Raw genomic sequence first — 40675 nt, 5'->3', positions numbered from 1 at the left:
CTTGTCAAGCCGCTCCATACACTGCGACTGATCTTGAGGACCTGGCTCTGGCGATCCGCGGCGCTGTCCTGCCCCTGGCCCTGGCCGCGAACCGGCTCACCGAGAGCCTGCCCGCTGCGCTGGGGGCCCCGCTTCTGCAACGTCCGCGCTTCCAGGCCCTGCTGCTCGATCAGCTCGAGGCCCTGCCATGAGCGCTGCGATGGCGGATCTTGCTGAGGCCGCTGGCGAGCACCTGGGCACCGTGTATCTGGTGGGCGCAGGGCCGGGCGATCCCGAACTGATCACCCTCAAGGCCCAGCGCCTGCTGCAATGCTGCGATGCGCTCGTCTACGACTCCCTCGTACCCACGGCCCTGCTGGAGCTGCCCCCGGCGGGATGCGAGCGCCATTTCGTGGGCAAGAGCCGGGCACCCCATTCCGTGCCCCAGCCAAGCACCAATGCCGTGCTGGTGGACCTGGCCCGCCGCCACCGCACGATCGTGCGCCTGAAGGGCGGCGATCCCTTCCTGTTCGGCCGTGGCGGCGAGGAAGCGGCCCACCTGGCCAGCCATGGGGTGCCGGTGCAGGTGGTGCCTGGCGTCACCGCCGGCATCGCCGCACCCGCCTACGCGGGCATCCCGATCACCCACCGCAAGGCGGGCTCGAGCGTCACCTTCGTGACGGGCCATGAGGAGATCGACAAGGGGAGACCCGGGGTCGACTGGAGAGGCCTGGCCCGCAGCAGCGATGGGCTCGTGATCTACATGGGGCTGCACAATCTGCGCCGCATCTGCGATGAGCTGATCGCCGGCGAGCTGGCCTCAGACACTCCCGCAGCGGTGATCCAACAGGGGACCGTCAGCGGCCAGCGGCAGCTGGTGAGCACCCTGGGGGAGCTGGCTGATGCAGCAGAAGCCGAAGGCTACGGCTCCCCCTCGATTGTGGTGATCGGCCAGGTGGTGCTGGAGCGGGTGCCGGCCTGCGCGCCCCAACCGGCCGACGTGGAGATGCCGATCCCGTTCTGAGCAGGATTGGGGGGGGGTTGTTCGGCAAGCCGCCCCACGGGAGGTCACCCTGCTTTGTAACGTAATGTAAAAACAGGCCATGAACGACCCCCTTTCCCTCTCTCGCGAGTTCTCCACGGCAGTGCACTCCCGGGCGATCGACAACTGCAACGACATTGAGGAGCTGCGCCAGGTCGCCCAGACCCTGTTGCGTGCCTGGCAGATGCAGGCCGCCTTCACGGCCGATTACGGCGCCAAGCTGCTAAACATCAAGCCCCGCTGACGAACCCGCCCAAGACCTGAGGCCGGGATCACTCCAGCTGCAGCACTCCACGGGTGCGCTCACGCCGCTGCTGCTCCTGGGCCTCGAAACTGGCCATGCAGTTGCCCTTGGGCACCAGCAGGCAGCTCACATAGCTGGAGGCATCGATCAGAGCGGCGCGGATCGCCTTGGCAGCAGGAGTGCGCTGGGCCTCGGAGCTGTTGGAGCCGAAGCGCAGGGTGCCGGCAGCGCCGGTGAGCCCCTGGCCGGTCCGGCCCATGTTGGGGGCCAGGAAGAGCGCCAGACCGGCGGCAGGCAGCAGATTCACCCCGTTCTCCTGAGCAGCGGCGGTGTTGGTGGCCCTGCCCTCCACCGTGCGCTGACCCACCACCTCACCGGTGGTGCTGTCCACCACCCGCACATCGATCGCCACGTAGTCCTTGGTTTCCGCCTGCTGCTTGTTGGTGCCGAAGCCCAGCAGGCCGAAGTTACTGCCGGAGGTCTTGCTCTCGACGTTGGACTCGTAGGAACTGACCGTGCCGAGCACGATGTAGCGGGCCCCGGTCATCTGGCCCCGCTGGGCGGCATTGGCGTTCTTGCGAACGATGCCCAGCTCCGCGAGTTCCTGCTCTGAGAGCACCGCCTTGAGGTTGTTGCGCTCCACCACCTGGATGTCACCGGTGGCCTGGAGTTCATTGGAGAGCATGGCCGCCAGATCCGTGGCCACAGGTCCCTGCCACCACCAGGTCTGCTGGGTGACGGTGTTCTTGAAATCAGGCACCGAGACGGTGGGCCGGCCCGCGGGCCGTGGTTGCGCCTGGGCCGGAGCCGCAACCATGCCCAGGCCCAGTCCAGCGGCCAGGAGCAGGGGCATGGAGCGGACCGGCAGCCAGGCCAGGGGCGCCGCGGGGAGGGAGATCGGGCGATCGGACAAGGCGAAGCATTCCAGGGAGCATCCATTCAAACAACCATGGCCAGACCCGCCATGACCGGATCGGCTTCTGTCCGCAGGGGGCTGGTTCCGTAGCGTCCTGCACGTTGATGGGGACCGTGGTTCTGTTCAATGGAAAGACTTCACACCGCCAGGCCGTCAGGGCCGGCGGTTGCCGCCATGGCCGCATCCTTGCTCCGTAACAGTGAACAGAAAGGGCCCAGGCCCGCCCCGATGTTCGAGTTGATTCCCTATGAGAAGTTCCGCGACACCCCGGCGGTGCGCTTCTTCGACATCACGGTGCCCACCTCCAACGCCCGGGACCTGGTGGTGCACAGCGGCCCAGCCGTGAGCCCTCCCGACGACCCTGAAACCGGCGCCTGGCAGTTCTATCTCCATCCCCACCAGGAGGACAACCTGCTGGCGATGCATGGCGGCCGCACCTTCTTCCTGGTGAATCTGGGCTGGAACTACCCCTTCCACATCGTGCGCCTCGACACCGGCGGCGACATCCTGCGCATCCCCCCCGGCACCTTCCACCGCTCGGTTTCGGATCCTGACGGCTCTCTGGTGCTCAACCAGGCCGTGCGCGAGGAGGGTGTCTCACTGGTGCGTGAGTTTCACGTCTACAACAGCCATCGCATTCCTCGGCTGTTCGCCGTCACCAGCCAGACGGCACCGCTGCCGAAGCTTCATGGGGTGAGCTGGTAGGTCGAGATTCTGCGGTGCTAATCGTCGTCGCGTTTGCCGCGGCCACCTTTGTTGTAGTAAGGCTGCTGCTGCCGGTATCGCTGGCCGTAGGTGTCGTTGTACCAGCTGTCCTGCACGAAATAAACGGGCCTGTTGCAGGCTCCATACCGCTGGCAATGTTTTCCCCAGTTCTTGGCTTGTCCGGGCGGCACCCGTAGATAGATCGGTTGAACAGTCCTACCCCTACCCCAGGTCCCATAGCCGGGCTGAATGATCACCGGCTGCGGGTAGAGCAACTGGTTCAGGCCGATGCCGTTGGGATTAACAGGTCCGTAATACCCCGGCTGACCAAGCTGGATTGTGACTCCCACCTGAGCCTGGGCGGGGACCGCACTCAGGCCCGTTGCCAGGCCAGCGAGCAAAATAATTGGTGCAAGGCTCTGTCGTAGGCCTTTTCATGGTTCCCCAGCTGCATCGGCATCAGCTCCATCGTGGCCAGAACCCATGTCTGAACCATGTACGGGCGGGTTACGGGTTCCACGGGGATGTGACCAGATCGGACCCTGGCTGTCTGCGGCAGCCTGGATTGGACAGGCGGGGTATGGGGGTCGCGAGGATCGAACTCGCCTCAGGCGGATTATGAGCCCGCTGCATTCACCAGATTGCTAGACCCCCAGGCTGATCCGCCTGCCTCACCACAGGCCACGCACCGGTTGGCGTGCGGGAGCACTCTCAACGGGGAGTGCCACCGGAAAGTAGTTGGCCCCCGGCTGGGCCGCTTCCACTGGCACCGTGGTGGGGGCCACTTGCAGGCTGGAGGAGAAGATCGAGGGCAGGTCGGCGTCGCGAAACGGCATCGGTGCGCTCTGCTCTTCCAGCAGGGCGGCCGTGGTGTTGCCGATGGCCGAGGAATCCCAGACGATGGCCTGCTCGGGGAAGCCGAACCCCATCACGCGGTTGCCCTGGGGACCGCCCATGGCGATGCCGAGGATGTCGGTGATCTGGTTGGTGAGGCTCACCCCGCGGGCATAGGTGGAGCGCCAGGTGTAGGCACGCTGCACAAAGAGTTCCGCCGTGGTCTGAACCTCACCGCAGCGGGTGACTTCCACCGGGGCACTGGGCGGCTGGGTGCTGTTGCCGGTGCCGGCCAGGGGAGCCTCGAGGGTGGTGGTGCAGATCACCGGGCCCGCCTGGGCGGGGATGGGGGGAAGGAGAGCCAGTGCGCCGCCGGCCAGGGCACCAACAACGATGGCCACCCCAGGGGCCCGTTGAAGCCGGCCGGCGAAGGGGACGGCGGCTGAGGACATGGCTTTGCGGCAGTTCATGGCGCAGGAGGCCGGCTGGGCAGAGGGATGGGCATCACAGCCAGATCATCGCGCAAAGTAGGTGGAAAGGCCGTGTTCTGCCAGGGGCCTTGGCCGGAGCGCCGCCGCCTCCCCCCGCTCTGTCTCCGCTGCGATGCCACTGACTCCCATTCCCGACACAGCCCAGGGGCGCCGCCAGGTGCTGCTGGAGCTGCTGGCCACCAGGGCCTACCGGCACGGCCAGTTCACCCTGGCGTCGGGCCGCAGCAGCGACCACTACGTGAACTGCAAGCCGGTGAGCCTCAGCGGCTACGGCCTGGCCTTGCTGGCCATGGCCATGCTGGAGCAGGTGGAAGAGGAAGCCGCGGCCGTGGCCGGCCTCACCCTCGGAGCTGATCCCCTGGTGAGTGGCGTGGCCATGGCGGCGGCCCAGGCGGGGCTGCCCCTCGACGCCCTGATCGTGCGAAAGCAGGCCAAGGGGCACGGCACCGGCGCCTGGCTGGAGGGCCCCTTGCCCGCCGCAGAATCCCGCATCACGGTGCTGGAAGACGTGGTGACCACGGGCGGTTCCTCGCTCAAGGCCGTGGAGCAGCTGCGCCAGGCCGGCTACGTGGTGGAGCGGGTGGTCACGATCGTTGATCGCCAGGAGGGGGGGCTTGACGCCATGACGGCGGCGGGCCTGGAGCTGCGCAGCCTCTTCCTGCTCGATGAGATCGCCACCGCGGCGCGGACTTTGCAAGGGTGAGCCCATCGCTGAGCCCGCCATGGACCTGAACCGCTCCACCCCCTCAGGCCCCTGGGACTGGCGGCCCGCCAGTCCCAGCCGCTGGGAGCAGCCCGTGAGTCTGATCCGCCTCGACGGCCCCGACAGCCTGCGCTTCCTCCATGGCCAGAGCAGCCAGGATCTGGAGCGTGCCCAGCCCGGCCAGTGCCTGGCCACCTGCTGCCTCACACCCACCGCCCGCCTGCGCGGCCTGGCCGAGGTGCTGGTCGACGCCAAAGGTGCCTGGCTGGTGATCACCGCCGGCGACGGGGCCGTCATCCATCAGGCCCTCGACCGGGTGCTCTTCCCCGCCGATCAGGTGACCCTGGGACCACTGCTGGCCGGAACACTGATCATCCTGGAGGGAGCCGGCGCCATGGCGGAGCCCGCCATGGGCTGGCAGTTGCCCGGCCATCGGCTGGTGCTCAGGGATGGGGAGTGCCTCCCTGCCGAGCTCGAGGCCATCCCGGCCCTGGGGCCGATCGAGGCCGAGCACTGGCGCCTCAGCCAGGGGCGGCCTCTGGCCCCCAACGAAATCAGTGACGAGGTGAACCCCTTCGAACTCGGGCTCGCTGATCGGGTCAGCCTCAGCAAGGGCTGCTACGTGGGCCAGGAAACCCTGGCCAAGCTGGCCACTTATGACGGCGTCAAGCAGCAGCTGCGCCGCTGGTGCTGGGCGGAACCGGCCCCCACAGCTGCTCGCGCGGACACCGCCAGCGACGTTCAGCGACCGGTGGTGGGTGCGGTGCTGCGCACTCCCGGCGGTGAGCGGGCCGGACGGATCACCTCCAGCCTGCGGCTGAACGCTGGCGCCGATGGCTCCAGCGTCTGGCTGGGGCTGGCCCTGGTGCGGCGTCAGGCGCTGGAGGAGCCACTGCTGGTAACCGGCGAGGGGATCACCCTGGAGATCTCCATCCCCACGGAAGTGGTGGCGCCACCGGTGGGAGCAGGGGGCGCGACGTCCTGAGCCAGCAGCCAGCTGGCCACCGCCCAGGTGGCCAGGCCGTCGTCGTGGTTGTAGCGAAAGATCCGGCGCAGGCCATGGAGGCTGCCCCTGCCCGCCGGGGTGCCATCCCCCCGCCACTGGCGCCACCAGAGCAGGCAGCGGGCACCATCGACCCCTTTCTGGCTCCAGGCAAAGCCCAGCCAGCCGGCCACCGCCTTGAGGCCATAGCTGTTCACCGGCAGCAGCCAGTGGCGCCGCAGCCGCTGATGCAGGTCTACCAGGCGCTGACGCAGGGCTGCCAGCTCCCGCTCGCTGGCCCCCTGGCGCTGGGCCAGGCGCACCAGGGCAATCGATTCGGTTTCGCCGTAATGGAGCAGGGGCCAGTCGGGCGGCGTGGCCGCCAGCAGCCGGCGCAGGCGTTGCCAGAGCCTGGCCTCACCGTGCTCATGCAGCGCCAGCAGGGGCCGGTAGCGGCCGACATCGGCCGCCCGGCCGTCGGGCCAGCGGCCATCGGCCGCCCGCTCGATGCGCAGGAAACCGTGCAGAAAGTCGTCGCGGGCGTCGGGGTCGGATTCGATGTCGTACACGAGCACCCCACCGGCGGTGGCCAGCTCGGGCAGGGCTGTGTCCGCCTTTTGCGGCTCCACCGGCAGGCGCAGGGGTTCCCCCCGCTGCTGGACGCGGGCCTGGGCCACCAGCCGCGCCGCCACCTCGCGGTGCTGCTCCCCGTGCACCTCCAGCGCATCGGCCAGGGCCTCGGGATCAGCCGCGGCCAGGGCACTGAGCTGGGGCAGACCCAGCTCGATCAGCAACTCACGCCGCTTGGCGCCGATGCCGCTCACCTCACTGAGGTGGCCGTGCGCGGCCGCCTCGCGATCGCAGAGGCCGCGCCAGGAGCAGAGCACGCATTTCTTGCGGTCGCTCACCAGGGGGGGTGGCTGAAGGCGCTCCAGGTCCGCCGCCACTTTGGGCAGGGCCTCATCGAGCTGGCGCTGCAGCCCCTCCCCGAGCGCCAGCCGTTCCCGCTCGAGCCGCCCGGGGCCTGTCGCCAACACCAGCCCATGACTGACCGGCCCCTGCTGCCACCCCGAAAGCAGCTGCCCCCACAACCCCATCACCAGCCGGTGCTCACGGGTGAGGCGGCGGCCCTGGCGGGCCATCACGGGCTGGTAGGCATAGGCGCCCCAGCGGCTCTCGCCGCTGATGCGGCGCAGCAGCGGCGGATGGGCCTCCAGCTCAAGGCCTGCGGGACCCCGGCCCCGCAGGCGCACGCCCACCACCGCCGGGGCTCCACCGGCGCAGGCGGCCTCTCCGCCAAGCGGCCGCTGCTCCAGCAAGCTCACGAAACAGCGCTGCTGGTCGTCGAGCTGAAGGGCCCGGTGGGCGCTCCACAGCCGCTGCCCCGGATCCCCATGGCGATCGAGCCAGGCCCGGCGCCGACAGCGCAGCCAGCTGCGCAGCAACCGGTCGGTCACCAGCCGGTTGGACGGTTCAGCGGGCATGGGGGCAGGCTACGGCGGGCAGTGGTCTGCCGCCAGGCCGGCACCTGCTCCAACCCAGGCCAGCCGGACTGCTGCTACGAGCTACTCAACCCCGCTGCTCCCATGGCTTCTGCCCCCCTGCCCCTGGAGCCCAGTCCCATCCGTTTCGGCACCGACGGCTGGCGCGGCATCCTCGGCGTCGATGTGACCCTGGAGCGCCTGCTGGTGGTGGCTGCGGCCGCGGCTCGCGAACTGGAGCGCGCCGCCCCGGCTGAACTCACAAGCCGCGAGGTGGTGATCGGCTACGACCGCCGTTTCCTGGCACCGGAGCTGGCCGAAGCCATCGCCAGCGCCGTGCGCGGGGCCGATCTCGAGCCGCTGCTCACGGATTCAGCCGTGCCCACACCCGCCTGCAGCTGGGCGGTGGTGGAGCGGCGCGCCCTCGGGGCCCTGGTGATCACCGCCAGCCACAATCCCCCCGAATGGATCGGCCTGAAGATCAAGGGTCATTTCGGCGGCTCGGTGGAGGAGGCCTTCACCGCCGCTGTGGAGAAGCGCCTGGAGGCTGGGGGCATCACCGTGCCGATTCCCGGCGACACGCCACGCTTCGATGGCTGGGATGGCTACCTGAAGGGCCTGCGCCAGCTGGTGGATACCAGCGCCCTGCGCCGGGGGCTCGAGACCATGGGGCTGCGGGTGATCGTCGATCCCATGCACGGTTCTGCGGCCGGGGGGCTGCCGGCCCTGCTGGGGGGAAGCTCAGGGACCAGTGAAGGAGCCGCGGACGGGTCCGGCGAGGGCTGCATCGAGGAGATCCGCTCCTGGCGTGATCCGCTCTTCGGCGGCCACCCGCCCGAGCCCCTGGCGCCCTACCTGCAGGAGCTGATCGCCGCGGTGCGGGCCAGCGGCGAGGCCGGCCGGCCGGCGGTGGGCATCGTCTTCGATGGCGACGGCGACCGCATCGCCGCCATCGATGAGCAGGGCCGCTACTGCAGCACCCAGCTGCTGATGCCCCTGCTGATCGATCACCTGGCCAGGGCCCGGACCCTGCCGGGCGCCGTGGTCAAGACCGTGAGCGGCTCCGACCTGATGCAACTGGTGGCGGAGGGCCTGGGCCGACCGGTGATCGAGAAGCCCGTGGGCTTCAAGTACATCGCCAGCGAGATGATCGCCGGTGGGGTGCTGGTGGGCGGCGAGGAATCGGGCGGGGTGGGTTTCGGCCTGCACCTGCCCGAGCGGGATGCCCTGTTCGCCGCCCTGCTGGTGCTGGAGGCCCTGGTGGAGGGCGGCCTGCCCCTGGGGGAGCGCCTCGATCGGCTGCAGGCCGCCCATGGCGGGGCCAGCGCCTACGACCGGCTCGACCTGCGCCTGAAGGACATGGCCAGCCGGGAGCGGCTGGAGTGCCAGCTGGCCCAGGAGCCCCCCACCAGCGTGGCCGGCTGGCCGGTGCAGGAGGTGGTGAGCACCGACGGGGTGAAGCTGCGCCTTGGCGACAGCCACTGGCTGATGCTGCGCTTCTCGGGCACCGAACCGCTGCTGCGCCTCTACAGCGAGGCCCCGAGCGGGGAGCGGGTGAGCGAGATCCTGGCTTGGGCACGCCAGTTCGCGGAAGCGGCATGAACGCCCCCGGCCCGTGGCCCGCCCGGAAGGTGCTGGTGATCGCCAGCGGCAACGCTGGCAAGCTCAGGGAATTCACGGCCCTGCTGGCCACGGCGGGCCCGGAGCTGGACCTGGAGGTGCGCAGCCAGCCCCAGGGCCTGGAGGTGGAGGAAACCGGCGACAGCTTTGCCGCCAACGCCCGTCTCAAAGCCGAAGCCGTGGCGCGGATCACGGGCCACTGGGCGCTGGCCGATGATTCGGGGCTGAGTGTGGACGCCCTCGGCGGAGCACCCGGCATCCACTCCGCCCGCTATGCCTCCACCGACCCCGAGCGCATCACCCGCTTGCTGCAGGCCCTGGAGGGGGAACCCAACCGTGGGGCCCGGTTCACGGCAGCCCTGGCCCTGGCAGACCCCAGCGGCCAGACGGTGCTGGAGGTGGAGGGCGTCTGCACGGGTGAGATCCTCAAGGCCCCCTGCGGGGAGGGCGGCTTCGGTTACGACCCGGTGTTCCTGGTACCCGAAACGGGCCTGAGCTTTGCCCAGATGACGCCCGAGCTGAAGCGGCGCGTAGGCCATCGCGGCCGTGCCCTGGAAGCCCTGCTGCCGCCCCTGCAGAGGCTGTTCGCCGACTCGTGAAGGAACACGGGGGGCTGACGCGGGTCCTGGCGACGGCTGCCGGAAGCCTGCTCACCCTGAAGATGATGTCCCCTTTGGCGCCCGCCATGGCCAGCCAGCCCCTCCCCTCCTGGCGGGACGGTGCCACCAGGTCACGGATCCTGGCCTTCGTCGCCAGCGTCAGCCAGCCGGGGGGAGAGAGCTATCGGCCGCCCGAGGAGCGCATCGCCGTCTTCGACAACGACGGCACGCTCTGGTCGGAGCAGCCGATGTACGTGCAGCTGGCCTTTGCGATCGAGCGGGCCCGCGCCATGGTGGCCCAGCAGCCCGAGCTCGCCACCAATCCGATCATCGCCGCGGCGGCGGCGGCGGGTAACGGTGAAGCCGTACTCACCATGGGCATCAAGGGTCTGCTGGATCTGGTGGGGATCACCCATGCCGGCATGAGCACCGACGTGTTCCGCGACCTTGTGCGCGAGTGGCTGGACAGCGCCTGCCACCCGACCCTGCAGCGGCCTTACACCGCCCTGACCTACCAACCGATGCGGGAGCTGCTCGAGCACCTGCGTGCCCATGGTTTCCGCACCTACCTCGTTTCGGCCGGCGGCGTGGAGTTCATGCGGGTGTTCGCCGAGGAGGCCTACGGAATCCCGCCGGAACAGGTGATCGGCTCCAGCGTCGGCACCACCTACGCCATCCGCAGTGGCTTGCCGGTGATCCTGCGCCAGAGCGAGGTGCAGGCAGTCGCCGATCGGGCCATGAAGCCGGTCCTGATCGAGCAGCTGATCGGCCGCAGGCCGATCGCCGCCTTCGGCAACTCCGACGGTGATCTGGAGATGCTGGAGTGGACCACCAGCCTGCCGGGGCCCCGCCTGGGCGTGATCGTTCACCACGACGACCCCGAGCGGGAGGTGGCCTACGACCGCCAATCCGCCTTCGGCTATCTCGATCGGGCCTTGAGCGAAGCCCCGCGGCAGGGCTGGACGGTGGTGAGCATGCGCGACGACTGGGCCAGGGTGTTCGCGGCTCCTTCAGGGTCAGCAGGATCCGAGGGGGAGGCGGTCAACCGCTGTGCCGTGCCCCCGGGCCAGGACGGCGGGGCTGAACCGACCGGAGAGCGTGGCACTGGGGAGCTCCCCGAACAACCGGCGGTAATCCCGGGCGAAGTGCCCCGGATTGAGGAAGCCCCAGGAGGCCGCCAACCCTGAGATCGTGACCGCCCCAGGCGCTGCTTCCAGCAGCCCACGGCGAACACCATGGAGCCGCTGAAGCTTGAAATAAGCCATCGGCCCCAGGCCGAGGTGCTCCTTGAACCCCAGGATCAGGCTGCGTCGTCCGACATACGCCTGACGGCAGAGGCCATCCAGGCTGATCGGCTCAAGGGGGTGCTCCTCCACCCACTGTTGCAACTGCTTGACCATTTGGATCCGTGCCGGCGGGCTGTCGGTCACGCCCCGCAGCCTGAGGCCTTGCTCCAGCGCATCAACGAGCAGAGGCAACAGACCACCACCAGCTGCCTCCGGTGCCGATGGCGACACGACCGGCACTGAGGGTGTCTCTGCCTGGAGGGGCAACAGCTTGAGCAACCAGCGCTGGAGCTGCGTGCGACTGTCGACATCGATGGGCAGGCAATTGCAGCGGAAGGGCGCCGCTTCCAGATCACGGTCACCCTGGCCGCTGCTCCAGCGCGTCAGGGTGCTGGGGGTCAGCATCACCACCGCCAGATCCATCTGCTCAGGAGTGGAGAGGTGGACCTCCGCCCGGGGGTCGAGACCGAACAGCACATCGGGGCCGATGGTGGTGCCGTGGGCCCGCAGAGGGGCGCCGCCGCCGGAAGGCGGAAGGTTCAGACAGACCAGGCGTTGATCCAGGGGCTTGGATCCAGCCACGTGCAGACAACGGTTGGCCTGGAGCCGCAGCAAGCGCAGTGGCCCGAGCCGGCGGATGACGAGGCTGCCGCTGAGACGGCCGTTGGAGAGCTGGAGCAGACGCACATCCAGCCCCGCCTCCTGCAGCTGAGTTTCCAGTTGCTCAACAGCCTCGAACCTGTGGAGCGGAGCCATCGCCGCTTGCACTTTCTGAGTGGCCCCACCCTGCCATGGGCGGCATGTTGTGAGTGAGTTCCTCACTGGGCCGGAGCTGGACACACCTCCAGCACCAGACCCGCAGCCAACACAGGCCCCACCTCCCATGCCCAACGGAAAGCCCAACGTCCTGATCCTCTGGGGCGACGACATCGGCCAGAGCAACCTCAGCTGCTACAGCGATGGGCTGATGGGGTACCAGACCCCCAACATCGACCGGGTGGCAAAGGAGGGGGCCCGCTTCATCCACTACTACGCCGAGCAGAGCTGCACCGCCGGCCGGGCTGCCTTCATCTCCGGCCAGAGCGTGTTCCGCACCGGCCTCAGCAAGGTGGGCCTGCCCGGCGCCAAGGTGGGCTACCAGGACGAGGATCCCACGATTGCCGAGCTGCTCAAGCCCCAGGGCTACCGCACGGGTCAGTTCGGCAAGAACCACTTCGGGGATCGGGATGAATACCTGCCCACGATGCACGGCTTCGACGAATTCTTCGGCAACCTGTATCACCTCAATGCCGAGGAAGAGCCGGAACTGCGCGACTATCCCCCCGAAGCTGACTATCCCAACTTCAAGAAGAACTTCGGACCCCGCGGCGTGTTGCACTGCTGGGCCAATGGCGACGGCACCCAGCGCATCGAGAACACGGGCCCGCTCACCAGGAAGCGGATGGAGACGGCCGACGAGGAGTTCATGAAGGAGGCCAAGCGCTTCATCACCGATGCGGTGGCCTCCGGCGAGCCGTTCTTCGTGTGGTTCAACACCACCCACATGCACTTCCGCACACACGCACGGCCCCAGGACATTGGCCAGTCAGGGCGGTGGCAGTCGGAGTATCACGACGTGATGATTTATCACGACAACTGCATCGGTGAGATGCTCGATCTGCTCGATGAGCTGGGCATCAGCGATGACACGATCGTGATGTACAGCACCGACAACGGCCCCCATATGAACAGCTGGCCCGATGCCGGCATGACCCCCTTCCGCAACGAGAAGAACTCCAACTGGGAAGGGGCCTACCGGGTGCCGTGCATGGTGCGCTGGCCCGGCCACATTGAACCCGGCACCCTGCTCACCGGCATCGTCAGCCATCTCGACTGGCTACCGACGATCCTGGCGGCAGCCGGCGAATCGGAGATCAAGCAGAAGTGTCTGGAGGGGTATCAGGTGGGCAACAAGACTTTCAAGGTGCACCTGGATGGCTACAACATGCTCGACTACTGGACCGGCAAGACCGATAAAAGTCCGCGCATCGATTTCTTCTACTTCTCCGACGACGGCGATCTCACCGCCCTGCGCTATGACAACTGGAAATTCGTGTTCATGGAGCAGCGCTGCGCCGGCACGCTGCAGATCTGGGCTGAACCCTTCACGGAGTTGCGTGTTCCCAAAATCTTCAACCTGCTCACCGACCCCTACGAGCGGGCCGACATCACCTCCAACACCTACTGGGATTGGATGCTCGACCATGTCTTCCTGCTGGTTCCCGCTCAAGCGAGGGTGGCCCAGGCCCTGGAGACCCTGAAGGACTTCCCGCCCCGCCAGAAGGCGGCCAGCTTCACGGTGAGCGATGCAATCAAGAAGATGACGGCCACCCTCGGCAGCTCCTGAGGATCAGATGTCGTCTGCTCCAGCGTCCATGGCCCAGACTGACCGCCCTCCAGGGCGCCCGCCGGCGCGGGACATGGTCTGGATCCCGGCCGGCAGCTTTCTGATGGGCTCCGATGATCACTACCCTGAAGAATCCCCAGCCCACCGGGTGGTGGTGGAGGGCTTCTGGATCGACCGCTCACCGGTCACCAACGCCCAGTTCCGCAAGTTCGTGAAGGCCACGGGTCACGTGACCCTGGCCGAGCGGCCGGCGGATCCGGCGGCCTACCCCGACGCCCTGCCGGAGCTGTTGGCTCCGTCATCGATCGTGTTCGTACCTCCGCCCGGGCCCATCAGCACGGGCGATCCCTACCGCTGGTGGCAGTACCTGCAGGGGGCCAACTGGCGCCACCCGGAAGGCCCGGGCAGCTCGATCAAGAGCCGCGACCACCATCCCGTGGTGCATGTGGCCCATGAGGATGCCCTGGCGTACGCCGCCTGGGCCGGCAAGGCCTTGCCCAGCGAAGCCGAGTGGGAGCGGGCCGCCCGGGGCGGAGTGGAGGGGGCTGAGTTCGCCTGGGGGGAGGAGCTCCATCCGGGCGGCCGGCCGATGGCCAACACCTTTCAGGGGGACTTCCCCCACCACAACAGCCTGCTCGACGGCTGGGAGCGCACCTCGCCGGTGGGCAGCTTCCCGCCCAACGGCTACGGCCTGCTCGACATGATCGGCAATGTCTGGGAGTGGACCGACGACTGGTACGCCGGCCACGGCGCCACGGTGGCGGCCCATAAGCAGGCCGGGGGCTGCTGCACGATCGAGTCCCCCCGCGGTGCCTCGCGGCTGGAGAGCATCGACACCGCCTCCCAGCACGGCACCATCCCGCGCAAGGTGGTCAAGGGCGGCTCGTTTCTCTGCGCTCCCAGTTACTGCCGCCGCTACCGCCCTGCCGCCCGCATGGCCCAGGGCATCGACACCTCCACCTGCCACATGGGCTTCCGTTGCATCGTGAGGAGCTGAACCGTGCCTGCTGTCCTCTTCAAGGAGGTGCTCGAGCTGGTCGCCGGGGGGTTGCGACTGTTGCTGGAAGGCGTCTCCGTTATCTGTGTGGCCATCGGCTTCCTTGTCACAATGCGTCAGAGCCTTCGCCCGCGTCGCAACGGCCAATCTCATGGACGGCCTTTCAACAGCACCCGGCTCACTTTCGGCAGCTGGCTGTCGATGGCGCTGGAATTTCAACTGGCGGCCGACATCGTCGCCACCACCACCGCACCCTCGAATGAGAATCTGATCAAACTGGCAGTGGTGGCTGTGATTCGAACCTTTCTCAACGTCTTTCTCGGCCGCGAGGTGGAAGCCGAACAGAAGCTGGAGGATGCCCAACGCCAGCAGATGGCCAACCTTGCCACCACGTCACACTGATGGGCAATCTCAACAACGAACTGGCCAAGGAGCGCAACCGGGCCGCCGCCGAGCGCACGATGATGGCCTGGATTCGCACCTGCCTGTCGCTGATCAGTTTTGGTTTCGGCCTTGACAAAATCATCGGTGCGATCAACCGCAGCCGCTTTGATGGCAGTGCCCATGCCAGCCTGAGTGTGCGTCTTGTGGCGATCGGTTTCGTGCTGATCGGCATCCTGGCGATGGCGGCGGCCACCCGGCAACACCTGCGCACGCTCAAGCTGATCCGCCGCGACGACTTCGTCTATGTCGATCAGCGCTCGATCACCGTCTTCACAGCCATTGCCCTCACGATCATCGGCATTGTGGCCTTTGCCCTGCTGGTAACGGGTATCCCCGTCGGTTAACTCCCATGCCCCAATCTGCAGCGCTATTGGTCACGGCCACCATCGTGACACTCATGTTCAGCCTTGGACTCGGGCTGAAGAACTACCCGTTCGTGCTGCTCAGAGACCGCCCCGCCTTTCTCTGGCGCGTGGTGCTCGGCACCTGCCTGTTGGTGCCCCTGGCCGGGCTGGTGCTGGTGTTGCTGCCCTTGCAAGGGGTGCTGACACGCCCTGCCTGGGCAGCCATGGCCCTGATGCTGGCGTGTCCCAGCGCCCCGCTCATCCTCTTCCGGGTGCGCAGCAGTGGCGGCACGGCTGAGCTCGCGGCGCGGCTGCAGATCGCGGCGGCGCTGCTGGCCATCGTCACCATTCCCCTGATGGCCATCGTGTTCAAGGCCAGCGTCGCCCTCAACGGGTGGGAGATCGACGGGTGGGAGATCCACCCGGCCCAGGTGGCGATGCAGGTGCTGCAGGTGCAGGTGCTGCCCGTGAGCGCCGGCGTGCTGCTGGGGCAGTGGCAGCCGCAGCTGGCCCAGCGTTGCAGCCGTGCTCTCGGTGCCCTGGCCACCCTGCTGCTGATGCTGATGCTGGTGGCTCTGCTGGTGCTGAGCGGCAGGCAGCTGGTGCCCTTCCTCCAGCAGAACCTGCTGGCCCTGGCCGCGATGGCCGGCCTCAGCGTGTTCAGCCTGGCGATCGGCTATGGCCTGGCCGGACGGGATCCGCTGGAGAGTCGAACGGTGGCGCTGGTGACGGGGATGCGCAACACGGGCCTGGCGGCTCAACTGGCCCTGACCTATCAACCAGGGATGCCTGAGCTGATTCCCGGAATCCTCTCCTATGTGTTGATCACGGTCATCATCTCCACCCTGTTTCTGAAATGGCAGCAGCGTGAGATCGCCGAATCCGCCTGAGTCTTCGGATCATCAGAGCTGTTCATTCGCACCATGGCCCAGTTTCCTGCCTCTCTTCTGCCCAGCGGTTATCGGCGTGGACTGGGGCAGGCGGATCTGGCGGCCGGACTGACCGCCGCCGCGGTGGTGCTGCCCAAGGCGATGGCCTACGCCACGATCGCCGGCCTGCCAGTGCAGGTGGGTCTATATACGGCCCTGGTGCCGATGGCGGTGTACGCCCTGCTGGGCAGCTCCAGACCCCTGAGCGTGAGCACCACCACCACCCTGGCGATCCTGGTGGGCAGCGAGCTGAACCGGCTCTCGCCCTTGGGTGATCCGAGCGCCCTGGTGGCGGCCAGCACCACCCTGGCCCTGCTGGTGGGCACCATGCTCTGCGGCGCCGCCCTGCTGCGGCTCGGTTTCATCGCCAACTTCATCTCCGAATCGGTGCTGGTGGGCTTCAAGTCCGGCATCGGTCTGGTGATCGTCGTGGATCAGCTGCCCAAGCTGCTGGGGCTGCATGGGGAGAAGGAAGGCTTCTTCCGCGACCTCGCTGCGCTGCTGGTTGGGATCCCGCAGGCGTCGCTGGCCACGGTGCTGCTCTCGGCCGCTCTGTTCGGCCTGCTCTTCGGCCTGAAGCGTCGTCTGCCGTCGGTATCGGCGCCGCTGGTGGTGGTGGCCGTTGCGATCGCCGGTTGTGCCCTGCTGGGGCTCGATCGCTTCGGCGTGGAGCTGGTGGGCGCCGTGCCCAGGGGGCTGCCTTCCCTGAGTTTGCCCCGACTGGATCTGCTCGGCGGTCTCTGGCCAGGGGCGGCTGGCATCGCCATGATGAGTTTCACGGAAAGCATCGCCGCAGCGCGGGCCTTCCGCGCCAGCGATGAACCTTCTCCGCAACCCGACCGGGAGCTGCTGGCCCTCGGCCTGGCCAACATCGGCGGGGGCTTGTTCGGAGCGATGGCGGCAGGCGGCGGCACCACCCAGACGGCGGTGAACCGCCAGGCCGGGGCCCGCAGTCAGATGGCGGAGCTGGTCACGGCAGGAGCCGCGCTGGCCACCCTGCTGCTGCTCGCTCCCTTGATCGCGCTGATGCCCCTGGCGGCCCTGGCGGTGGTGGTGATCGTCTATTCGTTCGAATTAATCGCCCCGGGCGAATTCCTGGCGATCCGCCGTGTCCGACACATCGAATTCCGCTGGGCGCTGGTGGCCTTCCTGGGGGTGGTGTTCCTGGGCACCCTCAAAGGCATCCTCGTGGCCGTGATCCTCTCCCTGCTGGCCCTGGTTCAGCAGGAGGTGAACCCACCGGTGTATGCCATCGGCCGCAAGCGCGGCACCGATGTGTTCCGGCCGCTCTCAGCCAGGCATCCCCGCGATGAGACCTGGCCGGGGCTGCTGCTGCTCCGGGCCGAGGGGCGCCTGTTCTTCGCCAATGCCCATGGGGTGCTCCAGCGGATGCGCGCGGAGATCACCCAGCACCAGCCAAGGGTGGTGGTGCTGGATGGCAGCGCCGTGATCGACATCGAATACTCCGCCCTCAAAGTGATCACGGAAGCGGAGCGGCGCCTGGATCGGCAGGGAATCTCCCTCTGGCTGGCGGGATTGAACCCCACGGTGCTGGAGGTGATCCGTCGATCGGAGCTGGGGGAACGGCTGGGGAAAGAGCGGATGCACCGCAACATCGAGCGTGCAGTGGAGCATTACCTCGCCGCGGGGCTGGATCAGCAGGCCTGAGCGACGAGGACCAACCGCTCAGGTCTTCGGCACGGTACTGGCGTTGCCGTTGCGGATGGCGTGATAGCCGGGGGAGAGGATCTCCACATCGGCGGCGGCGAACTGATCCTGCAGCGCCGCCAGCATCTCGGAGAGGGTTTCGCGGTACTGGGAGGGGTCGCTCACGTAGGCCGTCAGTTCATAACTGATGTGGTAATCATTCAGGGATGTCTGCAGAACAAAGGGGTCCATCTCCTTGGTGATGCCCTTCACACTGCGAGCGGCGGCCAGCATCAACTCATGCACCCGGCGCCAGGGCACGTCGTAGCCGATGGTGATCGTGGTGGAGAGGGCCACTGGTTGCTGGATCTCCCGGCGGGAGAAGCTGAAGTTCATCACGGAGGCACCGATCACCATGGCATTGGGGATGCTCACCAGTTCATTGCGTGGCGTGCGGATCCGGGTCACCAACAGAGCCCGCTCCTGCACCACACCCAGGGTGCCGTTGATCTCCACCCGGTCGCCGATGCGGAAGGCGCGGGTGTAGATCAACATCAGACCGCTGATGATGTTGGTGGCGATGGCGCTGGAGCCGAGGGCCGCCAGGGCACCTAACAGCAGGCCTGCGCCCTGGAAGGCCTTACTGTCCGACCCCGGAATGTAGGGGAAGGCCAGCACGAGCCCAACGAGGGTGATGAAGATCGCGGCAAGCCGAGCCGTGGGCAGCGCCCATTCCTGATAGAAACCCGGGATGCGGATCCTGCCGCGATCTAGCGCGGAGAAAAAGGAGTTGCTGCCGCGGATGCAGTACACGGTGATCACCAGGATCAACAGGATCGAGAGCACATTCGGAATCACCGAGCCCACCAGGCTCAGGCCCTTCGTGATCACCTGAAGAATCTGCTGACGCAGGCCCTCGGCGAAGCTCTGGGTGGGGGGGAACAGGCTCAGCAGAAGCGGGATCAGCAGATAACTGATCAGCAGCAGCAAGCCCCAGTGGAGAACACGACGGACAAGCTGCAGGATCTGACGCACCTGCCTGGATTCCACCAACTCGGAGGAGCCCAGGCGCACGCCCCGCAGCAGCCGGCTCTGATCGACGGCGATCCACTGGCTCAGGCGGGCGTTCAGCCGGCCCTGGGTCCTCACCCAGAGCAGGTAGATGGCCAGCACGATCAGGGCCAGGACCGTCCCCTTCAGCCAGTTAACCCAGCTGTGGCCGATCCGGTACTGCCTCAGGGCCGTCTGCAGGCTGCTCCGATAGCGCTCGGCCAGTTGCTGGCGGGTCAGATCGAAGCAGGCGGCTGCGCGGTCATCGACGGCCAGCAGCTGCTCGAAGCCCCCATCCGCCTGGCGAATGCCGATGAAGGTGTAAGGAGCCTCATCCTTGAGGCTGAGCTTTTCAACCGGGAAATCAGGATCCTCGGCCAGGCGCGCCAGTTGCGCGCTCGCCCGTCGGGCGAACTCCTGGGGCTTCTGGGCTCCCACCGCATCGCGGATCTCGATCACCTTGCGGCCGTCGAGGGTGACGAACGGTGGATCCGCGGCACAGCCCTGCTTCGGCGGCGGCGCGGCCGAGGGAGCGCTGCCCCCCTGCTGGGCCGCCAGCGGCAGCGCCATGGCCAGGGACATCCCCAGGGCCAGCACCACCAGCAGGGCGGAGCGAAGCCGGCCCCCATGACCACCTGATCGCACCACGGGAGGCGTCACGGCTGACTCAATCAGACTGGATGGCGATCATGGTGCAGCCCCTGGCTGTCCTCGACCAGTGAATAGGTTGCCGAAAGCCTGGGGAGGACGTCAGCCCATGAACCCAAACGCTTCCGGTGAACCAGGCCGCACCAGGCCACCACGGCAGGGATGGTTCTGGCCGGCGGTGCTGCTGGTGGCGCTGCTGGTGGCCATGCCGTCAGCGTCACCCAGCCGGGCAGCTGTTGAGATCCCTGCCGCCCAGGTGGAAGTGGACGGAACCTATTTGTTCCAGCTGCGGAGCTCGAAGGACTACAGCGCCGAGCAACGGGCGGATGCGGCCACTGGGTTGCTCCAGAGCGCCGCCAAGAACCCAACACCGGCTGTGATCCAGGTGGTGGAACGCAATGGGCTGCCGGTGATCAGCCTCGATGGCAAACCCCTGCTGACAGTGACCCGCCTGGATGTGGCTGAGGGCCTGAGCCTGCAGGACCAGGCGGAAACATGGCGCCGCCGCCTCGTGGAGGCCCTCGAGCAAGGACGCCTGCAGCGGCAGCCCGCCTACATCCGGCGGATGGGGCTGCGCTCGCTCGCCCTGCTGCTGGGGGCCTTCCTGCTGCAACGCCTGCTGGGTGCCATCTTCCGGCGGGCCTTCGCGCAGGCGTGGCCCCATCCAGGCGCCGCTGGTGAGCTGATCCCAGGGAAGGCTGGCAGCGGCTTCCTGACCAGGGCCCTGCTGCGTTGCCTGCAGGTGGCGATCTGGATCAGCGTGGCCGGAACAGTGGCCGAGCTGTTTCCAATCAGCAGGATGGCCTTGCAACGGCTGCGAGACGCGCTCTCCGACAGCCTCGCTTCCCCCTTCCTGCCCCTGGGGGAACGCAGCTACTCAGTGCTGGATGTGATCGTGCTGATCACCCTGTTCCTGGCCCTGGCCAAGGGGCTGGGGGTGCTGCAACGGCTGCTGCGCACCCGTGTGCTGCAGTACACGGGGATCGGTAAAGGAGCCCAGGCAGGGATCGCCTTCGTGGTGCAATACGCCCTGCTGTTCGTCGGCTCGCTGGTGCTGCTTCAGCTCTGGGGGCACGACCTGAGCTCCCTGGCCCTGTTCGCCAGCGTGTTCGGTGTGGCCCTGGGCCTCGGGCTTCAGGTCATCACCAAGAACTTCATCAGTGGCCTGATCATCATCTTCGAGCGGCCGATCCAGGTGGGTGATTTCGTCGAGATCGGCGAGCTTCACGGCACTGTTCAGAAGATCAGCCTTCGTTGCACCGAGGTGGTGACGCTGGATCGAATCGCGATCATCGTGCCGAATGCCGAGTTCCTCGAATCCCAGGTGGTGAACTGGAGCCATGGCAGCCCCACCTCCCGGCTGATCCTTCCCATCGGGGTGGCTTACGGCTCCGATTGCACCGCCGTGAGCCATGCCCTGGTGGAAGCCTGCAAAGACTATCAAGGCATCCTCCAGGAACCGAGTCCAAAGGTGTTCTTCACCGGTTTCGGCGACAGCTCCTTGAACTTCAGTCTGCTGGTGTGGATCAACCAACCCATGCGCCAGTATGAGATCATCAGCGATCTCAATTACCGGATCGAGGCAGTTCTGCGCCACCACGGGATTTCAGTCCCATTTCCCCAGCGGGATCTGCACTTGCGCAACGAGAATCTGCAGCTTGCCCTGCCCCCTGAACTGAGCGAGATGCTCAAGGCAGTGCTGGCAGGCCGTGGCAATTCCTCCGCCGCGCCGCCCGATCAGGACGGGGCATAGGGAGGTGGCAGCGTACTGGCCCGGCCACTGCGAATCGCGTGATAGCCGGGCGAGAGAATCTCCACCTGGGCTGCCGCAAACTGATCCTGGAGGGCCGCCAACAGATCAGAGAGGGTCTGGCGGTAGGTGCTCACATCCCGCACGAATGCATTGAGCTCGTAGCTGATGTGGAAGTCGTTGAGGGAGGTCTGGATCACGTAGGGGCTGAGCTCATCGGTGATGCCCTCGACGCTGTGGGCAGCGGCGAGCATCAACTCATGCACCCGGCGCCAGGGCACGTCGTAGCCGATCGTGATCGTGGTGGCCAGGGCCACGGGCCTGGCGATCTCACGGCGGGAGAAGCTGTAATTGAGGATCGAAGCGGCAATCACCGTGGCATTGGGAATGCTCACGAGTTCATTTCGTGGGGTCTGAATCCGCGTCACCAACAGGGCACGGTCCTGCACCACGCCGATGGTGCCGTTGATCTCGACACGGTCGCCTTCGCGGAAAGCACGGGTGTAGATCAGCATCAGGCCGCTGATGATGTTGGTGGCGATGGCGCTGGAGCCCAGAGCCGCCAGCACACCCAGCAACAGGCCGGCCCCCTGGAAGGCTTTGCTGCTGGAACCGGGGATGTAGGGATAAGCCAGCACCACACTGGCCAGAATGATCAGGATCGTGGCAAGCCGTGCCGTGGGCAGGGCCCACTCCTGATAAAAGCCGGGAATGCGGATGCGTCCGCGATCGAGGGCCTGAAACCAGGCATGGCTGCAGCGATTGACCAGCACCGCGAGCACCAGGATCACCAGGATCGAGGCCAGATTCGGGATCGTGGCCACGATCGCGGCCAGCAGACGGCCAACCAGCGCCAGGATCTGAGCGCGCAAGTCTTCGGCGATCCCCTGCGTGGGCGGAAAGAACCCCAGCAGCAGCGGAATGAGCAGATAGCTGATCAGCAGCAGCAGGGCCCAGTGCAGCACCTGAAGCAGCAGCTGCAGCGACGCGCGCAGCTGAACGGGATCCAGCAACTGGCCGCTGCGCTGCTGCACCCGCACAAACAGCCCGGCTTCCTGGGCCCCGATCCAAGTGCGCAAGCTCCCGTGGAGGCGCCGCTGCAGGCGCACCCACAGCACATAGAACCCGAGCACCAGCAGGGCCAGCCCCGTGCCTCGTGACCAGGCGCCAGCGGTGTGGCTGCGGCGGTAATTGGCCAGCGCCAGACGCAGGCTGTCGCGATAACGCTCAGCCAGCTGCTGGCGCTTGAGCCCGAAGCAGGCCCCTCCGCGATCATCCACAGCCAGACTGGCCGTGAAGGATCCGTCCCGCTGGATGCCGATCAGGCTGTAGGGGGGATCGTCGCGCAGTACGATCTACTCAGGGCTGTAGCTGAGGTTGGAAGCCCACAGTTGCAGTCCTCGGCTGCCACGGTTGGCATAAACTGTCAGTTGCTGGGCGCCTGGAGCCGAGCGAATCTCCAGCACCTTCTTGCCATCAAGCTGAACCCACGCTGGGGTGGTGGAGCAGTGGTCCGGCAGGCTTTCGGCTGGGAGAGCCTTCAGTGGGCTGGCCACCGGCGAGCTGGCCAGCCCTGGTAGCCCCGGCACCAGCAGCACGAGCAGCAGAAGCAGCGCCAGCACCCGTTGCGGCCAGAAGGATCCACACCAGAACCCCACACCTCTCGACCTGGCCATGCCGGCATGACGACGCGCTCTCCCCATGGCCATCGCTACAACCGTTTCTTGATTGAACATGACAGCCTCAACTCCTGCCCGGGCCCTTGCCATCGTTGAGGCGCACATCGAGCGGAGGGATCTCCACCAGATGCACCGTGGTTGAGGCAATGCTGATCCGACCCTGACTGGCCTCGAACGCATCCAGGATGTTGGTGTAGAGCAGGTCTTTGGTGATACGTCGACGCTTGCAATCGACGATGTAGCGCACGGTGAAGGACAGCCAGTTGTCGGTCACCACCAAGCTCACGGCCGGCTCCAGACTGGCGGACTCGAGCAGATAACGCCGGATCAACTGCTGCCAGGCCTGGCGGGATGACTGCATCAACTCGTCGGTGTAGAGATCATTCACCGCCTTCTCGAGAATCGTCCGGGCCAGACGATGATCACATCCGTGCTTGACCGGCACCTTGATCTCATCCCATAGAAAAGGGAAGTCGCCAGAGTAGTTGAAGACAGGCTCCTTGAAGACAAAACTGTTGGCAATTCGCACCACCCTGCCGCTGTAGAGATCGGAGTCGACCCATTCGCCAAGCTCCATCATGGTGGTCCTGAGAATGCCGATATCGATCACATCCCCCTTGATGCCACCGAGCTGGACCCGATCTCCGGGTTTGTAGAAGCCCCCGAAGGAAATCGCAATCCAACCCGCGACACTGCCGATCACCTCCTGAAGGGCGAAGGCGATGCCGGCACTGGCCACACCAATCGCCACGGTCAGTCCCACCAGCCGATCGCGGTAGACGATCGACACCAGCAGGATCACCGCCACATAGCCCCCGAAGGTGATCAGCTTGCGGCCGTAGTAGCGGCTGTCCGAATCCTTGAGATTGCGGGTGATGTAGTGCTGGGCCAGGCGAACAGCCAGGACGATCAGCACCAGGCCCACCAGGGCCGCCATCAGTTTCACCACCCCTGGGGCCTGCCACCAGGGAACAGCCAGGATCAGCTGAGGGAGCATCGCTTGCATCGAACGCCTACGACGGAGGTGCTCCAGCCTCGCCGCTGGACCAACAATTCTGCCTGGAGAATCAGCCTAAGGTTGCCAATTCTGATCGGCTCAAGGCCATCACCTCGCTTCTCCCCAAGGGTCTGAGCACCCGACGAGCGCGACAGCGCCCTGTGCCACGTCAGCGCATGCGGCGGCTACTCACCGAGTTTCAGCAGGACGCCCGGCTGGATCAGGTGTTCGTGGTGCTCACGCTCGGCTCCACCCTGATCGCCACCCTCGGTTTGCTGGCCAACAGTGCCGCAGTGGTGATCGGGGCCATGATCATCGCCCCCTGGATCACGCCGCTGCGGGCCACCGCCTTCGGCATCCTGCGGGGTCGCCTGCCCCAGGTGATCCAGGGGCTGGTGACCCTGTTGGTGGGGGCCATGATCACCGTCAGCCTCTCGCTGCTGCTGGGCAAACTCGCCGGCTTGCCTGATTTCGGCAACGAGGTGCTCTCGCGTACCGCCCCGAACCTGCTCGATCTGGGCATCGCCCTGGTGGCGGGCGGCATCGCCGCCTACGCCAAGGTGCGCAGTGAGGCGGTGTCGTCCCTCGCCGGCACCGCCATTGCCGTGGCGCTGGTGCCGCCGGTGTGCGTGATGGGCTTGCTGCTCTCCGCCGACCAATGGAATTTGGCCCTGGGAGCCGGGCTGCTCTACCTCACCAACCTGATGGGCATCCTCAGCGGCTGCCTGGTGGTGCTGGCCAAATCGGGGCCCGGGCTTCGCCACCACATGCGCCGCAGCCGGCTCAGCCTGATCAGCCTTGCCCTGACGGCGGTCCTGGTGATTCCGCTCACCAGCAGTTTCCTCGATCTGGTGCGCCAGAGCCGGCAGCAGACGCTGCAACGCGAGTTGCAGAGCACGATCCAGAACCTGCTGGTACGCGAGACCGTGACCCTCGGCCAGGAGGCCCAGCTCGATGGGATGACCATCGATTGGAGCCAGAATCCGCCCCTGATCCGGGTGGTGGTGCGGGCCAGCCGGCCGGATGTACCCAGCCCGAAGCAGGTGGCGGCCGTGCAGAAGCTGGTCAACGAGCGTCAGGGACTGCGCTTCCGCCTGGTGGTGGAGCGCTCGGCGGTGGAAGTGGTGGGTCCGGAGACGGAACCCAACCCCCAGCCCGAGAACGGAGAGTCGCCGCTGCCGCCTGCCGGAACCACCGCCCCCGAGCCGCCCAGGCAACCACCGGCAGCGGCGGGCGCAGGACCTGCGCCCGTGGCACCGCCGCCGCCGCCGGAGTAGCAAGGAGAGGTACGCACCACCAAAGGCGCCACCGATGTCCAAAGCTCAGCTGAGTGCCTTCCTGATCGAAGTGGAAGCCGATGCCGCCCTGCGCCAGCGGGTGGAGACCGCCGCCAATGCCAGCGCCGTGGCCGCCATTGCTCTGGAGCGGGGCCACGTGTTCTCCGCCGCCACCCTCAGCCGTCACCAGCGGGGCTGAGGATCAGGCGCAGCCCCTCGAGCCGGCGGGCATTCACGCCCAGGTCGGAATCTCCCAGGCGGGATTCCGAACGCGCCTGAAGGCCGGTGCCGGAGGCATCCAGCGCCAGTTCCAGATCATCGACAAAGCCGAACAGCCGGCTCTCGGCTGTGGCATGCAGATAGCTCAGTTAGGGGGATTCCACTCTGGCTTCGATCTGCACTCCAGGGGTGGTCTCCAGCTCCAGGGCCAGCTGCTGGAGAGCCGCTGCGGGGTTGGCCAACGGCCAGTCCTGGCGAGCGCAGTGGGCCAGGCTTGGGCAGGGCCTGAGCCGACCATCATGCAGACCCAGATCCGCGGGCGGCGCACCGGAGAAATGCAGCAGGGAGGCCTGGGCGGCGCCGTGGTGGCCCAGCAGCAACAGCAAGACCAGCAGCTGGGCTCCCAGCAGTGAAAGAAGCCTCAGGGGGCGGAAGGTGGTGGTTCTCATGCTGCAGCCGCCCAGCTGCCGTGCAAGCCGTGGGGCAGGGCCAGGGGCATGGGCAGAACCGCCTGCTCCGAGAGGTCGGCGGCGTTGAGGATCACCAGGTCGCTGGCGCAGCGTGCTCCGTTCCAGACCACGCAGAGGATCCAGCCGTCGTCTTCGGCGGGTTGATCGCCCTCGGCGTCCTGCCAGGGGCGCGGCACCATCACGGGTTCGCTCACGAAGCCCCGGGGAGCGGCGCTCCAGACGAGGCGCTCGCCGTTGCTCAGATCCAGCTTCTCGATGGCCTGCAGGGGGGCATTGCCCCGCTCCTGCTCGGTGACCGCCATCCAGGCGTAGCGGGCCTCAAGACCCACCCGCCGGGGGTTGACCATGGCGAACTCGCAGCAGCGCTCCTCCAGCAACTCCGTGCTCACCTCACCGCTGGCCAGATCGATGCGGCAGCGCTTGAGCTGGCCGATCGGCAGGCTCTCGAAATCGACGGCGCGGAAATCGACGCCAGGACCGATCGAGGGGAAATCGTCGTAGAAGATCGAATCCACCACCACCTGCCCGGCCGTGCCGGCACTGGGATCCTCGAAGGCATTGAGGTGGTGGAAGACGAACCCCTCAGGGGCGCTCACCTGCAGCGGCTCACCATCGCCCGAGCGGGGGATCAACCAGAACTGGCCGCGCTCACCAGGCTTGGAGTCGAGGCACTGGGCAGCCCCCTTCCAACCGAGCACGAAGCCGAGCGGGTTGAAGCTCATGGCGTTCTGCAGGAACACCGCCCAGTTCTGGGTGATGGCGAAATCGTGGAGGAAGGCGAAGCCGTTGAAGCTGCGCTTCTGGTCCGCCACCAGCGTCCCGGCGGCGGCACCGGGGCTGGCGTCGAACTCCATCAGGCGGATGGTGCTGCGCAGACCGGCCTTGACGCCGAAGGTGACCATGCGCTGCTGGCCGTGGTGGCCTGGATCGAAGCGGGGGTGGGCGCTGAAGGCCTCACCATCGGCAAGCACGCCGCCGAGGAGTTCGACACCCTCTGTTTCGAGGCTGGTGGGGTCGAGGCTGTGGGGCGAGCTGGCCTCCCACAGGGCCAGCAGCTTCTCGCCCAGCCGCACCACGTGGGTGTTGGCGATGTTCTTGAGGCGCAGGTCGAAGGCGTTGGCGAGCGGTCCGCCGGGCTTCTGGCTGCCGAAGACGCCGCGGTAAAGCACCTTGCCGGCCTTCTCCTCCGCCAGCCAGCCCTCCGTGCGCACGAAACGGTTGCTCAGCTCGGCCGCACCGCCCTCAAAGCGCACGGCGGTGATCATGCCGTCGCCATCAAAGGGGTGGTGCACCCAGCGGCCGCCGCGCTCCAGGCGGCCGGGACCGTTGCGGTAGAGGCTGCCGCTGAGTTCGGAGGGGATGGTTCCACTGGCGGCGGCCAGGGGCACGGAAGTGAGTTCCGTGCCCACATTGCGGAACGCACTGGCCCAGTCGGCTCGGTCGTAACCGGGCGAGGAGGCTGCTGCGGCCTTGCCGGGTTCGGGTCGACTGGGGGCGATGGTCATCGCTCACTCACGCGGGAATGCCTCCATCATCACGTAACGGAGTGTGACGACGCGATTCGCCGCCCGCAGCCACCCAGACTTCAACCAAGGGCGCCAGCCTGCTCCAGAATGCCCTTGCTGCTGGGCACCTCGCCGGCGCGGCGCGGATCGATCTCCACCGCCTGGCGCAGGGCCCGGGCGAAGGCCTTGAAACAGGCCTCCACGATGTGATGGGAATTGAGGCCGTCGAGCTGGCGGATGTGCAGGGTCAGCCCGGAATTGTTCACCACCGCCACGAAGAACTCGCGCACGAGCTCGGTGTCGTAGGTGCCGATGCGCTGGGCCGGGATCGTCAGGCCGTAGCTGAGGTGAGGGCGGCCGGAGCAATCCAGCACCACCTGCACCAGAGCCTCATCCAGGGGCGCGCTGAAGTGTCCGAAGCGGTGGATGCCCTTGCGGCTGCCCAGGGCCTGGGCCAGCGCCTGCCCCACGGCGATGCCCACGTCCTCGTTGGTGTGGTGGTCGTCGATGTGGGTGTCACCCTCGGCGCTGATCTCCAGATCCAGCAGGCCGTGGCTGGCGAGCTGGTGGAGCATGTGATCGAGAAAGGGCACACCGGTGCTCACCCGGCAGCTGCCGCGGCCATCGAGGCCCAGGCGCACGCGCACGTCGGTTTCACCGGTGACGCGGTCGACACTGCCGCTGCGGCCGCCGGGGCTGCCGTGATCGAAGTCCGGAAGGGAGGACACAGGGCAATGGGTCGGGAGTGTACCAATCATGCCGAAGCCAAAGACCGGAATCGGTCCACAATCGCCAGCACCGAGCCGGCCGCTGCTTGAACAACTGTCCCCAGGCGGTGCTCGCCGAGCTGCGAGCCGGCCACCGACGCTTCCTTGACGGTGAATCGCTCCATCCCCACAGCAGCCGTGAGCGCATGCTCGAGGTGGAATCGGGCCAGCACCCCACCGCGGCGGTGCTGGGCTGCGCGGATTCGCGGGTGCCGGTGGAGCTGCTGTTCGACACCGGATTCGGCGACCTGTTCGTGGTGCGCAACGCCGGCACCCTCTCCACCACCGCCGCGATCGCCTCGCTGGAGTACGCCGTGGCTCACCTGGGGGTGCCGGTGATCGTGGTGCTGGGCCATGAACGCTGCGGCGCCGTGGAGGCGGCCCTGAATCCGGCGCTCACCCTCACACCGAGCCTGGCCCAGCTGGTGGGCCAGCTGCGCATGGAGCTGATCAACCTCGGCGGCCACCAAGATCTGGACCAGGCCTCCCGCCATCACACCCTCAACGCGGCCCGCAACCTCGTCGACTCCAGCGTGCTGCTCACTGACCTGACGCACGGCGGACGCTCGCAGGCGGAGGCCGCCTTCTACAACCTGCACACCTCGAGCACAGACTGGATGGGATCGGTGATGCCGATGCGCTCGGAAGCCCTGCTCACATCCCCGTGATGCAGTAGCCGGCGTCCACGTAGATCACCTGGCCGGTGATGCCGGAGGCCAGGGGGCTGGCCAGGAAAGCGGCGGTGGACCCCACCTCGTCTTGCGTGACGGTGCGCTTGAGCGGAGCCTTCTCCTCCACGTTGTGGATCATCTCGAGAATGCCGCCGATCGCCGAGCTGGCCAGGGTGCGGATCGGACCGGCACTGATGGCATTCACCCGAACCTGATTGTGGGGGCCGAGCTCGGCGGCCAGATAGCGCACCGAGGCCTCCAGGGCCGCTTTGGCCACGCCCATCACGTTGTAATTGGGGATCGCCCGCTCGGCGCCCAGATAACTGAGGGTGATCACGCTGGCCCCTTCGCTGAAGAGTGGCTTGGCATGGCGGCAGAGGGGCGCCAGGGAATAGGCGCTCACCTCCAGGGCCCTGGCGAAACCCTCGGGGCTGATGTCGGAGTAGTTGCCGATCAGTTCATCCTTGCCGGCGAAGGCCAGGCAGTGCACGAGCACATCGATCGAGCCCCACTGTTCCTTCACCCGTTCGAACACGGCCTCGATCTGGGCAGGCTCCTGCACATTCAGGGGCTCGAACAGGCTGGGGTTCAATGGCGCGGTGAGCTCACGCACCTTGCCCTCGAAGCGGCCCTTCTCATCCGGCAGGTAGGTGACCCCCAGCTCGCAGCCTGCTGCCACCAGCTGCTGGGCAATACCCCAGGCGATCGAGCGGTTGTTGGCGATGCCCGTGACGAGGGCTTTCTTGCCGCGCAGATCGAGGAGCATGGGAGAGGCGCCGAGTGCCGGCCGGGAACAGTGGGGGGATTCTCCTCCACCGCATCCGTCGCCCCCAGACCAGCGCGGCCCCGCACCCGCCAATGACATCAACCGTTCCTCAACCAGGCCAAGCGGCCTCACACCAGCCCAGCCACCCAGCCCTCGCCGGCGTGCCCCTGGCCTGGCCCGCCAGCCGCGGCGATCTGCCGCGCGCCTTCAGCGACCGCGGCGCCATGGTGCGGGAGCTGACCGCCCGCTTTCCCCAGGCCGTCGGCGACGCCAGCCCGATCCGGGGGGGCTCAGAGCCGGCGCTGGCGGCGCTGGAGGCCCTCGACCCGGTGCGCTACGCCGCCAGCCGCAACCACCTCGATGGTGCCGTGAGCGGCCTCTCTCCCTACATCCGCCACGGGGTGGTGAGCCTGGCGCAGGTGCGTGATGTGGTGCAGCAGCGCATGGCCGGGGGGCCGGAGCCCGTGAGCGAGAAGCTGCTGCAGGAGCTGGCCTGGCGCGACTACTGGCAGCGGCTCTGGCTCCGGCTGGGCGATGGCCTCTGGGAGAACCTGGAGCCGCTCAAGACCGGCCACCCCGAGGCGGCCTATGCGCCCGGGTTGCCCGGAGACATCGACGAGGGCCGCACCGGCCTGGCCTGCATCGATGCCTTCGCGCGCCAGCTGAGCGACACCGGCTGGCTGCACAACCACACCCGGATGTGGCTGGCCGCCTACGTGGTGCACTGGCGGCGGGTGCGCTGGCAGGCGGGGGCCCGCTGGTTCCTGCACCACCTGCTCGATGGCGATGCCGCCAGCAACAACCTCAGCTGGCAGTGGATTGCCAGCAGCTTCAGCGCCAAGCCCTACCTGTTCAACCGCGCCAACCTGGAGCGCTTCGGAGCGGGGCGCCATTGCCCGGGCTGCCCGGCGGCAGAGAGCTGCCCCTTCGAGGCCAGCTACGAGGATCTGCAGGAGCGCCTGTTCACCGCACCGCGGGAGGGCTGGCAGGCCAAGGGAGAGGGGGTCTGAGCATGGACTGTCCGGTTCTCTGGATCCACGCCGAGGCCCTGGGTCCGGCCAATCCCGCCCTGCAGGCCCATCCGGGCCGGCCGGCCGTGTTCGTGTTCGAGCCGGGGCTGCTGGGGGGCGCCGCCGGGCCGATCAGCCTCAAGCGGATCGTCTTCCTCTACGAGTGCCTGCTGGAGCTGCCGGTCACAATCCGCCAGGGCAATGGAGCCGAGGAGGTGCTGACCTTCGCCGCCCGCCACCAGGCCGATGGGGTGGTGACCAGCGCCTGGGTGGACCCACGCCTGGGGGAGATCGCTGCCGGCGTGGCAGCCGCCCTGCCCCTGCAGGTGCTGGAGCCCGAGCCCTTCGTGACCTTGCCGGAACCGCCGGACCTGCGACGCTTCAGCCGCTACTGGCTGTCGGCCGGGCCCCGGCTGCGCCCGGATCCCGGCCGATCGGAGCAGCCGTCATGATCGATCCCAGCAAGCCCCCCGCCCCCGGCAACCCCGTCCAGGCTGCGCCGCACCGGCTGGATCACCCCGGGCTGCCGGCCACGGTCTGGCTGGCGGGGCTGGGCTGGCTCACCCCCCAGCGGCGGGAGGAGTTGCTGGCGCTGCTCTCCAGCGACGAGCATCAGCGGCTGCGGCGCTGGCGTCAGAGCGATGACCAGGACCGTTTCCTGCTGGGACGGGGCCTGCTTCGGCAGCGGCTGGGTGAAGCGATGGGGCTGGAGCCCGCCCGGTTGCGCTTTCGCCTGGGGCCCCAGGGCAAGCCGGCCCTGGAGGGACTGGGAAGCCAGGACACCCTGCAGTTCAACCTGGCCCATTCGGGCGCTCTGGTGCTGCTGGCCCTCCACCCCGAGCGGCCGGTGGGGGTGGATGTGGAGTGCCAACGGCCAGGCCTGAACTGGCGGCCGATCGCCAGGCGCCACCTGCCCAGCGGCTGCCTTGAAGTCCTCGAGGCGCTGCCACCGGGGGAGCAGCTCAGCGGCTTCCTTCAGCACTGGTGCCGCCTGGAGGCGGGCCTGAAAGCGACGGGACTCGGCCTGGCCGCAGCCGGGGCCCCGCCACCACCAGGCCTTGAGCTGCACGATCTGCGCCTGCCGGAGGGCTATGCCGGCAGCCTCGCGCTGCTCTGAGCCCTGAATTCAGGGGGTCGCAGCGCCCGCCTGCGGCTCGGTGACGTTCTCCTGCTCGGGGTCCTGCTCCTGCTTGCGAATCGTCTCGGGATCGGTGAGCAGATCCTTCTCCTCCAGCATCGGCAGCTTCTCCACCTTCACCTGGGAGGGATTCAGGGGCGGCTCGATCCACTCCCAGGTGCTGCGCGGGGCGCGGCTGAGGCAAAGGGCTTCCAGCTCCCTGCGCAGGGCGCGGCGCACGTCGCGGCGGGCGACGGCGGCGAAGAACTCCTCGCGGCTGGCCAGACCGGAGCTGAAGGGGTGGCTGCCGTTGCCGTTGAACAGCCGCGCCGGATCCGGCAGCCAGCGCGGGCGACAGACACCCTGGCGGCGGGTGTCGGTTTCGAGCCAGATGTGCAGCCCGTAGCCATCGGGCTGGCTCACCACCGCCAGGCCATCGTGGGGCTGCTGCCGCTGCAGGGGGAACAGGCGCCAGGTGGGGCGGCGGTCGGCCGGGACACAGCCGGCCACGGCGACCAGCCCCACCAGGACAGCCAGCGCCACCAGGGTTGATGCCGGGCGATGGGGAGGCCGGGCCAAGAGCTGGTTGCGAGTGGGGGGATCCTGCCCCGGGCGCGCCGCGGCCATGGACGCGACAATCACTTCAGCGACGGTTCATCCATGGCACTGACTCCCTCGACGATGCTGCCGCTGGAGCACCCCCTGCCCGTTTTCGCGCTGGAGACCCTCGACGGTGAGCTGGTGAGCAGCACCGGTCTGGCGCCCCGGCCGTTGCTGGTGCTGTTCCTCTGCGCCCACTGCCCCTTCGTGAAGCACATCGAGGCGGAACTGAGCCGGATCGATCACGACTACAGCGATCGGATCACGATCCTGGCGATCGCCAGCAACAGCCTGATCACGCACCCCCAGGACGGGCCGGAGCAGCTGGCGGAGCAGCGCCGCCGCTGCGGCTGGAGCTTCCCCTATCTCCTCGATCCGGAGCAGAGCGCGGCCAAAGCGTTCAAGGCGGCCTGCACTCCGGATCTGTTTCTGTTCGATGCGGAGCAGCGCCTGGTGTACCGGGGCCAGCTCGATGGCAGCCGCCCGGGCAACAGCCAACCGGCGGATGGCGCCGACCTGCGATCGGCCCTCGATTGCCTGCTGGCGGGGCGGCCGCTGGGCACCGCGCAAAAGCCTGCAATCGGTTGCAACATCAAGTGGCACCCGGGGCTGGAGCCGGCCTGGGCCTGACCCTTGGAGGGGCTTAAGGTTGCTGCCATGCAGGTGCCCCCCTTCGATCTCACCGAGCAGCTTCATCAACTGGGTGAGGCCCTCGAAGACGCCGTTCTGCAGGTGTTGCGCAGCGGGCAATACATCGGGGGCGCCACGATTGCCCGTTTCGAGCAACAGTTCGCCGAGGCTGTGGGCACCCCCCACGCCATCGGCTGCAACAGCGGCACCGACGCCCTGGTGCTGGCTCTGAGGGGTCTGGGCATCGGTGAAGGCGATGAGGTGATCACCAGCTCCTTCAGCTTCTTCGCCACCGCTGAAGCGATCAGCGCCGTGGGTGCCACGCCGGTATTCGTGGATGTGGAGGAGTCCACCTATCTGATCGATCTCGAGCGGATCGAGGCGGCGATCACGCCCGCCACCAAGGCCGTGATGCCGGTGCACCTGTTCGGGCGGCCGGTGGACATGGAGCGGCTGGGGGCGATCGCCGCCGCCCACGACCTGCTGCTGATCGAAGACTGCGCCCAGGCCACCGGCGCCAGCTGGGCCGGGCGGCCGGTGGGCAGCTGGGGCGATGCGGGCTGCTTCAGCTTCTTCCCCACGAAGAACCTCGGCGGCGCCGGGGACGGCGGTGCGGTCACCTGCCGGGATCCGGCGCTGGCCGCCCGCATCCGCGAGCTGGCCGTGCACGGCATGCCGCGCCGCTACCTGCACACCTCGCTTGGATACAACAGCCGCCTCGACGCGATGCAGGCGGCTGTGCTCTCCGTGAAACTTCCCCACCTGGCCGGCTGGGTGGAGCAACGAAGGCAGCTGGCGACCACCTACCGCAGCGAGCTGGCTGATCTGCAGGGTCTGATGCTGCCAGCGGAAGGGCCCAGCGGCCACAGCTGGAACCAGTTCGTGGTGCGCGTGCCCCGCTGCCCGTCAGCCGAGGCGGGCTGCGGCGGTGGTTGTGTGCCCTCCAGCGACAGCGCCACCTATGGCCTGCCGGAGAGCTGCTGCCGCGACTGGCTGAAGCAGGCCCTGGCCGAAGCCGGCGTCAACACGATCATCTACTACCCGATCCCGATCCACCGCCAGCCGGCCTACGCGGAGCTGGGCTATGGCCCCGGCAGCCTGCCGATCACCGAGCGGCTGACCGCCGAGGTGCTCAGCCTGCCGATCTTCCCGGAACTGAGCGCCGCCCAGCAGGCCACCGTGACCGCCGTGATGCGGCAGCTGGTGGCTCAGCCCCTCAGCCTGGCCTCCTGAGCTGGAGCCGCCAACGCGGCATGGAGCGCCTTAAAGCGGGCCTGCTGCGTCTTGTGGTTGACGATCGGGCCCGGGTATCCCCGGCGCTCCAGGGGGGCGATTTCGCCACGGATCAAATCAGCCGTGGCCACACGCGAGAGCTCGGGTAACCAGCGGCGGATGTAGGTGGCCTCGGGATCGAAGCGGGCCGCCTGGGTGTAGGGGTTGAAGATGCGCAGGGGTTTGGGGTCCATGCCGCTGCTGGCACTCCACTGCCAGCCGCCGTTGTTGGCCGCCAGGTCACCGTCCACCAGCAGGCGCATGAACTGGCGTTCACCCCAGCGCCAATCCACGATCAGATCCTTCACCAGGAAGGAGGCCACGATCATGCGGCAGCGGTTGTGCATCCAGCCGGAGTCATTGAGCTGGCGCATGGCGGCATCCACGATCGGCACGCCCGTGAGGCCATCGCACCAGGCGGCGAAACGGCCCTCGTCGTTCTCCCAGGGGAAGAGGCGCCACTGGGGGCGGTAGGGACCCTCGGCCAGTTCGGGGAAATGGAACAGGGCCTGCTGGTAGAACTCGCGCCAGGCCAGTTCCTGCTCCCAGACCGTGATCGACTGGAGCTCTTCCTCACTGCGGGCCCGCGGGCGCTGCTGCTGGGCGGCGGCCCAGGCCTGGCGGGGGCTGAGGGTGCCGAACCTGAGCGCCGCGCTCAGGCCTGAGGTGCCCGGCTCCGCCGGCAGGTTGCGGCCCGGTTCGTAGCCCAGGAGGGGTCCGTCGGCGAAGGCGGCCAGCTGGGCGGCGGCGGCGGCCTCCCCGGGGCGGCAGGGGCAGAGATCGGCGCCCGCGAAGGGTGCACCGGGCAGACCATCGCCGGGGGTAGGCACCGTATCCAGCCAGTTCAGCTGGTCCCAGAGCCGGCGGCGTTCAGCGGGCAGGGCAGCAGGGTCGAGGTCGATGAGGCTCGCCGGAGCGGCAACGGGAGCGCAGGCCTCGGCGCCGGCCTGCTCGATCCGCCGTCGCCAGGAACGGAAGAAGGGGCCATAGACCCGGTAGGGATCACCGGCGCCGGTGGCCAGGGCATCGGGGGGCACCAGCAGCTGATCCCAGTCGGACAGCAGCTTGCAGCCGCCGGCGCGCAGGGCCTCAGCAACGCGGCGGTCGCGGGCACGGCCATTGGGCTCCACATCGCGGTTCCAGGCCACCACCTGGGCGCCGGCGGCCTGCGCCAGCTGCGGCAGCACCTCAGCCGGATCCCCGCGCAGCAGCAGCAGACAGGAGCCGGCCTCCCGCCAGCGGCCCTGCAGCTCCCGCAGGCTCTCGCTCAGGAACCAGAGCCTGGCCGGGGAGAGATCGGGGGCGTCCAGCAGGGCCGGATCAAAGACGAACACACCGGTGACGGCGGCGGTGGCGCGGGCAGCGGCGGCCAGGCCCAGGTTGTCGGCCAGGCGCAGATCGCGGCGGTGCCAGAACAACCAGCGCGGCGGGTTCATCCGAGGCCCAGCAGCTGGCGGGCCCGGAACCAGGCGGTGACGCTCTTGCCGTCGAGGGCCTCATCGCCACTGGCCAGAGCCGCATCGAGGGCGGCGGGCGCCAGCAAGAGCACGTCCAGATCCTCGTCGTCGTCGCCCGCGGGACGCTCGCTGAGAGGAGTGAGATCCCGGGCCAGGAACAGGTGGATCACTTCATCGGAATAGCCGGGGCAGGGCAGCATCAGGCCGAGGGAATCCCAGCGGCTGGCGCTGTAGCCCGCCTCCTCTCCCAGCTCCCGCTGCATCGACTCCAGGGGATCCTCGCCGTCCTCCAGGGTGCCGGCGGGGAACTCGAGGATGCGCCGCTCCACCGCGAACCGGTACTGGCGCAGCAGCACCACGCTCCCGTCGGCCAGCACCGGCACCGCCAGGGAAGCGCCGGGATGGCGAATGATCCCGTAGGTGCCCTCCACACCCATCGGCAGCATCACCCGGTTGAGCTCGAAGCGCAGCTTGCGGGCCTCGAGGACTGCCGTGGTTTCCAGATGGGTGGAGGGCTCTGGCGGCGGCAGGGGAGCCATGAAGGGAGCTGGAGCAGGCCCACCAGTGTGACCGCCAGCCGAAGCCGGCGCGGTTCAGGCCGCGTGGTTCAGACTGCCTCGGGCCAGCCCTCCCGAGCGGGCAGGGGCAGCGGCGGTGGTTCGGCGCCGGGGCTGCTCAGCAGCTCAGCCAGCAGGGCGGCGGCGGTCTGGTGGCCACCGGGAGGCACCAGCTGCGCGTCGATCGCCGCCAGGGGGCCGATCACGAAGGCGCGCTGGCGCAGGCGCGGATGGGGAAGCTCCAGCTGGGGGCTGCTGCAGCGGGCATCGCCGCACCAGAGGAGGTCGAGATCGAGGCTGCGGGGACCCCAGGGCTCCAGGCGCTGGCGGCCGAAGCGCGCCTCCAGGTCCTGCAGACGCATCAGCAGGGCCAGCGCATCGGGCCAGGGCTCGCGGCCCCCGGCTGCGCGCCCCACCAGCAGGACCCCATTGACGAAGGGCGGCTGCCCCAGCGGCCCGCCAACCGGCGCCGTGCGGAACAGGGGCGACCACCCCAGCAGCAGCTGAGTGGCAGCCCGCGCCGCCCAGCCGTGCAGCTCACGGATCAGCAGGGGGCGCACAGCCGTGAGGGTGGCGATGGGGTCGCCGAGGTTGCCCCCCAGGGCGATGGCCACACTGGCCTCAGTGGTGATGACCTGGGTGGTGCTGACCGGATCACCGCTGGGCATTCAGGGCCGCGAGCTCACGGCTCGCCGAGAAAGTCGCGCTTGCCCAGCACCACACCGCTGTGACGCAGGATCGCGTAGGCGGTGGTGGTGTGGAAATAGACGTTGGGCAGCACGAACACCGAGAGGAAAGGCCATCCCGCCATGGTGATGGTCTCGCCGCGGCCGATCGGCACGGTGATCTCCCGGTCTTCACTGCCGTCGATCTGATCAGCGCGGAAGCCATCGAGATAGGCGATCGAGCGCTGCAGGCGATCGATCAGCTCGGGGAAGCTGGTTTCCGTGTCCTCCAGCGGCGGCGCCTCCAGCCCAGCCAGGCGGGCAACGCCGCGGCGGGCCAGGTCGGAGGCGATCTGCACCTGCCGTGACAGGGGGAACATGTCGGGATAGAGGCGGCTGGTCACCAGCACGGCGGGATAGAACCCCTGGGTCTCGGCATGGACCAGGCCCTTGCCCAGCACTGCAATCAGGTTGGTGAGCGTCCGGCGCAGGGGCGGCACGGAGGCCGTGTACATGCTCAGTTCCATGGGGATGCACTTGAACCTCAGCGCGAGCCGAGGCTAGGTGCAGGCCCCCCGGAGCATCAGGGCAGGAAGCCAAGATCCTCGAACCGGGGTACCAGCCAGGAGGGGATGCCGTCCTGCGACCAGACCCAGAAGTCGCCGCGGCCGAGGTACACCGGATGGCCGGAGCGGTAGGCCTGGGCCAGGGTGGCCAGATCGAGCTCCTCCAGAGCGTCTTCCCGGCTCACTCGCCTGCTGCGGGCTGCTAGGGAGACCCTGGGGGCCATGGCACCTGTGCTGAGGAGGGTCCGCCAGCGTATCGGCGCCTGGAGTGTTGTGCACAATCCGGCCCGATCGCCGGCGGGCTCAGCTCTTCCGGGCGCAGAAGGCCAGCCATTGGGGTGTGCCGCCGGCCTCGGCGGTGGAGCCCGGCAGCTCATGAACCTGAAAGCGATCCGGGGCGAAGCCGGCCTCGAGGGCATAGGCCGCGAAGGCGTGATCCGGGGAGGACGCCAGATAAGGCTCCGAGTTCACCCAGACCTCCGTGTCACGGAAGTAACGACTGGCCGGAGTCGAGGGGCGAAGGAAGAGGGCGCTGTCGAGATGCACCATCACCCCCTGTGGCCTGAGCAGGCGATGGGCTTCGGCGAACAGGCGCCGTCTGGCGGCAGCCGGGATCTCGTGCAGCAGGATGTGGCTCACGATCAGATCGAAGCTGCGATCCCCGAAGCCGGTGCGTTCGGCATCCTGCTGGGCGAAGTGAACGGCGTGATCGAGCAGCCGCGCCCGCGCACTGGCATAGCGCAGCAGGGAGGCCCCCAGATCGATCCCCCAGACCTCGGCCTCGGGGAAGGCCGCCGCATAGGGCAGGGTGCTGTGGCCCGCCCCGCAGCCCAGATCGAGGATCCGCCGCGGCCGCAGGCCGGCGTGATGGCGGGCCAGCACCTGCTCGATCACGGTCCTGCCGGGAACATCGTTGAGAGGACCGAACCAGCCCTGGCCGTACAGGAACACGCCATGGTCGTAGAGGGCACCGGTGACGACACCCTCTTCCTCCTGTGCGTTGAGGTAGCCCCCCGGCATGCGGTGGATGTCGGCCTTGAGCTGGTGGGAGGGGATGGCCAGATCGGCCGTCAGCTGCAGGCTGCCCGGTCCCCGGCGCTGGCTGTCGGCCACCGCCTCCAAGCGCTGGCGGTCGTCCGCGATCGCCGCCTTGACCGTGGCCCAGAGCTGGTCCTGCAGGGCCGCACGCCGCTGATGGGCCGCCTGGATTTGCGGGCAGGCATCGAGCTGCCGGCGCAGTTCGGGCCAGCGCCGGTGCAACTCCCGAGCTGGCAGGGAATCCTCGCCAAGGACCTCGCCGATGCGGCCCTGGAGGAGCTGCTGGAAGGAGGCGCGAAACGACTTCGAGGCCTCCATCAGAGCCTGCTCATGCTCCGGGGTCCTGGCCCTGGGGATCAGCGGATGTCGGTGCTGCCGGACAGCCATCAGCTGAGGCGCTCAGGCCAGACCAGGGTGATCGCCAGGCTAACCAGGATGCCGAGGCTGACATCGACGAAGCGGAACCAGGCCAGTCCCCAGACCGGGGAGGTGTGGGGCACGAGGCTGACGATGGTGAGAGCGATGCCCCCGAAGCGGTAGGCGCTCTGGTGCAGACGCAGCAGGCCGCAGAGCAGCCCCAGCAGCAGGACGGCGGCCACATAGGCCGGCAGCCCCGCAGGCAGCCACTGCACCTGAGCGGCGCCGACCACCACACCCAGGGCCGTGCCCAGCAGCCGGCGGCGTGAGATCAGCCAGGAGTCAACCAGGGTCGACTGGGTGACGATGATCGTGGTGATCGGTGACCAGTAGGGATCCGGCAGGCCGAGGCCGCTGGCCATGGCCATCGAGACACCAGCCGCCAGGGCCGTGCGCAGGGCATGCAGGCTCCAGAGCCGCCAACCCAGCTCACGGGGATCGCGTTCGCGCAGTTGCGGGGATCTGGATTCAGCCAAGCCGTTGCACCACTGCCGCCGCTGCCTCCTCACCGCTGCGCACCGCGCCTTCGAAGAAACCGGGCCAGCGCTCGGCCACCTCGGTGCCGGCCCAGAACACCCGGCCGTGGGGCCGGCGCATGGCCTCACCGCAGCGGGTCCACAGCCCCGGCGGCATCCAGCCGGCATAGGCGCCAGCCACGAACGGCACCGACGGCCAGTCCTTCTCCACATAGGCCAGGGGCTCGAGGGCCTGGGGTCCCAGGTAGGCGGCCAGATCAGCCAGCACCGCCTGCCTGCGCCTGGCTTCGTCCAGAGCGGCCCAGCGCTGGTAACGATGCCCCACCACGAAGGCAGCCAGCACGCCACAGCCGTTTTCGGGATCGGAGCTGTCGGCGCAGAGTTCCACGACGGGGCGATCGCCGATGGCGATCCCCGACAGCCCCTGCTGCCGCCACCAGGGGCCTGGATACACCACCAGCACCTTGGCGCAGGTGCCCATGGCCATCTCGTCGTTGAGCTGCTGGCGGTCGGCGGACAGCGCTGGTGAGAAGCGCAGATGGCCCACCTGCGCCGGCGGCATCGCCACGATCACGGCCCTGCAGGGATAGGTGGCCCGATCGGTGTGCACCCGCACCGGCTGCCCGTCCTCAGGAGACAGCTGCTCAATGGCCCGCACCGGCTCGCCCAGCCGCAGCACCCCCTCCCCCAACTCGCCGGCCAGCAGGGCCGGCAGCTGGCCGGCACCGCCGTGGAGCAGGGACTCCTCCGGATGCTCGCCCTGGGGGGCGGTGCGCTGGCCCCAGAGCACATGCAACAGCGACACCTGCTCCGGCTCAGCGGGGCCGAGAAAGCCGACGGCGCGGCAAAAGTAAGCGAAGTACCAGGCGGCGAAGGGCGTGTGGGTGTTCTCGTCGATCCAGTCCTGGAAGCTGCGGCGATCGAGCTCGGCGGCGGCGGGATGGCGGTGGGGGTGGCCTTCCGGCAGCTGGGCCACCAGGGCCTGGAACCGCTCCAGGGCGGCCATGGCGTCGTCCCAGTCGGCGCTGGGCACGGCGGGAGGCTGGCCTTCGGGGAAGCCATGGAAGAAGCCGGCGAAGGTGCAACGGCTCCCGCCGAACACCAGCACCGTGTCGCCGGCATGGGGGGACTCGAAACGGCGGATGCCGTGGCGGTCCAGGAGGGCCAGCACACGGGTCTGGGTGGGGCCGACCCACTGGCCACCCAGGTCAATCCAGGCGCTGCAACATCCAGCCTCAGGGGCCTCAGCAACCAGCTGCAGACGCTCACCGGTCATCCGCCCCCCCACCGTGGCGGCCGCCTCGATCAGCCGCACCGAGCGGCCCGCGGCCTGCAGAGCACGGGCCGCCACCAGGCCGGAGAGTCCGGCTCCCACCACCACGGCGTCAACGGCTTTGGCGGCAGGGGCTTTGGCGGCAGGGGCTTTGGCGGCAGGGGGGCGC

Annotated in this window: 46 protein-coding genes, 1 tRNA gene and 1 pseudogene; 24 read left to right on the top strand and 24 right to left on the bottom strand. The window is 68.1% G+C overall.

Features of this window, described 5'->3' with window-relative positions:
- The 3 genes from KBY78_RS00935 to KBY78_RS00925 form a co-directional block, all read left to right on the top strand.
- Positions 1 to 191: hypothetical protein (locus KBY78_RS00935; protein ID WP_255141938.1), on the top strand; the 191-nt coding region annotated here is incomplete at its 5' end.
- Complete coding sequence (gene cobA / locus KBY78_RS00930) at positions 188 to 1003, top strand: uroporphyrinogen-III C-methyltransferase (protein WP_255141937.1); 816 nt, start codon at positions 188 to 190, stop codon at positions 1001 to 1003. The genes KBY78_RS00935 and cobA, both read left to right, overlap by 4 nt.
- 79 nt (positions 1004 to 1082) lie before the next feature.
- Positions 1083 to 1265: a hypothetical protein gene (locus KBY78_RS00925; RefSeq protein ID WP_006173157.1), complete on the top strand. Its 183-nt coding sequence runs from the start codon at positions 1083 to 1085 to the stop codon at positions 1263 to 1265.
- Positions 1266 to 1293: 28 nt separating this feature from the next.
- On the opposite strand, the gene KBY78_RS00920 is transcribed toward KBY78_RS00925, so the two are convergent.
- A complete protein-coding gene (locus KBY78_RS00920; RefSeq protein WP_037981139.1) occupies positions 1294 to 2178 on the bottom strand; it encodes a CsgG/HfaB family protein in 885 nt (294 codons plus the stop codon).
- A 231-nt stretch (positions 2179 to 2409) separates the two neighbouring features.
- Here KBY78_RS00920 and KBY78_RS00915 point away from each other — a divergent pair, with 231 nt between their 5' ends.
- Positions 2410 to 2886 (top strand): hypothetical protein, encoded by a 477-nt coding sequence (locus tag KBY78_RS00915; protein WP_006173155.1) that lies wholly within the window; start codon positions 2410 to 2412, stop codon positions 2884 to 2886.
- Positions 2887 to 2903: 17 nt separating this feature from the next.
- Here the strand turns inward: KBY78_RS00915 and KBY78_RS00910 are convergent, their stop codons facing one another.
- The 3 genes from KBY78_RS00910 to KBY78_RS00900 all read right to left on the bottom strand — a co-directional run bounded on the left by KBY78_RS00910 (position 2904) and on the right by KBY78_RS00900 (position 4190).
- Positions 2904 to 3287, bottom strand: a complete 384-nt coding sequence (locus tag KBY78_RS00910) for a hypothetical protein (protein ID WP_006173154.1) — start codon at positions 3285 to 3287, stop codon at positions 2904 to 2906.
- 180 nt (positions 3288 to 3467) lie between these two features.
- A tRNA-Ile gene (locus KBY78_RS00905) sits at positions 3468 to 3540 on the bottom strand.
- A 17-nt stretch (positions 3541 to 3557) separates the two neighbouring features.
- Positions 3558 to 4190 carry an occludin/ELL family protein gene (locus KBY78_RS00900; RefSeq protein WP_255141936.1) on the bottom strand — a complete coding sequence of 211 codons (633 nt, stop codon included), beginning with the start codon at positions 4188 to 4190 and terminating at the stop codon, positions 3558 to 3560.
- 133 nt (positions 4191 to 4323) lie between these two features.
- On the opposite strand from KBY78_RS00900, the gene pyrE reads away from it, so the two are divergent.
- A complete protein-coding gene (pyrE, locus tag KBY78_RS00895; protein ID WP_399215058.1) occupies positions 4324 to 4914 on the top strand; it encodes an orotate phosphoribosyltransferase in 591 nt (196 codons plus the stop codon).
- Positions 4915 to 4933: 19 nt separating this feature from the next.
- Positions 4934 to 5899, top strand: a complete 966-nt coding sequence (locus KBY78_RS00890; RefSeq protein WP_255141935.1) for a folate-binding protein YgfZ — start codon at positions 4934 to 4936, stop codon at positions 5897 to 5899.
- Here the strand turns inward: KBY78_RS00890 and KBY78_RS00885 are convergent.
- A complete protein-coding gene (locus KBY78_RS00885; protein WP_255141934.1) occupies positions 5788 to 7380 on the bottom strand; it encodes a TM0106 family RecB-like putative nuclease in 1593 nt (530 codons plus the stop codon). The genes KBY78_RS00890 and KBY78_RS00885 overlap by 112 nt on opposite strands.
- Before the next feature lie 102 nt (positions 7381 to 7482).
- Between KBY78_RS00885 and KBY78_RS00880 the strand changes: the two genes are divergently transcribed.
- The 3 genes from KBY78_RS00880 (at position 7483) to KBY78_RS00870 (ending at position 10783) form a co-directional block, all read left to right on the top strand.
- Positions 7483 to 8979, top strand: coding sequence for a phosphoglucomutase/phosphomannomutase family protein (locus KBY78_RS00880; RefSeq protein ID WP_255141933.1), 1497 nt, complete (start codon positions 7483 to 7485; stop codon positions 8977 to 8979).
- Positions 8976 to 9596, top strand: coding sequence for an RdgB/HAM1 family non-canonical purine NTP pyrophosphatase (gene rdgB, locus KBY78_RS00875; RefSeq protein WP_255141932.1), 621 nt, complete (start codon positions 8976 to 8978; stop codon positions 9594 to 9596). Before KBY78_RS00880 ends, rdgB begins: the two co-directional genes overlap by 4 nt.
- Before the next feature lie 86 nt (positions 9597 to 9682).
- Positions 9683 to 10783, top strand: coding sequence for an HAD family phosphatase (locus KBY78_RS00870; protein WP_255141931.1), 1101 nt, complete (start codon positions 9683 to 9685; stop codon positions 10781 to 10783).
- On the opposite strand, the pseudogene KBY78_RS00865 reads toward KBY78_RS00870, so the two are convergent.
- Positions 10751 to 10996, bottom strand: a pseudogene (locus KBY78_RS00865) (AraC family transcriptional regulator); the annotation flags it as partial. The gene KBY78_RS00870 and the pseudogene KBY78_RS00865 overlap by 33 nt on opposite strands.
- 769 nt (positions 10997 to 11765) lie before the next feature.
- On the opposite strand from KBY78_RS00865, the gene KBY78_RS00860 reads away from it, so the two are divergent.
- The 6 genes from KBY78_RS00860 to KBY78_RS00835 are packed head-to-tail and all read left to right on the top strand — an operon-like array spanning position 11766 to position 17650.
- The gene (locus tag KBY78_RS00860; RefSeq protein ID WP_255141930.1) at positions 11766 to 13268 is read left to right on the top strand and encodes an arylsulfatase; all 1503 of its coding nucleotides are present in this window, start codon (positions 11766 to 11768) and stop codon (positions 13266 to 13268) included.
- A 28-nt stretch (positions 13269 to 13296) separates the two neighbouring features.
- A complete protein-coding gene (locus KBY78_RS00855) occupies positions 13297 to 14265 on the top strand; it encodes a formylglycine-generating enzyme family protein (RefSeq protein WP_255141929.1) in 969 nt (322 codons plus the stop codon).
- A 3-nt stretch (positions 14266 to 14268) separates the two neighbouring features.
- Complete coding sequence (locus tag KBY78_RS00850) at positions 14269 to 14667, top strand: DUF1622 domain-containing protein (RefSeq protein ID WP_255141928.1); 399 nt, start codon at positions 14269 to 14271, stop codon at positions 14665 to 14667.
- Positions 14667 to 15053, top strand: coding sequence for a YidH family protein (locus KBY78_RS00845; protein WP_006173142.1), 387 nt, complete (start codon positions 14667 to 14669; stop codon positions 15051 to 15053). The genes KBY78_RS00850 and KBY78_RS00845 overlap by 1 nt, the downstream gene beginning before the upstream one ends.
- Before the next feature lie 5 nt (positions 15054 to 15058).
- The gene (locus KBY78_RS00840) at positions 15059 to 15943 is read left to right on the top strand and encodes a bile acid:sodium symporter family protein (protein WP_255141927.1); all 885 of its coding nucleotides are present in this window, start codon (positions 15059 to 15061) and stop codon (positions 15941 to 15943) included.
- 33 nt (positions 15944 to 15976) lie between these two features.
- Positions 15977 to 17650, top strand: a complete 1674-nt coding sequence (locus tag KBY78_RS00835) for a SulP family inorganic anion transporter (RefSeq protein WP_255141926.1) — start codon at positions 15977 to 15979, stop codon at positions 17648 to 17650.
- An 18-nt stretch (positions 17651 to 17668) separates the two neighbouring features.
- Here the strand turns inward: KBY78_RS00835 and KBY78_RS00830 are convergent, their stop codons facing one another.
- Positions 17669 to 19339: a mechanosensitive ion channel family protein gene (locus tag KBY78_RS00830; RefSeq protein ID WP_255141925.1), complete on the bottom strand. Its 1671-nt coding sequence runs from the start codon at positions 19337 to 19339 to the stop codon at positions 17669 to 17671.
- 97 nt (positions 19340 to 19436) lie between these two features.
- Between KBY78_RS00830 and KBY78_RS00825 the strand changes: the two genes are divergently transcribed.
- Entirely contained in the window at positions 19437 to 21080 is a 1644-nt protein-coding gene (locus tag KBY78_RS00825) for a mechanosensitive ion channel family protein (protein ID WP_255141924.1), read from the top strand.
- On the opposite strand, the gene KBY78_RS00820 is transcribed toward KBY78_RS00825, so the two are convergent.
- The 3 genes from KBY78_RS00820 to KBY78_RS00810 all read right to left on the bottom strand — a co-directional run bounded on the left by KBY78_RS00820 (position 21065) and on the right by KBY78_RS00810 (position 23762).
- Positions 21065 to 22357 carry a mechanosensitive ion channel family protein gene (locus KBY78_RS00820; protein ID WP_255141923.1) on the bottom strand — a complete coding sequence of 431 codons (1293 nt, stop codon included), beginning with the start codon at positions 22355 to 22357 and terminating at the stop codon, positions 21065 to 21067. The genes KBY78_RS00825 and KBY78_RS00820 overlap by 16 nt on opposite strands.
- Before the next feature lie 75 nt (positions 22358 to 22432).
- Complete coding sequence (locus tag KBY78_RS00815) at positions 22433 to 22753, bottom strand: hypothetical protein (protein ID WP_255141922.1); 321 nt, start codon at positions 22751 to 22753, stop codon at positions 22433 to 22435.
- A gap of 67 nt (positions 22754 to 22820) precedes the next feature.
- Positions 22821 to 23762, bottom strand: a complete 942-nt coding sequence (locus tag KBY78_RS00810; RefSeq protein WP_255141921.1) for a mechanosensitive ion channel family protein — start codon at positions 23760 to 23762, stop codon at positions 22821 to 22823.
- Between the two features lie 152 nt (positions 23763 to 23914).
- On the opposite strand from KBY78_RS00810, the gene KBY78_RS16160 reads away from it, so the two are divergent.
- Both KBY78_RS16160 and KBY78_RS00800 read left to right on the top strand, forming a co-directional pair.
- Positions 23915 to 25030 (top strand): DUF389 domain-containing protein, encoded by a 1116-nt coding sequence (locus KBY78_RS16160; protein ID WP_315856616.1) that lies wholly within the window; start codon positions 23915 to 23917, stop codon positions 25028 to 25030.
- Positions 25031 to 25064: 34 nt separating this feature from the next.
- Positions 25065 to 25229: a Nif11-like leader peptide family RiPP precursor gene (locus KBY78_RS00800; protein WP_255141920.1), complete on the top strand. Its 165-nt coding sequence runs from the start codon at positions 25065 to 25067 to the stop codon at positions 25227 to 25229.
- Here KBY78_RS00800 and KBY78_RS16220 read toward each other — a convergent pair.
- The 4 genes from KBY78_RS16220 to hisB all read right to left on the bottom strand — a co-directional run bounded on the left by KBY78_RS16220 (position 25207) and on the right by hisB (position 27952).
- Complete coding sequence (locus KBY78_RS16220; protein WP_315856618.1) at positions 25207 to 25389, bottom strand: DUF1499 domain-containing protein; 183 nt, start codon at positions 25387 to 25389, stop codon at positions 25207 to 25209. The two genes, KBY78_RS00800 and KBY78_RS16220, sit on opposite strands and share 23 nt — an antisense overlap.
- A 9-nt stretch (positions 25390 to 25398) precedes the next feature.
- Entirely contained in the window at positions 25399 to 25698 is a 300-nt protein-coding gene (locus tag KBY78_RS16215) for a hypothetical protein (RefSeq protein WP_315856615.1), read from the bottom strand.
- Positions 25695 to 27224, bottom strand: a complete 1530-nt coding sequence (locus KBY78_RS00790; RefSeq protein WP_255141919.1) for a carotenoid oxygenase family protein — start codon at positions 27222 to 27224, stop codon at positions 25695 to 25697. The genes KBY78_RS16215 and KBY78_RS00790 overlap by 4 nt, the downstream gene beginning before the upstream one ends.
- 80 nt (positions 27225 to 27304) lie before the next feature.
- Positions 27305 to 27952 (bottom strand): imidazoleglycerol-phosphate dehydratase HisB, encoded by a 648-nt coding sequence (gene hisB / locus KBY78_RS00785; RefSeq protein ID WP_255141918.1) that lies wholly within the window; start codon positions 27950 to 27952, stop codon positions 27305 to 27307.
- A gap of 86 nt (positions 27953 to 28038) precedes the next feature.
- On the opposite strand from hisB, the gene KBY78_RS00780 reads away from it, so the two are divergent.
- Positions 28039 to 28659 carry a carbonic anhydrase gene (locus KBY78_RS00780; RefSeq protein ID WP_255141917.1) on the top strand — a complete coding sequence of 207 codons (621 nt, stop codon included), beginning with the start codon at positions 28039 to 28041 and terminating at the stop codon, positions 28657 to 28659.
- On the opposite strand, the gene fabI is transcribed toward KBY78_RS00780, so the two are convergent.
- Positions 28646 to 29428, bottom strand: coding sequence for an enoyl-ACP reductase FabI (fabI, locus tag KBY78_RS00775; RefSeq protein ID WP_255141915.1), 783 nt, complete (start codon positions 29426 to 29428; stop codon positions 28646 to 28648). The genes KBY78_RS00780 and fabI overlap by 14 nt on opposite strands.
- 161 nt (positions 29429 to 29589) lie before the next feature.
- Here fabI and KBY78_RS00770 point away from each other — a divergent pair, with 161 nt between their 5' ends.
- Genes KBY78_RS00770 through KBY78_RS00760 form a run of 3 tightly spaced genes read left to right on the top strand, consistent with a single transcriptional unit; the run spans position 29590 to position 31555 of the window.
- A complete protein-coding gene (locus KBY78_RS00770) occupies positions 29590 to 30438 on the top strand; it encodes an FAD-binding domain-containing protein (RefSeq protein ID WP_315856614.1) in 849 nt (282 codons plus the stop codon).
- Positions 30439 to 30440: 2 nt separating this feature from the next.
- Complete coding sequence (locus tag KBY78_RS00765; protein WP_255141913.1) at positions 30441 to 30890, top strand: hypothetical protein; 450 nt, start codon at positions 30441 to 30443, stop codon at positions 30888 to 30890.
- On the top strand, positions 30887 to 31555 hold the full coding sequence (locus tag KBY78_RS00760) for a 4'-phosphopantetheinyl transferase superfamily protein (protein WP_006173126.1): 669 nt from the start codon (positions 30887 to 30889) through the stop codon (positions 31553 to 31555). Before KBY78_RS00765 ends, KBY78_RS00760 begins: the two co-directional genes overlap by 4 nt.
- A gap of 9 nt (positions 31556 to 31564) precedes the next feature.
- On the opposite strand, the gene KBY78_RS00755 is transcribed toward KBY78_RS00760, so the two are convergent.
- Entirely contained in the window at positions 31565 to 32182 is a 618-nt protein-coding gene (locus tag KBY78_RS00755) for a hypothetical protein (RefSeq protein WP_255141911.1), read from the bottom strand.
- Positions 32183 to 32215: 33 nt separating this feature from the next.
- Here KBY78_RS00755 and KBY78_RS00750 point away from each other — a divergent pair, with 33 nt between their 5' ends.
- Positions 32216 to 32785, top strand: coding sequence for a thioredoxin family protein (locus KBY78_RS00750; RefSeq protein ID WP_255141910.1), 570 nt, complete (start codon positions 32216 to 32218; stop codon positions 32783 to 32785).
- 27 nt (positions 32786 to 32812) lie between these two features.
- A complete protein-coding gene (locus KBY78_RS00745) occupies positions 32813 to 34018 on the top strand; it encodes a DegT/DnrJ/EryC1/StrS aminotransferase family protein (RefSeq protein ID WP_255141909.1) in 1206 nt (401 codons plus the stop codon).
- Here KBY78_RS00745 and KBY78_RS00740 read toward each other — a convergent pair.
- The 8 genes from KBY78_RS00740 to KBY78_RS00705 form a co-directional block, all read right to left on the bottom strand.
- The gene (locus KBY78_RS00740) at positions 33994 to 35493 is read right to left on the bottom strand and encodes an FAD-binding domain-containing protein (RefSeq protein WP_255141908.1); all 1500 of its coding nucleotides are present in this window, start codon (positions 35491 to 35493) and stop codon (positions 33994 to 33996) included. The two genes, KBY78_RS00745 and KBY78_RS00740, sit on opposite strands and share 25 nt — an antisense overlap.
- Positions 35490 to 36053 carry an NUDIX domain-containing protein gene (locus tag KBY78_RS00735; RefSeq protein WP_006173121.1) on the bottom strand — a complete coding sequence of 188 codons (564 nt, stop codon included), beginning with the start codon at positions 36051 to 36053 and terminating at the stop codon, positions 35490 to 35492. The genes KBY78_RS00740 and KBY78_RS00735 overlap by 4 nt, the downstream gene beginning before the upstream one ends.
- 68 nt (positions 36054 to 36121) lie before the next feature.
- Positions 36122 to 36739, bottom strand: a complete 618-nt coding sequence (gene folK, locus KBY78_RS00730) for a 2-amino-4-hydroxy-6-hydroxymethyldihydropteridine diphosphokinase (RefSeq protein WP_255141907.1) — start codon at positions 36737 to 36739, stop codon at positions 36122 to 36124.
- A 14-nt stretch (positions 36740 to 36753) separates the two neighbouring features.
- The gene (locus tag KBY78_RS00725; RefSeq protein ID WP_255141906.1) at positions 36754 to 37263 is read right to left on the bottom strand and encodes a DUF1993 family protein; all 510 of its coding nucleotides are present in this window, start codon (positions 37261 to 37263) and stop codon (positions 36754 to 36756) included.
- Positions 37264 to 37319: 56 nt separating this feature from the next.
- Entirely contained in the window at positions 37320 to 37526 is a 207-nt protein-coding gene (locus KBY78_RS00720; protein ID WP_071934307.1) for a hypothetical protein, read from the bottom strand.
- A 79-nt stretch (positions 37527 to 37605) separates the two neighbouring features.
- The gene (locus KBY78_RS00715; protein ID WP_255141905.1) at positions 37606 to 38727 is read right to left on the bottom strand and encodes a class I SAM-dependent methyltransferase; all 1122 of its coding nucleotides are present in this window, start codon (positions 38725 to 38727) and stop codon (positions 37606 to 37608) included.
- Complete coding sequence (locus KBY78_RS00710; protein WP_255141904.1) at positions 38727 to 39233, bottom strand: aromatic acid exporter family protein; 507 nt, start codon at positions 39231 to 39233, stop codon at positions 38727 to 38729. The genes KBY78_RS00715 and KBY78_RS00710 overlap by 1 nt, the downstream gene beginning before the upstream one ends.
- Positions 39226 to 40608, bottom strand: a complete 1383-nt coding sequence (locus KBY78_RS00705; protein ID WP_255141939.1) for a flavin monoamine oxidase family protein — start codon at positions 40606 to 40608, stop codon at positions 39226 to 39228. Before KBY78_RS00705 ends, KBY78_RS00710 begins: the two co-directional genes overlap by 8 nt.
- Positions 40609 to 40675 lie beyond the last annotated feature (67 nt).

Source organism: Synechococcus sp. EJ6-Ellesmere, assembly GCF_024345875.1.
GTDB classification, from domain to species: Bacteria; Cyanobacteriota; Cyanobacteriia; order PCC-6307; family Cyanobiaceae; genus Regnicoccus_A; species Regnicoccus_A antarcticus.
This window is presented reverse-complemented; position numbering and strand designations above follow the sequence as displayed.

Bases quoted from the DNA above. Each gene is read 5' to 3' on its own strand.
- KBY78_RS00915 (WP_006173155.1), top strand. From the start codon at position 2,410: ATGTTCGAGTTGATTCCCTATGAGAAGTTCCGCGACACCCCGGCGGTG.
- KBY78_RS00760 (WP_006173126.1), top strand. From the start codon at position 30,887: ATGATCGATCCCAGCAAGCCCCCCGCCCCCGGCAACCCCGTCCAGGCT.
- KBY78_RS00825 (WP_255141924.1), top strand. From the start codon at position 19,437: ATGAACCCAAACGCTTCCGGTGAACCAGGCCGCACCAGGCCACCACGG.
- KBY78_RS00790 (WP_255141919.1), bottom strand. From the start codon at position 27,224: ATGACCATCGCCCCCAGTCGACCCGAACCCGGCAAGGCCGCAGCAGCC.
- KBY78_RS00720 (WP_071934307.1), bottom strand. From the start codon at position 37,526: ATGGCCCCCAGGGTCTCCCTAGCAGCCCGCAGCAGGCGAGTGAGCCGG.
- KBY78_RS00735 (WP_006173121.1), bottom strand. From the start codon at position 36,053: ATGGCTCCCCTGCCGCCGCCAGAGCCCTCCACCCATCTGGAAACCACG.
- KBY78_RS00840 (WP_255141927.1), top strand. From the start codon at position 15,059: ATGCCCCAATCTGCAGCGCTATTGGTCACGGCCACCATCGTGACACTC.
- KBY78_RS00745 (WP_255141909.1), top strand. From the start codon at position 32,813: ATGCAGGTGCCCCCCTTCGATCTCACCGAGCAGCTTCATCAACTGGGT.
- folK (WP_255141907.1), bottom strand. From the start codon at position 36,739: ATGCCCAGCGGTGATCCGGTCAGCACCACCCAGGTCATCACCACTGAG.
- KBY78_RS00815 (WP_255141922.1), bottom strand. From the start codon at position 22,753: ATGGCCAGGTCGAGAGGTGTGGGGTTCTGGTGTGGATCCTTCTGGCCG.
- fabI (WP_255141915.1), bottom strand. From the start codon at position 29,428: ATGCTCCTCGATCTGCGCGGCAAGAAAGCCCTCGTCACGGGCATCGCC.
- KBY78_RS00835 (WP_255141926.1), top strand. From the start codon at position 15,977: ATGGCCCAGTTTCCTGCCTCTCTTCTGCCCAGCGGTTATCGGCGTGGA.
- pyrE (WP_399215058.1), top strand. From the start codon at position 4,324: ATGCCACTGACTCCCATTCCCGACACAGCCCAGGGGCGCCGCCAGGTG.
- KBY78_RS00925 (WP_006173157.1), top strand. From the start codon at position 1,083: ATGAACGACCCCCTTTCCCTCTCTCGCGAGTTCTCCACGGCAGTGCAC.
- KBY78_RS00880 (WP_255141933.1), top strand. From the start codon at position 7,483: ATGGCTTCTGCCCCCCTGCCCCTGGAGCCCAGTCCCATCCGTTTCGGC.
- KBY78_RS00845 (WP_006173142.1), top strand. From the start codon at position 14,667: ATGGGCAATCTCAACAACGAACTGGCCAAGGAGCGCAACCGGGCCGCC.
- KBY78_RS00800 (WP_255141920.1), top strand. From the start codon at position 25,065: ATGTCCAAAGCTCAGCTGAGTGCCTTCCTGATCGAAGTGGAAGCCGAT.
- KBY78_RS00755 (WP_255141911.1), bottom strand. From the start codon at position 32,182: ATGGCCGCGGCGCGCCCGGGGCAGGATCCCCCCACTCGCAACCAGCTC.
- KBY78_RS00900 (WP_255141936.1), bottom strand. From the start codon at position 4,190: ATGAACTGCCGCAAAGCCATGTCCTCAGCCGCCGTCCCCTTCGCCGGC.
- KBY78_RS00860 (WP_255141930.1), top strand. From the start codon at position 11,766: ATGCCCAACGGAAAGCCCAACGTCCTGATCCTCTGGGGCGACGACATC.
- KBY78_RS00715 (WP_255141905.1), bottom strand. From the start codon at position 38,727: ATGGCTGTCCGGCAGCACCGACATCCGCTGATCCCCAGGGCCAGGACC.
- KBY78_RS00885 (WP_255141934.1), bottom strand. From the start codon at position 7,380: ATGCCCGCTGAACCGTCCAACCGGCTGGTGACCGACCGGTTGCTGCGC.
- KBY78_RS00870 (WP_255141931.1), top strand. From the start codon at position 9,683: ATGGCCAGCCAGCCCCTCCCCTCCTGGCGGGACGGTGCCACCAGGTCA.
- KBY78_RS16215 (WP_315856615.1), bottom strand. From the start codon at position 25,698: ATGAGAACCACCACCTTCCGCCCCCTGAGGCTTCTTTCACTGCTGGGA.
- cobA (WP_255141937.1), top strand. From the start codon at position 188: ATGAGCGCTGCGATGGCGGATCTTGCTGAGGCCGCTGGCGAGCACCTG.
- KBY78_RS00725 (WP_255141906.1), bottom strand. From the start codon at position 37,263: ATGGAACTGAGCATGTACACGGCCTCCGTGCCGCCCCTGCGCCGGACG.
- KBY78_RS00750 (WP_255141910.1), top strand. From the start codon at position 32,216: ATGGCACTGACTCCCTCGACGATGCTGCCGCTGGAGCACCCCCTGCCC.
- KBY78_RS00890 (WP_255141935.1), top strand. From the start codon at position 4,934: ATGGACCTGAACCGCTCCACCCCCTCAGGCCCCTGGGACTGGCGGCCC.
- KBY78_RS00810 (WP_255141921.1), bottom strand. From the start codon at position 23,762: ATGCAAGCGATGCTCCCTCAGCTGATCCTGGCTGTTCCCTGGTGGCAG.
- KBY78_RS00740 (WP_255141908.1), bottom strand. From the start codon at position 35,493: ATGAACCCGCCGCGCTGGTTGTTCTGGCACCGCCGCGATCTGCGCCTG.
- KBY78_RS00855 (WP_255141929.1), top strand. From the start codon at position 13,297: ATGGCCCAGACTGACCGCCCTCCAGGGCGCCCGCCGGCGCGGGACATG.
- rdgB (WP_255141932.1), top strand. From the start codon at position 8,976: ATGAACGCCCCCGGCCCGTGGCCCGCCCGGAAGGTGCTGGTGATCGCC.
- KBY78_RS00765 (WP_255141913.1), top strand. From the start codon at position 30,441: ATGGACTGTCCGGTTCTCTGGATCCACGCCGAGGCCCTGGGTCCGGCC.